Annotated in this window: 49 protein-coding genes and 3 tRNA genes (2 of these 52 cut by a window edge); 29 read left to right on the forward strand and 23 right to left on the reverse strand. The window is 71.6% G+C overall.

Going from position 1 to position 57,003, the window contains the following annotated elements; all coding sequences use genetic code 11:
- From CP983_RS06615 to CP983_RS06630, 4 genes are all read right to left on the reverse strand, one after another.
- A protein-coding gene (locus CP983_RS06615; RefSeq protein ID WP_107908241.1) for an acetyl-CoA C-acetyltransferase crosses the window boundary here: on the reverse strand, positions 1-1,054 show its 5' portion. The gene continues 161 nt to the left of window position 1, outside the view; 1,054 of the gene's 1,215 nt are visible here — the first part of the coding sequence; the start codon lies at positions 1,052-1,054; its stop codon lies beyond the left edge, outside the window.
- A 21-nt stretch (positions 1,055-1,075) separates the two neighbouring features.
- Positions 1,076-2,218, reverse strand: a complete 1,143-nt coding sequence (locus CP983_RS06620) for an acyl-CoA dehydrogenase family protein (protein WP_107908240.1) — start codon at positions 2,216-2,218, stop codon at positions 1,076-1,078.
- Positions 2,215-3,363, reverse strand: coding sequence for a CaiB/BaiF CoA transferase family protein (locus CP983_RS06625; RefSeq protein ID WP_150498909.1), 1,149 nt, complete (start codon positions 3,361-3,363; stop codon positions 2,215-2,217). The genes CP983_RS06620 and CP983_RS06625 overlap by 4 nt, the downstream gene beginning before the upstream one ends.
- 128 nt (positions 3,364-3,491) lie before the next feature.
- A complete protein-coding gene (locus tag CP983_RS06630; protein WP_150498910.1) occupies positions 3,492-3,872 on the reverse strand; it encodes an MmcQ/YjbR family DNA-binding protein in 381 nt (126 codons plus the stop codon).
- A 91-nt stretch (positions 3,873-3,963) separates the two neighbouring features.
- On the opposite strand from CP983_RS06630, the gene CP983_RS06635 reads away from it, so the two are divergent.
- Positions 3,964-5,142, forward strand: a complete 1,179-nt coding sequence (locus tag CP983_RS06635) for a saccharopine dehydrogenase family protein (protein ID WP_150498911.1) — start codon at positions 3,964-3,966, stop codon at positions 5,140-5,142.
- A gap of 6 nt (positions 5,143-5,148) precedes the next feature.
- On the opposite strand, the gene mmpA is transcribed toward CP983_RS06635, so the two are convergent.
- Together mmpA and CP983_RS06640 are read right to left on the reverse strand one after the other, a co-directional pair.
- Positions 5,149-5,295, reverse strand: a complete 147-nt coding sequence (gene mmpA / locus CP983_RS43905; RefSeq protein ID WP_163017079.1) for a morphogenic membrane protein MmpA — start codon at positions 5,293-5,295, stop codon at positions 5,149-5,151.
- Between the two features lie 84 nt (positions 5,296-5,379).
- Positions 5,380-6,069 carry an endonuclease V gene (locus CP983_RS06640; RefSeq protein WP_150498912.1) on the reverse strand — a complete coding sequence of 230 codons (690 nt, stop codon included), beginning with the start codon at positions 6,067-6,069 and terminating at the stop codon, positions 5,380-5,382.
- A 41-nt stretch (positions 6,070-6,110) separates the two neighbouring features.
- On the opposite strand from CP983_RS06640, the gene CP983_RS06645 reads away from it, so the two are divergent.
- Complete coding sequence (locus CP983_RS06645) at positions 6,111-6,407, forward strand: YciI family protein (RefSeq protein WP_150498913.1); 297 nt, start codon at positions 6,111-6,113, stop codon at positions 6,405-6,407.
- Positions 6,408-6,410: 3 nt separating this feature from the next.
- Here the strand turns inward: CP983_RS06645 and CP983_RS06650 are convergent, their stop codons facing one another.
- On the reverse strand, positions 6,411-6,734 hold the full coding sequence (locus CP983_RS06650; RefSeq protein WP_150498914.1) for a plasmid stabilization protein: 324 nt from the start codon (positions 6,732-6,734) through the stop codon (positions 6,411-6,413).
- Between the two features lie 47 nt (positions 6,735-6,781).
- Positions 6,782-7,885 (reverse strand): WD40/YVTN/BNR-like repeat-containing protein, encoded by a 1,104-nt coding sequence (locus CP983_RS06655; protein WP_373309787.1) that lies wholly within the window; start codon positions 7,883-7,885, stop codon positions 6,782-6,784.
- 223 nt (positions 7,886-8,108) lie between these two features.
- Between CP983_RS06655 and ssgD the strand changes: the two genes are divergently transcribed.
- The 6 genes from ssgD to CP983_RS06685 all read left to right on the forward strand — a co-directional run bounded on the left by ssgD (position 8,109) and on the right by CP983_RS06685 (position 15,756).
- Positions 8,109-8,525 carry a spore wall synthesis regulator SsgD gene (ssgD, locus tag CP983_RS06660; protein ID WP_107908234.1) on the forward strand — a complete coding sequence of 139 codons (417 nt, stop codon included), beginning with the start codon at positions 8,109-8,111 and terminating at the stop codon, positions 8,523-8,525.
- Between the two features lie 315 nt (positions 8,526-8,840).
- Positions 8,841-10,466: an ABC-F family ATP-binding cassette domain-containing protein gene (locus tag CP983_RS06665; RefSeq protein ID WP_150498916.1), complete on the forward strand. Its 1,626-nt coding sequence runs from the start codon at positions 8,841-8,843 to the stop codon at positions 10,464-10,466.
- Between the two features lie 10 nt (positions 10,467-10,476).
- A complete protein-coding gene (locus CP983_RS06670; protein ID WP_150498917.1) occupies positions 10,477-12,744 on the forward strand; it encodes an ATP-binding cassette domain-containing protein in 2,268 nt (755 codons plus the stop codon).
- Positions 12,745-12,844: 100 nt separating this feature from the next.
- A complete protein-coding gene (gene ddaH, locus CP983_RS06675; RefSeq protein WP_107908231.1) occupies positions 12,845-13,621 on the forward strand; it encodes a dimethylargininase in 777 nt (258 codons plus the stop codon).
- Positions 13,622-13,839: 218 nt separating this feature from the next.
- Positions 13,840-14,814: an acyl-ACP desaturase gene (locus tag CP983_RS06680; RefSeq protein ID WP_107908230.1), complete on the forward strand. Its 975-nt coding sequence runs from the start codon at positions 13,840-13,842 to the stop codon at positions 14,812-14,814.
- Positions 14,815-14,916: 102 nt separating this feature from the next.
- Positions 14,917-15,756, forward strand: coding sequence for a hypothetical protein (locus CP983_RS06685; protein WP_167537665.1), 840 nt, complete (start codon positions 14,917-14,919; stop codon positions 15,754-15,756).
- Positions 15,757-15,783: 27 nt separating this feature from the next.
- Here CP983_RS06685 and CP983_RS06690 read toward each other — a convergent pair.
- Positions 15,784-15,859, reverse strand: a tRNA-Trp gene (locus CP983_RS06690).
- An 89-nt stretch (positions 15,860-15,948) separates the two neighbouring features.
- On the opposite strand from CP983_RS06690, the gene CP983_RS06695 reads away from it, so the two are divergent.
- Positions 15,949-17,352, forward strand: a complete 1,404-nt coding sequence (locus CP983_RS06695; RefSeq protein WP_150498919.1) for a DUF2201 family putative metallopeptidase — start codon at positions 15,949-15,951, stop codon at positions 17,350-17,352.
- Positions 17,353-19,197 (forward strand): MoxR family ATPase, encoded by a 1,845-nt coding sequence (locus tag CP983_RS06700; RefSeq protein ID WP_373309788.1) that lies wholly within the window; start codon positions 17,353-17,355, stop codon positions 19,195-19,197. It abuts the gene before it with no gap.
- Between the two features lie 23 nt (positions 19,198-19,220).
- On the opposite strand, the gene CP983_RS06705 is transcribed toward CP983_RS06700, so the two are convergent.
- From CP983_RS06705 to CP983_RS06725, 5 genes are all read right to left on the reverse strand, one after another.
- On the reverse strand, positions 19,221-20,447 hold the full coding sequence (locus CP983_RS06705) for a leucine-rich repeat domain-containing protein (RefSeq protein ID WP_229914652.1): 1,227 nt from the start codon (positions 20,445-20,447) through the stop codon (positions 19,221-19,223).
- A complete protein-coding gene (locus tag CP983_RS06710; protein WP_150498920.1) occupies positions 20,441-21,853 on the reverse strand; it encodes an SDR family oxidoreductase in 1,413 nt (470 codons plus the stop codon). The genes CP983_RS06705 and CP983_RS06710 overlap by 7 nt, the downstream gene beginning before the upstream one ends.
- 42 nt (positions 21,854-21,895) lie before the next feature.
- Positions 21,896-21,967: transfer RNA gene (locus tag CP983_RS06715), tRNA-Asp, on the reverse strand.
- Between the two features lie 10 nt (positions 21,968-21,977).
- Positions 21,978-22,051: transfer RNA gene (locus CP983_RS06720), tRNA-Gly, on the reverse strand.
- Between the two features lie 82 nt (positions 22,052-22,133).
- On the reverse strand, positions 22,134-22,388 hold the full coding sequence (locus CP983_RS06725; RefSeq protein ID WP_176574620.1) for a WhiB family transcriptional regulator: 255 nt from the start codon (positions 22,386-22,388) through the stop codon (positions 22,134-22,136).
- A gap of 272 nt (positions 22,389-22,660) precedes the next feature.
- Between CP983_RS06725 and CP983_RS06730 the strand changes: the two genes are divergently transcribed.
- Positions 22,661-23,452, forward strand: a complete 792-nt coding sequence (locus tag CP983_RS06730) for a VOC family protein (protein ID WP_150498921.1) — start codon at positions 22,661-22,663, stop codon at positions 23,450-23,452.
- A gap of 22 nt (positions 23,453-23,474) precedes the next feature.
- On the opposite strand, the gene CP983_RS06735 is transcribed toward CP983_RS06730, so the two are convergent.
- From CP983_RS06735 to CP983_RS06745, 3 genes are all read right to left on the reverse strand, one after another.
- Positions 23,475-24,512, reverse strand: coding sequence for a LacI family DNA-binding transcriptional regulator (locus CP983_RS06735; RefSeq protein WP_125527093.1), 1,038 nt, complete (start codon positions 24,510-24,512; stop codon positions 23,475-23,477).
- 184 nt (positions 24,513-24,696) lie between these two features.
- Positions 24,697-25,632, reverse strand: coding sequence for an ornithine cyclodeaminase family protein (locus tag CP983_RS06740; RefSeq protein WP_150498922.1), 936 nt, complete (start codon positions 25,630-25,632; stop codon positions 24,697-24,699).
- Between the two features lie 14 nt (positions 25,633-25,646).
- Complete coding sequence (locus CP983_RS06745; protein ID WP_107908224.1) at positions 25,647-26,633, reverse strand: multicopper oxidase domain-containing protein; 987 nt, start codon at positions 26,631-26,633, stop codon at positions 25,647-25,649.
- Between the two features lie 178 nt (positions 26,634-26,811).
- On the opposite strand from CP983_RS06745, the gene CP983_RS06750 reads away from it, so the two are divergent.
- Positions 26,812-29,289, forward strand: a complete 2,478-nt coding sequence (locus CP983_RS06750) for a ThuA domain-containing protein (protein WP_189748473.1) — start codon at positions 26,812-26,814, stop codon at positions 29,287-29,289.
- 14 nt (positions 29,290-29,303) lie between these two features.
- On the forward strand, positions 29,304-31,496 hold the full coding sequence (locus tag CP983_RS06755; RefSeq protein WP_150506439.1) for an OmpL47-type beta-barrel domain-containing protein: 2,193 nt from the start codon (positions 29,304-29,306) through the stop codon (positions 31,494-31,496).
- Here the strand turns inward: CP983_RS06755 and ligD are convergent.
- A complete protein-coding gene (gene ligD / locus CP983_RS06760) occupies positions 31,483-32,544 on the reverse strand; it encodes a non-homologous end-joining DNA ligase (RefSeq protein ID WP_150498924.1) in 1,062 nt (353 codons plus the stop codon). The genes CP983_RS06755 and ligD overlap by 14 nt on opposite strands.
- A gap of 75 nt (positions 32,545-32,619) precedes the next feature.
- Here ligD and CP983_RS06765 point away from each other — a divergent pair, with 75 nt between their 5' ends.
- Positions 32,620-33,690, forward strand: coding sequence for an ATP-dependent DNA ligase (locus CP983_RS06765; protein ID WP_107908221.1), 1,071 nt, complete (start codon positions 32,620-32,622; stop codon positions 33,688-33,690).
- 27 nt (positions 33,691-33,717) lie between these two features.
- Here the strand turns inward: CP983_RS06765 and CP983_RS06770 are convergent, their stop codons facing one another.
- Positions 33,718-34,908 (reverse strand): zinc-dependent alcohol dehydrogenase, encoded by a 1,191-nt coding sequence (locus tag CP983_RS06770; protein ID WP_150498925.1) that lies wholly within the window; start codon positions 34,906-34,908, stop codon positions 33,718-33,720.
- A 302-nt stretch (positions 34,909-35,210) separates the two neighbouring features.
- Between CP983_RS06770 and CP983_RS06775 the strand changes: the two genes are divergently transcribed.
- Positions 35,211-36,155: a DUF3048 domain-containing protein gene (locus CP983_RS06775; RefSeq protein ID WP_150498926.1), complete on the forward strand. Its 945-nt coding sequence runs from the start codon at positions 35,211-35,213 to the stop codon at positions 36,153-36,155.
- Between the two features lie 28 nt (positions 36,156-36,183).
- On the opposite strand, the gene CP983_RS06780 is transcribed toward CP983_RS06775, so the two are convergent.
- Positions 36,184-36,648, reverse strand: coding sequence for a MarR family winged helix-turn-helix transcriptional regulator (locus CP983_RS06780; RefSeq protein ID WP_150498927.1), 465 nt, complete (start codon positions 36,646-36,648; stop codon positions 36,184-36,186).
- 211 nt (positions 36,649-36,859) lie between these two features.
- Between CP983_RS06780 and CP983_RS06785 the strand changes: the two genes are divergently transcribed.
- The 8 genes from CP983_RS06785 (at position 36,860) to CP983_RS06820 (ending at position 44,159) form a co-directional block, all read left to right on the forward strand.
- Positions 36,860-37,639, forward strand: a complete 780-nt coding sequence (locus CP983_RS06785) for a CoA transferase subunit A (protein ID WP_107908218.1) — start codon at positions 36,860-36,862, stop codon at positions 37,637-37,639.
- 2 nt (positions 37,640-37,641) lie between these two features.
- Positions 37,642-38,286: a CoA transferase subunit B gene (locus tag CP983_RS06790; protein ID WP_150498928.1), complete on the forward strand. Its 645-nt coding sequence runs from the start codon at positions 37,642-37,644 to the stop codon at positions 38,284-38,286.
- A complete protein-coding gene (locus CP983_RS06795; RefSeq protein WP_150498929.1) occupies positions 38,283-39,485 on the forward strand; it encodes a thiolase family protein in 1,203 nt (400 codons plus the stop codon). The genes CP983_RS06790 and CP983_RS06795 overlap by 4 nt, the downstream gene beginning before the upstream one ends.
- Before the next feature lie 17 nt (positions 39,486-39,502).
- A complete protein-coding gene (gene pcaH / locus CP983_RS06800; RefSeq protein WP_150498930.1) occupies positions 39,503-40,276 on the forward strand; it encodes a protocatechuate 3,4-dioxygenase subunit beta in 774 nt (257 codons plus the stop codon).
- Between the two features lie 6 nt (positions 40,277-40,282).
- Complete coding sequence (pcaG, locus tag CP983_RS06805) at positions 40,283-40,888, forward strand: protocatechuate 3,4-dioxygenase subunit alpha (protein ID WP_150498931.1); 606 nt, start codon at positions 40,283-40,285, stop codon at positions 40,886-40,888.
- The gene (gene pcaB, locus CP983_RS06810; protein ID WP_150498932.1) at positions 40,885-42,195 is read left to right on the forward strand and encodes a 3-carboxy-cis,cis-muconate cycloisomerase; all 1,311 of its coding nucleotides are present in this window, start codon (positions 40,885-40,887) and stop codon (positions 42,193-42,195) included. Before pcaG ends, pcaB begins: the two co-directional genes overlap by 4 nt.
- A complete protein-coding gene (gene pcaDC, locus CP983_RS06815; protein WP_150498933.1) occupies positions 42,192-43,304 on the forward strand; it encodes a bifunctional 3-oxoadipate enol-lactonase/4-carboxymuconolactone decarboxylase PcaDC in 1,113 nt (370 codons plus the stop codon). The genes pcaB and pcaDC overlap by 4 nt, the downstream gene beginning before the upstream one ends.
- 63 nt (positions 43,305-43,367) lie before the next feature.
- Complete coding sequence (locus tag CP983_RS06820) at positions 43,368-44,159, forward strand: SDR family NAD(P)-dependent oxidoreductase (protein WP_150498934.1); 792 nt, start codon at positions 43,368-43,370, stop codon at positions 44,157-44,159.
- Positions 44,160-44,254: 95 nt separating this feature from the next.
- Here the strand turns inward: CP983_RS06820 and CP983_RS06825 are convergent, their stop codons facing one another.
- The gene (locus tag CP983_RS06825; protein ID WP_150498935.1) at positions 44,255-46,927 is read right to left on the reverse strand and encodes an ATP-binding protein; all 2,673 of its coding nucleotides are present in this window, start codon (positions 46,925-46,927) and stop codon (positions 44,255-44,257) included.
- 256 nt (positions 46,928-47,183) lie between these two features.
- Here CP983_RS06825 and CP983_RS06830 point away from each other — a divergent pair, with 256 nt between their 5' ends.
- The 3 genes from CP983_RS06830 to CP983_RS06840 all read left to right on the forward strand — a co-directional run bounded on the left by CP983_RS06830 (position 47,184) and on the right by CP983_RS06840 (position 50,883).
- On the forward strand, positions 47,184-48,509 hold the full coding sequence (locus CP983_RS06830; protein WP_392074953.1) for an MFS transporter: 1,326 nt from the start codon (positions 47,184-47,186) through the stop codon (positions 48,507-48,509).
- 18 nt (positions 48,510-48,527) lie between these two features.
- On the forward strand, positions 48,528-49,682 hold the full coding sequence (locus CP983_RS06835) for an anhydro-N-acetylmuramic acid kinase (protein ID WP_150498936.1): 1,155 nt from the start codon (positions 48,528-48,530) through the stop codon (positions 49,680-49,682).
- Positions 49,683-49,797: 115 nt separating this feature from the next.
- Positions 49,798-50,883, forward strand: coding sequence for a DUF2510 domain-containing protein (locus tag CP983_RS06840; RefSeq protein WP_150498937.1), 1,086 nt, complete (start codon positions 49,798-49,800; stop codon positions 50,881-50,883).
- 168 nt (positions 50,884-51,051) lie between these two features.
- On the opposite strand, the gene CP983_RS06845 is transcribed toward CP983_RS06840, so the two are convergent.
- Complete coding sequence (locus tag CP983_RS06845; RefSeq protein ID WP_107908208.1) at positions 51,052-51,666, reverse strand: TetR/AcrR family transcriptional regulator; 615 nt, start codon at positions 51,664-51,666, stop codon at positions 51,052-51,054.
- Between the two features lie 233 nt (positions 51,667-51,899).
- Here CP983_RS06845 and CP983_RS06850 point away from each other — a divergent pair, with 233 nt between their 5' ends.
- Together CP983_RS06850 and CP983_RS06855 are read left to right on the forward strand one after the other, a co-directional pair.
- Positions 51,900-52,757 (forward strand): phosphatase PAP2 family protein, encoded by an 858-nt coding sequence (locus tag CP983_RS06850; RefSeq protein ID WP_150498938.1) that lies wholly within the window; start codon positions 51,900-51,902, stop codon positions 52,755-52,757.
- Positions 52,754-53,839, forward strand: a complete 1,086-nt coding sequence (locus CP983_RS06855; RefSeq protein ID WP_150498939.1) for a DMT family protein — start codon at positions 52,754-52,756, stop codon at positions 53,837-53,839. The genes CP983_RS06850 and CP983_RS06855 overlap by 4 nt, the downstream gene beginning before the upstream one ends.
- Positions 53,840-53,869: 30 nt before the next feature.
- Here the strand turns inward: CP983_RS06855 and CP983_RS06860 are convergent, their stop codons facing one another.
- Entirely contained in the window at positions 53,870-55,921 is a 2,052-nt protein-coding gene (locus tag CP983_RS06860) for a phosphocholine-specific phospholipase C (protein WP_150498940.1), read from the reverse strand.
- Positions 55,922-56,486: 565 nt separating this feature from the next.
- Between CP983_RS06860 and CP983_RS06865 the strand changes: the two genes are divergently transcribed.
- Positions 56,487-57,003, forward strand: partial view of a DNA-directed RNA polymerase subunit alpha gene (locus CP983_RS06865; protein ID WP_093747976.1) — the 5' portion only. The gene runs 506 nt beyond the window's last position; only the first 517 of its 1,023 coding nucleotides appear in the window; the start codon lies at positions 56,487-56,489; its stop codon lies off the right edge, out of view.

Consider the following 57,003-nt stretch of genomic DNA (forward strand, 5'->3'; position numbering starts at 1 on the left):
TGACGTTGACCTTGTCCAGGGACAGTCCCATGTCCTTGACGAAGCGCAGGACGACCGCCGCGAACGCCTCGTTGATCTCGACGAGGTCGATGTCGTCGATGGTCAGGCCGGCCTTCTTCAGGGCCTTGCGGGTGGCGGGCGCGGGGCCGGTGAGCATGATGGTGGGCTCGGAGCCGGAGACGGCGGCGGAGACGATCCGGGCGCGCGGGGTGAGGCCGTTGCGCTCGCCGACCTCCTTGTTGCCGATGGCGACGAGGGAGGCGCCGTCGACGATGCCGGAGGAGTTGCCCGCGTGGTGGACGTGGTCGATCTTCTCGACCCAGTGGTACTTCTGGAGCGCGACGGCGTCGAAGCCCCCCAGGTCGCCGATGTCCGCGAAGGACGCCTTCAGCTTGGCGAGGGAGTCGGCGGTGGTGCCGGGGCGCATGTGCTCGTCGTGGTCGAGGACGACCAGGCCGCTGCGGTCCCTGACCGGGACGACGGACCGGTCGAAGCGGCCCTCCTTCCAGGCCGTGGCCGCCCGCTCCTGGGAGAGCGCCGCGTACTCGTCGACGTCGCGGCGGGAGAAGCCCTCGATGGTGGCGATGAGGTCGGCGCCGATGCCCTGCGGCACGAAGTTGGTGGACAGGTTGGTCATCGGGTCGTTGAACCAGGCGCCGCCGTCCGAGGCCATCGGCACCCGGGACATGGACTCGACGCCGCCCGCGAGGACGAGGTCCTCGAAGCCCGAACGGACCTTGGCGGCGGCCATGTTGACGGCCTCCAGGCCGGAGGCACAGAAGCGGTTCTCCTGTACGCCCGCGACCGTGTCGGGCAGTCCGGCGGCGATGGCGGCGATACGGGCGATGTCGGAGCCCTGGTCGCCGACCGGGCCGACGACGCCGAGCACGATGTCGTCGATCTCCGCCGGGTCCAGGCCGGGGAAGCGGTCGCGGATCTCGTGGATGAGGCCTACGACCAGGTCGATGGGCTTGGTGCCGTGCAAGGAGCCGTTCGCCTTGCCGCGGCCGCGCGGGGTGCGGATCGCGTCGTACACATACGCTTCGGTGCTCACTGGAAAGCCTTTCAACGAGGGTTAGCCGAGCAGGGAACGACCGATGATCTCCTTCATGATCTCGGTCGTCCCGCCGTAGATGGTCTGGATGCGGCCGTCGGTGAAGGCCTTGGCGACGGGGTACTCGCTCATGTAGCCGTAGCCGCCGTGCAGTTGCAGACAGCGGTCGGCGACGCGCTTCTGGAGCTCGGTCGCCCACCACTTGGCCATGGAGGCGTGGACGGCGTCGAGCTCCCCGTTCGCGTGGTCCTCGATGCAGCGGTCGAGGAAGGTGCGGGTGACCGCGCACTCGGTGGCCATCTCGGCCACCTCGAAGCGGATGTGCTGCTTGGTCGCCAGCGGCCGGCCGAACGCCTCGCGCTCCTTGACGTACTCGGTGGTGATCTCCAGCAGGTGCTCGGCGGCGGCGATCGCGGCGACGGCGATGCTCAGGCGCTCCTGCGCGAGGTTCGTCATCAGGTGCACGAAGGCGCCGTCGAGGTCGCCGAGGAGGTTGGCCTTGGGCACCTTGACGTCGTGGAAGAACAGCTCGGCGGTGTCCTGCGACTTCTGGCCGATCTTGTCGAGGTTACGGCCGCGTTCGAAGCCTTCCATGCCCCGCTCGACGACGAGCAGCGACAGGCCGCGCGCGCCGCCCTCGGGCGTCGTCTTCGCGACGACGATCACCAGGTCGGCAAGGATGCCGTTGGAGATGAACGTCTTGGAGCCGTTGAGCACCCAGTGGTCGCCGCGGTCCTCGGCGTGGGTGCGGATGCCCTGGAGGTCGGAGCCGGCGCCGGGTTCGGTCATGGCGATGGCGGTGATGATCGAGCCGTCGCAGAAGCCCGGCAGCCAGCGGCGCTTCTGCTCGTCGGTGGCGAGGCTCGTCAGATAGGGGCCGATGATGTCGTTGTGCAGGCCGAGGGCGAGGCCCGGGGCGCCCGCGCGGGTGAACTCCTCGGCGAGGACGGCGCTGTAGCGGAAGTCGTCGGTGCCGCCGCCTCCGTACTCCTCGGGCACGGCGAAGCCGAGCAGGCCCTGCTTGCCTGCCGCGCGCCAGGCGTCGCGGGAGACGATGCCGTCCTTCTCCCACTGCTCGTAGTGCGGCAGCACCTCCCGGTCCAGGAAGCTGCGCACGGTCGCGCGGAACGCGTCGTGCTCGGGGGCGAAGATCTGCCGCTTCATTCGAGGCCCTTCGTGGGTTCCTGGTGCTGCACAAGGTCGGGTACGTCCCAGTCGCGCGCCACGTCGGCGGTGTCCGCGCCGGGCTGGGCCGGGCCCGTCCGGACGGCCGTCGGGGTCGCGGAGAACCGGGGCGCAGGGGCGGGCTGGGTGATGCCGCCGTGGTCGGTGAAGGTGCCGCGGGCGGCGAGGTGCGGGTGCTGCGGGGCCTCGCGCAGGGACAGGACGGGGGCCACGCAGGCGTCGGAGCCCTCGAAGACGGCCGTCCACTCGTCCCTGGTGCGGGACTTGAAGCGGGCGGCGACAGCGTCGCGCAGCTCGCCCCAGCGGGAGAAGTCCTTGCGGGCGGAGGCGAGGTTCTCGACGCCGAGCAGGCGGAGGAACTCGTCGTAGAACTGCGGTTCCAGGGCGCCGACCGCCATGTACCGGCCGTCGGCGGTCTCGTAGGTGCCGTAGTACGGGCAGCCGCCGTCCAGGAGGTTGGCGCCGCGCCGGTCCTGCCAGCCGCCCGCCGCGAGCATGCCGTGGATCATCGCGGAGAGGTGGGAGGTGCCGTCGACGATCGCGGCGTCGACGACCTGGCCGGAGCCGGTGGCGCGGGCGTGGTGCAGGGCGGCGAGGACGCCGACGACGAGGTAGAGGGAGCCGCCCGCGTAGTCGCCGACCAGGTTGGCGGGGACGGCGGGTGGTTCGTCGGGGTTGCCGATCATGCCGAGGGTGCCGGTGACCGCGATGTACGCGATGTCGTGGCCGGCGCGCTCGGCGAGCGGTCCGTCCTGGCCCCAGCCGGTCATCCGGCCGTAGACCAGCGCGGGGTTGCGGGCGTGGCAGGCCTCTGGGCCGACGCCGAGGCGTTCGGCGACACCGGGGCGGTAGCCCTCGATGAGGATGTCGGCGCGGGCGGCGAGGTCGAGGACGCGCGCGGGGCCGTCGGGGGACTTCAGGTCGATGATCACCGAGCGCTTGTTGCGGTTGGTGATGTCGTACTCGGTGTTGATGGCCAGCCCGGTGCCGCCCGGCCGGTCGACGCGGACGACGTCCGCGCCGAGGTCGGCGAGGAGCATGGCGGCGAACGGGCCGGGCCCGATCCCGGCCAGCTCGACCACGCGCACGCCGGTCAGCGGGCCCTGTCCTGGCGTCGTCGCCATCCTGCCCCCAGGGGTTTGACACTACTGCTGTAACACCAGCGATGCTAAGAAAGTGTCCCGGCGGATACAAGAGCAAGCGCTTAGGAAGTTACTCGCCGGGAGCCTGACCGCGAACCCACCCCGCGCAATCAGCGCGCTTCGAGCTCCGCTATCAGCCGCTTCGGCGCGATCGTGCGGTAGCTCTCCTCGACCCAGTCGCACAGCAGCTCCGCCGCCGGGGCGCCCTGCTGCTCCAACGGGATGCCGACCCAGCCCGCCTTGCCCAGGCCGTATCCGGCGGGCTCGGCGCCGGGGCAGGTCAGGGCGTGCGCGTGGGCCGCCTCGTCCTTTAGCTTCACGGTGACGCCGATCGGATAGCTGCCGTCGGTGACGCCGAGGAAGACGAACACCTTCTTGTTGACCTTCGCGACCGTCTCGCCCCAGGGGAACTCCTCGACCGCGCCGGGCATGCCGAGCGCGAACTCGCGCACTTTTTCCCACTTCTTCAGGGCAGACCTGGGCACGGCCACCGCATACCTCCGGGCTCGTCGTCGGGCTCCGCACACCTCACGCTAGCCTCGGCCACCGACAACGGCGCGTGGTGCGGGACCGAGGGGTGTCATGAGCAGGCTGAGCAGGACGGATCGTCCGTACGACATCGTGCTCTTCGGAGCGACGGGCTTCGTCGGGGTACTCACCGCGGAGTACCTCGCGGAGAACGCGCCCGAGGGCCTGCGCTGGGCGATCGCCGGGCGCAGCGCCGAGAAGCTGGAGCGGCTGCGCGAGTCGCTGCCGGGCGGCGAGGGGGTCGGGGTGCTGGAGGCGGACGTAGCCGATCCGGCGTCCATGCGGCGGCTCGCCGAGCAGGCGCGGGTGGTGGCCACGACGGTGGGCCCCTATGTGAAGTACGGCGAGGATCTCGTCGCCGCCTGCGCGGACACCGGCGCCGACTATCTCGACCTGTCGGGTGAGCCGGAGTTCGTGGACCTGACGTACGTCCGGCACGACGCACGCGCGCGTGAGACGGGTGCGCGGCTGGTGCACGCCTGCGGTTTCGACTCGATCCCGCACGACCTGGGCGCGTACTTCACCGTGCAGCAGCTGCCGCAGGACGTGCCGCTTGCGGTGGACGGGTTCGTGACGGCCGACGCCACCTTCTCGGGCGGTACGTTCGCCTCGGCGCTCGGCCAGTTCGCGCGCGGGCGCCAGATGATCGCCGCAGCGCGTGACCGGGCCCGCCACGAGCCGCGGCTGATGGGGCGCCGGGCGCAGGCGCCGACGGGTGTGCCCCGGTTCGTGGGTGAGGTGGGGGCGTGGGCGCTGCCGCTGCCGACGATCGACCCGCAGATCGTGAAGCGGTCCGCGCGGGCCCTGGAGCGCTACGGCCCCGACTTCCGCTACCGCCACTACGCCGCCGTACGAACTCTTCCCGTCGCGGTCGGCGGGGTCGCGGCGATGGGCGCGCTCTTCTCGGCCGCCCAGCTGCCGCCGGCCCGGCGCTGGCTGTCGGACCGGCTCAAGCCCGGCGAGGGACCGGGGCCGGAGAAGCGCGCGAGGAGCTGGTTCTCGGTCCGCTTCGTCGGCGAGGGCGGCGGCAGGCGCGTCTTCACAGAGGTCTCCGGCGGCGACCCCGGCTACGGCGAGACGGCGAAGATGTTCGCCGAGTCGGCCCTCTGCCTCGCCTTCGACGAACTGCCCCCCACAGCAGGCCAGGTCACCACGGCGGTGGCCATGGGCAACACCCTGATCGAACGCCTGCGCGCGGCAGGCATCACCTTCAGGGTGGCCGCCACCCGCTGAATCGCCCTACAGCGGCCACCCGGCAATGGTGTAGATCATCCCGACGATCCACCCCAGCCCGGCCAGGGTGGCCACCACCAGCGCAGCCGTCACGGCACGCTCAACAGGACGATCAGGATCAACGAGGGGCTTCGGGGAGCGGTGCGTCGTCATGCACCCACCCTGCCGATCGCTGCGGGGCGGCGGCATCCGTACGGGTACTCAGTCCCGGTACTCAGATCCTGCGGTGCCGCCCCGTCAGGTAGCCGCCTCCTTCAGCGCCTTCCGGCACAGTGAGTCCGCTTTGCGGGTCGTCTCCGGCAGGCGGTATTCGGGGGCCAGCGCCAGGGTGTGGGCGCAGGCGGTTTCCAGGCTCACGCGGTGGCCCGCCGAGACGAAGACCGGCTTGACGGAGTCGCTGGTGCGCAGGGCACGGCCGACCTCCTCGTCCGCTGCCAGGAGGGGGGTCCAGGAGCCTCGGGGGGCGGCGGGGGCTTCGTAGGTGAAGGTGAAGGGGTTCTTGGCGACGCCGATCGTGGGCAGGTCGGTGAGGACGCCGAGGTGGCTGGCGAGGCCGAAGCGGCGGGGGTGGGCCAGGCCGTAGCCGTCGCAGACGACCAGGCCGGGCGGGCAGGGCAGGGCGTCGAGAGCGGCCAGCACCGTGGGGATCTCGCGGAAGGCGAGCAGGCCCGGGACGTAGGGGAACGAGATCCGGCCGACGGCCGTGGCCTCGGCGACCACGTCGAGGGTCGCCGCGTCGAGTACGACCGCCGCGGCGGCGACCACGTCGTGCTCGTCGTCGTAGGCCACGTCCACGCCGGTCACGTGCCCGGATCCGGGCGGCGGCCCCGGCTCGTCGAGCACCACCCGCGCCCGCAGCTCGTCCTGGACGGCGCGGGCTTCCTCCTCGGTCGCGGGCCAGCCCGCGGGAATGCTTACGGTCGTCATGGTGGGCACGAGCGTACGGGCCCGGCGATAGGCTCGCGATCATGTTCGTGCTGGAGCTGACCTACACCGCACCGATCGAGGCCGTCGACACCGTGCTGGAGGCCCATGTGGGGTGGCTCGACGAGCAGTACGCGAAGGGGACCTTCCTCGCGTCCGGGCCCAAGGACCCCCGCGACGGCGGCGTGATCCTGGCCGTCGCGGAGGACCGCGCCGCGATCGAGCGGATCGCCGCGACCGACCCGTTCGTCGGCGCGGGCGTCTGCGCCTACCGCGTCACCGAGTTCGTCGCCACCAAGACGGCGCCGGAATTGGAGCGGCACCGCGAGGCGCCCCGGTGAGCCTCACTTGCCCAGCGCCTGCTTGAGCCGGCCCTTGTTCATGTCCGAACGCCCGTGGATGTTGCGCTGCTTGGCCTCTTCGTACAGCTGGTCGTAGGTCGGACCCCGCGAGCCCTTCCCGGACCGCTGCCCGCCCCTCCCGCCGGAGGACATGTCCTCGGTGGACGTACGGCCGGCGGTCCTGGACTCGCCGGAGCGGGCACGCTCCTTGTTCACCGTCCGCGCGGCGATCTCCTCGGCGCGCGAGGTGCTCTCACCGCGGTCCTGGGCGCTCTTCTTGATGTGCTCGTACTGGCGTTCCCGCTTCTGGTTCGAACCGGCCGGCATACGGATCACTCCTCTCGCCGTCCGCGTCCGGGTACCCACATTCCGGTTCAGCTCTCCAGCCGCGCGATGCGCCCCTTCTCCCCCGCGGCCCAGCACCCCAGGTCGGGCGTGCAGTCCACGGTGTCGTAGGAGCCGCTGTCCACGGTCCGCCAGGTCCGGCCGCCGTCGGTCGTCAGGTCGGTGCCGGTGGGGCCGACCGCGAGGGCGGCGCTGCGGCTGTGCGGGAGCCAGGCCACGCCGGAGCGATAGGCGGGCACCGGCGTCGCGGCGGACCGCCAGGTGCCGCCCCCGTCGCCGGTGCGGGCGGCGGCCTGCGGGGAGGCCTGGTCGGGGCGGTAGTCGCCGCCGACGGCGAGGCCGTGCGTGCGGTCACGGAAGGCGAGCCCGAAGACCCCGCGGGCCGGGTCGCCCGCCGGGATCGGTGTGTCGGCGGCGGTCCAGGTCAGCCCCCGGTCGGCGGAGTGCAGCACACGCGCGCGTGCCGCCCCGCCGGTGGCCAGCCAGACGTCCTTCGGGCCGGAGGCGACCAGGCACTGCCCGCTCGCCGCGAACCCGGCCTCGCCCTCCTGCGCCGCGGGCATCCCGTCGCCGGGGAGCACCTTCCAGGTACGGCCGCCGTCGCCGGTCGACAGGATCCGGAACCGGCCGTCGACCGGGTCGCTCATCGCCAGGCCGTGACGGTGGTCGAAGAAGGTGAGGCAGTCGTAGAAGGCCCGCGGATCGGTGTTGCGGAAGGACTCGGTCCAGGTCGCGCCGCCGTCGTCCGTGCGGTAGACCCGGGACGCCTCGCCCTCCCCGATGGCCAGCACCACGGCGCGTCGCGCGTCGAAGGCCTCGATGTCCCGGAACTGGAGCTCGGCCGCGCCGGGCGGCGAGACGTTCCGCCAGCTCGCGCCGCCGTCGGTGGTGCGCAGCACGGTGCCGGCGGTCCCGGCCACCCATGCGGTGTTCCGGCTCACCGCGGACAGACCGCGGAACCGCACCTCCGGCGTGCCGCTGTCCTTGAGCTCCCAGTGCGGCGCGTGCCGCCCCGGCTCACGTGCCTGCGCCGGTACGGCCGCGAGGGCGGCCAGCGCCGCCCCGCACGCCACCACCGCGGCCACTGTCCGAAACGTACGCCCCACCCGTCGCGTGCTTCCCGAACGCCTCATGGCGGGCGAAGCTAGTCGACCGCCCCGTCGCCGTCCAGACGGCCTCACCCGTCACAGCCGACCATCCGGTCACGGAGGGACGAACGCCCCACTCCCGCGCATGAAGGCGGTGACAGAGGTCACTCGCCCTCCGGGTGCACGGATTCGCCGATTCCGTCGTCTCTACCAGTGCCCCGTCTCGTCCACCCGGATGTTCGTCCAGCCGTCGCAAGGGAGCAAGGCGTTGTCCACTGTCATCGAGCAGCCCGTCGAGGCCCGCCTCGTCGCCGCCGCGCCGCGGATGCCGAGCATTCCGGCCACTTTGCACTACGACCGGAGCGACCCGTTCGCCGTCCGGATGACCTTCCCCGCCCCGGCCACCCTGGAGGGCGTCGAGGTCTGCTGGACCTTCAGCCGGGAGCTGCTGGTGGCCGGCCTCGAAGGCCCCGACGGCCACGGCGACGTCCGGGTGCGGCCGTACGGCTTCGACCGGACCGTCCTGGAGTTCCACGCGCCCGAGGGCACCGCGGTCGTGCACATCCGCAGCGGTGAGGTGCGCCGCTTCCTGAAGTCGACGAGCGACCTGGTGCCGCTCGGCCTGGAGCACCTCCAGCTCGATCTGGACCGCGACCTGGCGGAACTGATGCGGGACGCCTGCTGAGGCGCCCCGCCCGGCTCCCCCGCCGGCCAGGGCCCCGCACCGGGCCCGCTCAATCACGTTGACACCGTCGGTGCCCCCTCGTACGGTGTATATCGGTCCTGTTGCCGTCGATTGGAGAAGGACGTTGCTCGTCTGAGGTCTGAGACACCGCGTCACACCTGAAGTGTGTGTACGCCGCGTGCGACCTCGGCGTTCGAGCCGTCCCTCACGGAACAGGGCTTTTCTCATGCCCAGGGCCCCTCGCCGCCCGCTGGTCGCCGGTGTCTCGATACGCGTTTGCCCCTGATCGTTTCGAGCAACCGCGGAGGCGCCCTAATGCCTACTTCCATCAGCTGTACCTCCCTCTCCTTCGCCTGGCCCGACGGGACCGCCGTCTTCGAGGGTCTGGACGTCGCGTTCGGTCCCGGCAGGACCGGGCTCGTCGGCGTCAACGGGTCGGGGAAATCAACCCTGTTGAAGCTCGTCGCCGGTGAGCTGACCCCGGTCGACGGCGTCGTGCGCGTCGCGGGCGAGGTCGGCTACCTCCCGCAGAACGTCACGCTCGACACCGCCCTCAAGGTCGACGAGGCCCTCGGCATCGCCGCCAAGCGGGTCGCGCTGCACGCCATCGAGGCGGGCGACGTGGCCGAGGAGCACTTCGAGGCCGTCGGCGACGACTGGGACGTGGAGGAGCGCGCCCTCGCCACCCTCGGCGAACTCGGGCTCGGCCACGTCGAGTTGGACCGCACGATCGGCGAGGTGTCGGGCGGCGAGTCGGTGCTGTTGCGCCTTGCCGCGCTGCTGCTGCGCCGCCCCGACGTCCTGCTGCTGGACGAGCCCACCAACAATCTCGACCTGTACGCACGCAGGCGGCTGTACGCGGCCGTCGAGTCCTGGCCGGGGGTGATGGTGGTGGTCAGCCATGACCGTGAACTCCTGGACCTGGTCGATCAGATCGCCGATCTGCGCTCCGGGGAGATCGCCTGGTACGGCGGCAACTACTCGGCGTACGAGGAGGCGCTCGCGACCGAGCAGGAGGCGGCCGAGCGCATGGTGCGGGTCGCCGAGGCCGACCTGAAGAAGCAGAAGCGCGAACTGGTCGACGCCCAGGTCAAGTTGGCCCGCCGCAAGCGGTACGGCCAGAAGATGTGGGACCAGAAGCGCGAGCCGAAGATCGTCATGGGTGCGCGCAAGCGCGCGGCGCAGGAGTCCGCGGGCAAGCACCGGATCATGCACGAGGAGAAGCTCGCCGAGGCCAGGGAACGGCTCGACGACGCGGTGGACGCCGTACGGGACGACGACGAGATCCGCGTCGACCTGCCGTACACGGCCGTACCGCCGGGCCGCGGTGTGCTGACGCTGCGCGATCTGGAACTGGCGTACGGCGCGCGGGTGGCCGGTGGTCTCGATCTGCACGGTCCGGAGCGGATCGCGCTGATCGGGCGCAACGGCTCGGGCAAGACGACGCTGCTCCGCACGATCGCCGGTGAGCTGGCGCCGGTGGCGGGCGAGGCGACGGCACACGTCCCGCTCCGGTTCCTGCCGCAGCGGCTGGACGTCCTCGACGACGGGCTGTCGGTCGCCGAGAACGTGGCCCGGTTCGCGCCGGGTGCCACCAACAACCGGATCCGGGCACGCCTTGCCCGCTTCCTGTTCCGGGGCGCCCGCGCCGACCAGCAGGCGGCGACGCTCTCGGGCGGCGAACGCTTCCGAGCGGCGCTGGCCGCGCTGATGCTGGCGGAGCCCGCGCCACAGCTGCTGATGCTCGACGAGCCGACGAACAACCTGGACATGGCGAGCGTGCGGCAGCTCACCACGGCGCTGGAGTCGTACGAGGGGGCGCTGATCGTGGCCAGTCACGACCTGCCGTTCCTGGAGTCGATCGGCATCACGCGCTGGCTGATGGTGGAGGAGGGAGAACTGAAGGAAATCACGCCAGAAGCTGTCGGGTATCCCGCCTAGCTTCGGGGGCATGCCCGATTTCACGCCCCAGTTCATCACCATCACCGGAGCGAGCGAGAACAACCTCAAGGACGTCACCCTCCGCATCCCGAAAGGCCGGCTGACCGTGTTCACCGGCGTTTCGGGATCGGGGAAGTCGTCCGTCGTCTTCGACACGATCGCGGTGGAGTCGCAGCGCCAGCTGAACGAGACGTTCACCTGGTTCGTGCGCAACCGGCTGCCCAAGTACGAGCGCCCGCACGCGGAGTCCCTCGAGGACCTCTCCCCCGCGATCGTCGTCGACCAGCGGCCGATCGGGGGCCACTCCCGGTCCACGGTCGGCACGATGACCGACATCCACCCCGTGATGCGCGTGCTGTTCTCCCGGCACGGCACCCCGAGCGCCGGGCCGGCGACCGCGTACTCGTTCAACGACCCGTCCGGCATGTGCCCCGAGTGCGACGGTCTCGGGCGGACGGTACGGCCGGACTGGGACCGCATCCTCGACCCGGACCGGACGCTCGCCGACGGCGCGGTCCGCTTCCCGCCGTTCGCCGCGGGCACCTGGCAGGGACAGACGTACACCAACAGCGCCGACCTCGATCCGCACACGCCCGTCGGCCGGTTCACCGCCGCCGAGCGGGAGTTCCTGATGCGGGGCCGCCCCGGAAGCAAGGTCACCGTCAGCGGCTCGGGCGGCACCTGGACCACCGACTACGAGGGCCTCGCCACCCGCTTCGAGCGGCTGTATCTGAAGCGGGACCTGTCGGCGATGAGCCAGAAGACCCGCGACCTGGTGCGGGAGTACCTCGTGGAGGGCCCCTGCCCCCTCTGCGACGGCGCCCGCCTGAACGCCGCGGCGCTGGCGACCCGGATCGACGGCCTGGGCATCGCCGACTGCGCGCGTATGCAGATCACCGACCTGATCACCGCGCTGGCGGACATCGACGACCCGGTCGCCGGACCGGTCGCACGCGCCGCCGTCACCGCCCTCGAACGCATCGACGCCATCGGCCTCGGCTACCTCAGCCTCGACCGCGAGACGGCCACCCTGTCCGGCGGCGAGGGGCAGCGCCTGAAGACCGTGCGGCACCTGGGCTCCAGCCTCACCGGCATGACGTACATCTTCGACGAGCCCAGCGTCGGACTGCACCCGCGCGACGTCGGCCGGCTCGGTGATCTGCTGCTGCGGCTGCGCGACAAGGGCAACACCGTGCTGGTCGTCGAGCACGACCCGGACGTCATCGCGCTCGCCGATCACGTCGTCGACATGGGGCCGCGGGCCGGTGCGGGCGGCGGGCGGGTCGTGTTCGAGGGCACGCCGGACGAACTCGCCGCGTCCGGCACGGTGACCGGACGCTGCCTGCGGCGCCGCACGACACTCAAGGAGGACGTACGGCAGGCGGGCGGCGGCCTGTGGGTGAAGGGCGCCGACCGGCACAACCTGCGGGACGTCACGGTCGAGTTCGCGACGGGCGTGCTCACCGTGGTGACCGGGGTCGCCGGGTCCGGGAAGAGCACGCTGGTCCGGGAGTTCACCGCCGCCCACGCCGACGCGGTGGTCGTGGACCAGTCGTCGATCGGGATCTCCGGCCGGTCGACGCCGGCCACGTACCTGGGGATCATGGACACGGTACGGAAGGTCTTCGCGCGTGGGACGGGCGCCGACGCGGGCCTGTTCAGCTTCAACTCCGCCGGCGCCTGCGGCACCTGCGAGGGGCGCGGGATCATCCTCACCGACCTCGCGTTCATGGACCCGGTGACCACGGCCTGCCACGACTGCGAGGGGCGCCGCTTCAAGGACGAGGTGCTGCGGCTGACCGTGGACGGCAACTCCATCGCCGACGTCCTGGCGATGACGGCGGACGAGGCTCTCGCGGCCTTCGAGGACAAGGGCGTACGACGGCGGCTGCGGGCGCTGCGGGACGTGGGGCTGACGTACCTCACGCTAGGGCAGCCGCTGTCCACGCTCTCCGGCGGCGAGCGCCAGCGGATCAAGCTGGCGACGCGGCTGCACCGCAGCGGAGCGGTGTACGTCCTGGACGAACCGACGACCGGGCTGCACATGTCGGACGTGCACGGGCTGCTCGGTCTGCTGGACCGGCTGGTCGACGCGGGCAACACGGTGGTGGTCGTCGAGCACAACCTGGACGTGGTGGCGCACGCCGACCGGATCATCGACCTCGGCCCGGACGGCGGCCGCGCCGGCGGACGGGTGATCTTCGAGGGAACGCCACGAGAGCTCCTCGAAGTCCGCGACTCCTTCACCGCGGCGCATCTCAGGAGGGCCACAGCCTGACCCGGAGGGTTTTGTACGGGCGGGTAGGCCCTGCATCATGGCGGGTCGGTGCACCCTGCATCATGAGCGCCGAACCCGCCACCGATCCGGAGATCCCGTCGTGCCCAGCAAGAAGGCCCTCGTCCGCCGCCCCAGCCCGCGCCTCGCCGAAGGGCTGGTCACGCACATCGAGCGGGAGAAGGTCGACCTCGATCTCGCGGTCGAGCAGTGGGAGGCGTACACCGAGGCCCTGAGCACGCACGGCTGGGAGACGATCGAGGTCGACCCTGCCGACGACTGCCCCGACTCGGTGTTCGTCGAGGACACGGTCGTCATGTACCGCAACGTCGCGCTGATCGCCCGCTCCGGCGCCGAGTCCCGGCGCGAGGAGACCGCGGGCGTCGAGGAGGCCGTCGCCTCGCTCGGCTGCTCCGTGAACTGGATCTGGGAGCCCGGCACGCTGGACGGCGGCGATGTCCTGAAGGTCGGCGACACGATCTACGTCGGCCGGGGCGGGCGTACCAACGCGGCCGGCGTCCAGCAGCTGCGGGCCGCGTTCGAGCCGCTGGGCGCGCGGGTCGTCGCGGTGCCCGTGAGCAAGGTGCTGCACCTGAAGTCGGCGATCACGGCACTGCCCGACGGAACGATCCTGGGCCGTATCCCGCAGCTGGACGCCCCGTCGCTGTTCCCGCGCTTCCTGCCGGTGCCGGAGGAGTCCGGGGCGCATGTGGTGCTGCTGGGCGGTGACAAGCTGCTCATCGCCGCGAGCGCGCCGAAGACGGCGGAGCTGCTCGCCGACCTCGGCCACGAGACCGTGCCGGTCGACATCAGCGAGTTCGAGAAGCTCGAAGGTTGTGTGACTTGCCTCTCGGTCCGAATGCGGGAACTGTACGTCTGACCGGCTGAACGAGTCGCCTTTTCAGCCCTGGGACCTGCGGGTCCCGGGACTGCACGCGACCCCGTGAACTTCCGGTGGCAGGGCAGCTGATCAGCGATCTTTACATCGCTCTTAACCTACGGCTTCGTAACCTACGGGTTCGTAGCCTACGATCCCGTAGGTTCCGGCAACCGCTCGCCGGTCACCATTCCTGTGTTGCGCGTCCCCCTGGAGTTCCCGTGACGATCACTTCCCCTCACCTCGGCAGCTCTGCCGGCTGGACCGACGCCCGTCTGCTGTACGCGCTGGAGGAAGTGGTCGAGAAGGAACTCAACCGGCACCTGAAGGTCGCCAAGGACTGGATGCCGCACGAGTACGTCCCGTGGTCGGACGCCCGCAACTTCCCCGGCTTCTTCGAGGACGGCGAGGCCTGGGACAAGGAGCAGTCCAAGGTCACCGAGATCGGCCGGATCGCCCTGGTGGTGAACCTCCTCACCGAGGACAACCTGCCGAGCTACCACCACGAGATCGCCTCGCTCTTCGGCCGTGACGGCGCCTGGGGCACCTGGGTGCACCGCTGGACGGCCGAGGAGGGCCGGCACGGCATCGTGATGCGCGACTACCTGCTCGCCTCGCGCGCGGTGGACCCGGACAAGCTGGAGCAGTTCCGCATGGCCCACATGAGCGAGGGCTTCGAGTCGGACAACAGCCACTCGATGCTGCACTCGGTCGCCTACGTCTCCTTCCAGGAGCTCGCGACCCGCATCTCGCACCGCAATACCGGCCACCAGTCCGGTGACCCGGTCTGCGACCGCATGCTGGCGCGCATCGCGACCGACGAGAACCTCCACATGATCTTCTACCGGAACCTGCTGAAGGCCGCGTTCGAGATCGCCCCCGACCTCACCATGCAGGCCGTGCGCGACGTCGTGGTCAACTTCCGCATGCCCGGCCACGGCATGCCCGGCTTCGAGCGCGCGGCCGCCCAGATGGCCATCGGCGAGGTCTACAACATGCGCATCCACCACGACGACGTCCTCGAGCCGGTCCTGCGCTTCCTGAAGATCATGGAGATCGACGGTCTCGGCCCCGAGGGCCAGAAGGCCCAGGAGGAACTGGGTCTGTTCATGGGCGGACTGAACGCCGAGGCCACGAAGTTCGACGAGAAGCTCGCGGCGCGCAAGGCCCGCATGGCCGCGCGGGCGGCCGGCTGACCGCCGAGTCCCACGGTCACCGACGGCCGGCCCGCCGCACAGCGGGCCGGCCGTCGCTTTTTCCTGTGCGCGTCGGCCCTGGCCTGCGGCATCATGCTCGCCATGCGTGAGAACAGCAGGGTGGAGCAGGCCGTCGGCTTCCTGCTCCACCTGGTCGATGCGGAGACCGCCGAGCGGGTCCGGGCGCGCACCGGGCTGCCCGGGCCGGAGGACCCGAGGACGTCCCGGCTGCGGCTCACGCGCGCGTGGACGTGGGCGCGGCGCCTGCCGTCCTCCGTGGCGCTGTGGGTCCTGGAGAACGACGATCCGGCGCTCAACGCCGTGATGTGGACCTGCATCGCCAATGACGCGGGACTGCGCCGGGCGGTCGCCCGCGGCGTGCCCTTCGGAGCCGGCCGCACCGGTCCCCTCCAGGTCGACCTGGCACTGCGGGAGCAGGAGCCCGAGGTGCCCGACAGCTACGTCCGCCACGGCCTCGTGGGCGCGCTGCGCGCCGTCACGTCGATGGGCCAGGCGCGCGCCGCCGCGTCCATGGTGCTGACGGCCGACGACTGGTGGACGGTCGGGGAGGCCGATCTCGACCGTCCGCTGCCCGGCTACGCCCGCTGGGCGCTGTCGGTGCGCCCGGACTGCCCGCCCCTGGTGCGCGCGGGGTTCGGCTCGCACGCCAAGTTCACGCATCGCCTGCGGGAGGCGGGCATCGTCGAGGGCCCGGCCGAGTACGCGACGGCCCATGGGCCCGCCGTCGACGTCCTGGAGGTCCTGGCGATGGGACATCTGCTGTTCCCCGCGCGCGTCCACGAGGCGCAGGACGCCCTGCGGCCGCTCGTGCGGGACCACTTGGGCGAGCGCGAGGAGGCCTGGGCGGTGCTGGCGCAGCTCATGGAGACGTTCCACGGCAGGACGCCGGAGCTGGTGATGACGGCCGGCTCGATCGCCTGACGGCACCCGGCCGCTCGCCGTGAGGGGGGCGGGGCGGCTGGATTCGAACCAGCGTGCTCTGGTTTTGGAGACCGGCGCGCCTGCCTCTGCGCTACGACCCCGCCCTTGATCCCCGAGCGTAATGCGTTGGCCCGTTGTCAGTGGGCGCTGCTACCAATGAGGTCCGGGGGAAATTCGGTACGGGGGCTCGTCATGGCGTACGGAGAGCGGGGGCGGCGTGTCCCTGTGGTCGACCTGAACGACCGCAGGGCGCTGGAGCGTCACCGGCCGGCGGACCCGGCGACGGTGGAGGAGGCACGGGGCCTCAAGGAGGCCGCGCTGCTGGACTTCGGCCTGACGGAGTCGGCGGTGGCGTCCTGGCTGTACGCGAAGTGCCATCACCAGATCCCGACGACCGCGGTGGACACGGCGGCCGTGGTGGCCTCGGGCGACGGCACCTGCCTGCTGCTCTACAACCCCGGCTTCTTCGTACGACTGGGCCTGGACGGCGTGAAGTTCGTGCTGTTCCACGAGGCCCGGCACCTCGTGCACCGGCATCTGTTCACCAACCCGGAGCTGCGCGAGGATCCGGTGTTCGAGCTGGCCTGCGAGGTCTCCATCAACCACGTGGCCCTGATCCGGCTCGGCAGAGAGCAGTTGCCGCTGCTGGAGGGCCGTCCGACGGGAGTCGACCCCCGCGAGGTGTACGCCGCCTACCGCGCGGACCTGACGGCGCACGGCCTGGAGCCGGTGCCGTACGAGACGTTCATCGAGACGGACATGCGGGTGTACGGCGAGTTGAAGCGCATGCACCGCCCGCCGGTGCCGGCGCGACGCCTGTGTGTGCACCTCCAGGACGGGGCGGTCCCCGCCGACCAGGAGACCGTGGACGGGGTGGCCTCGTCGGCCCTGCTCAACGCGCTGCTCGCGGCCCGGCGCGGACACGCGGGCGCGGAGCGGGAGTTGCTGGAGCTGATGGGCCGCAGCGAGGAGGGCAACGCCCGGGCCGCGAAGCTCTGGGGGAACCTGGGCGCGGGCGCCCTGCGCGGCGAGACCGCACGCACCCGCACGGTCGACTGGTGGCAGCGCTGGCTGGTCGACGTGCTCGGCTCGAAGCTGCGCGACGGCGAGCGGCTGGTGTACCCGAAGAAACGCGGCGCGCTGCTCGCGGCGCTCGGCCAGGACCCGATGCTCGCGCGACGCGGCCCGGTGCGGGACAAGGTGCTCGTCATCGCCTACGACACCTCGGGCTCGATGCCGGCCCACGTGATCGACTGGCTCACCGAACTGGTGGGCCGTATCGACGGCGTGGAGGCGCACTGGCTGTCCTTCGACGCCGTGGTGATGCCCTTCGCACCGGGCGAGCGGGTGTACGGCGGCGGCGGCACGAGCTTCCACGTGGTCGCCGACTACGTGGAGGGCCGCACGGAGGTGAACGGGCGGCGGCTGGACGTCGTACCGGACGCGGTCGTCGTCCTCACCGACGGACTCGCGCCGCCGATCACGCCCGCCGAGCCGGAGAAGTGGATCTGGCTGATCACCGAGGGCGGCAGCGAGTGGCCCGAGACGCACAAGCCTGCGATGGACTGCCATCGCGTCACGACAGGATCGCGGTAGATGACCACGCAAGCACGGCAGACGGACGTGTCCGGGCCGGACTCCCCCCAGGGCGGGGGACGTTCGGCCACCCCGTCCCGCCTGGAGTCCTTCATCGACGCGATGATCGACATGGGGCAGACCGGGCAGATCTTCGGCGAGCACGGCATCGGCAAGACGGCGACGTTCTTCACGCACATCGAGCGCGCCCACGAGAACACCGAGCTGGTGTACGTCCCGGCGGCGAACCTGACGCCGGACGACCTGCTCGTCAACGCGCCGGTGCGCGACGCGCACACCGGTGAACTCGTGCTGCGGCAGCTGGTGATGAGCCAGCTCAAGCCGGGCAGGCCGTTCGTGCTGCTGATCGACGACTCGCTCCAGGCGGGCGACACCATCCAGTCGCAGCTGATGCAGATCGCCTGCAACTGGACGCTGGGCGAGCACGATCTGCGGGCGCTGGGCTGCGTGGGCGTCTTCCTCACCGACAACGAGTCGCTGGCCGAGACGTCGGCCCGGCGCAGCGACCTCGCGCTGCTGGACCGCATGGTCACGATGCGGATCACGGCGAACGACACGGCCTGGCGACGGCACCTGGCCGCCAAGTACCGCCCGTGGGACCTGCGCCCGGTGTTCTCGCTCTGGGCGTCGCTCTCCCCGGCCCTGCGCGAACTGCTGTCCCCGCGCACCCTGGACCACGTCCTGGCCAACGCCAAGGAGGGCTTCCCGCTCCGCTGGGGCCTGCCCCTGGTCGACGGCGAGCGGCTGCGGCTGACCGAGCCGGGCGCGGACGGCCGGCCCGGCCAGAACCGCACGGCCGAGATCCTGGACCGCATCGCCGAGTCCCTGGGCGTGCCCAACCCGCCGACCGTTCCCGACCCCGTCCGACAGGTGGTCCGCGCGGCCCTGCGCAACCGCTGGACGGTGCTGCTGCAGGGCCCTCCGGGCTGCGGCAAGACGGAACTGGTGCGGGAGACGGTGCGCGAGGGCCTGGGCCGGGACGCGCTGTACTTCTCGCTGCCGGTGACCAACGTCGAGGACCTGTGCGCGCCGATCCCTTCGGCCGACGGCACTCTGGAGAACCTGCTGGCGGCGAAGTTCACCGGGCCGGAGCCCAAGGCGATCGTGTGGGACGAGTACAACCGCCCCAAGGACAAGGCAGCGTTCGCCAAGCTCATGGAGATCACCCAGGAGTGGTCGCTGGCGGGCCGCCGCATAGCGAACCTGCGGGCCCAGATAGCCGTCCAGAACCCGCCCTACCACCTGGGCCGCAAGCTGCTGGTCGCCCGGAACAACATCGCCCAGGCGACCCGGTTCACGGCATCCCTGGAGGTCCGGCCCGAGGACATCCCGGCGAACGAGTGGCTGCTCGCGCACTACGGCCAGGACGCCGAGACGGTGCTCGAGTGGTGGAAGCACGACATCGACGACGACGGCCGCGCCTGGATCACCAAGCGCACCCTGGAGCGGCTCATCAAGCTGCACCGCCGCGGCCTCCCTCTGGAGATGGCCACGGTCTACCTGGGCGACGGCGAATACGCCCCGGTACCGCTGACGGCTCTCATGGACCGCCTCAAGGGCCGCCCGGTCACGGGCCTGCGCGAACTGGCTCGCGACGCGGCCGCCTGGGAGTCCCGGCTGCGCCGCACCGCCGAGACCTCGGCCGAGGGCACGGACGACACGGACGTCGTCCACCAGATCCTGGCCAACGCGGAGCTGTCCCAACTGAAGAAGCACCGAGCGGTGGTGGCCCGCTTCGTGGCCCTGCTGCCGCCGAAGCTGAGGGCGACGTATCTGGTGGGTGCGTCGGAGCGACAGCAGCGGTTCTGGACGGAGGTGTTCGTGGGGTTGCGGGGGGTGAGGTGAGGGGCGGCGGGGCGAGCCCCTCGTCAGCCACCCGCCGCCGGCGGCGCCGTCCGATGCACGCTGCGGACAGCGGCCACATCAGCCGGAACCACCGGCAGAGGAACCCCCGCGCTCAACCCGTCCAACCGCCGCTTGATGCTCCCTGCGATCCCCTGCCCCAACACGAACCGGGTGGCCGTGGCGGCGCCGGACGCGGCGTCGAGCAGCCGATGAGCCTCCCGGCTGCGCATACCGGTGTGGCTGAGCACCAGATGGGCCAGCCGATGCTCCCGCCCCGCGAGCACTCCCGCCATTCCCTCCGCGGCGGCGAGATCGACCCGGTTGTCCTCCGCCCCGAGCACCGCCGCCGCCCGTACCCGCCCGAGATCCAGCAGCGTGACACCGGAAGCGACCGCCGCAGTCACCACGCGGGCCGCACCCCGCGGCCCGATGCCGTTGCTGGCGAGTGACAACCGGGTGAGCCGCCCGTACGGCGCCCGCTCCAGCGCCTCGGCGAGGCACGACGCCCCCGCGTCCCCCAACCGCGCAGCGGACACGTAGAGCTCATCGACGGCCCCCGCCTCCACGACGGCGGCCAACGCCCGCGCCCCGTCCGCCCCCAGCGGATTCCCTCCGACGAAGAGCCGCTCGATCCGCCGCCCGTTCCTGGCGGCGGCCAGCAGAGCGTCGGCGAGGACGGCGACGGCACCCGCGTCGAGCCCGGTCTGCACAAGGTCCAGTGTCCGCAACGACCGCGCGGACTCGACGATCTCGGCAGCGGCCCGCCCGCCCCCGCCGCCCAGCGGATTCCGCTTGAGCCAGACACCGGTCACCACCTGCGGCGACGCCCGCAGCTGATCGGCGATGCGGCAGGCCCCGCCCGCGGTGATCCCGTTGCAGCCGAGGTACAGCGTCTCGACGTCCGTGGCGGTCCCGGCGACGGCCGCGGCCCCTTCGTCGCCCAGCCCGTCGGTGCCGAGCAGCAGATGCCGTACGGGAGAGGGCCCTTCGGCCAGGGCGCCGGCGACAAGGGCGGCGCCCTCCGCGCCCAGCCCCTGCTTGCACAGGTCGAGCCGCCCGTCGGGCAGCGCCGTACCGGCGGCGAAGTCCAGCCGCTCCCCGGCGGGCCGACCGGCACGCAACCACTCCAGCAGGGGCCCGAGTTCAGCGATCGGCCGCGGCGCGACGGACGGCACACCGGCGAAGGCCGAAACCCCCTCTGCCCGCACCACGGGTCCGTCCACCGCCGGACCGGCTTCCTCGTTCACCACGCCGCCTCCCGGTAGTCCTTGAGGAACATCCCGGAAACCGGATCCCCCGCCTCTCCCCGCACGATCGGGTCGTACACCCGTGCCGCCCCGTCCACGATGTCCAGCGGGGTACGGAAACCCGCCCCTGCCATGCGTGCCTTCTTCGGCGCCGGGTTCTCGTCGGTGATCCAGCCGGTGTCGACGGCGCACATGTGCACGCCCTGCTCGGCGAGTTCGGCGGCGCTGGTGCGGGTGAGCATGTTGAGGGCGGCCTTGGCCATGTTGGTGTGCGGATGGCCCGCCATCTTGTTGCGGACGGCGAAACGGCCCTCCACCGCCGTCACGTTGACGACGTAGCGCCGGGGGTTCGGCGAGGCCAGCAGCAGCGGCAGCAGCCGGTCGCAGAGCAGCGCGGGCGCCAGCGCGTTGACCAACTGGGTCTCCAGCACCTCGGCCGGGTCGAGGTCGCCGAGCCGGGCGGACCAGGAGTTCTCCGGGGACGGGTCGGGCAGCAGCCCTGCCTCGTCGGCCTCGCGCAGGGCGACGGGCAGGGACGCGGCGCCGCTCTGAAGCATCCGCATCGGCGTGAACCCGGGCGCCCGCCGAGCGCCTTCGGGCAGCGCGTCGTACTCGCCGGCGGCCAGCAGGGCGTACGACTCCACGGGCCGCCGTACGGTCTGCGCGGCGTTGTTGACGAGGATGTCCAGCGGCTCGCCCTCCTGCCGCAACTCCTCGCAGAACCCGAGGACTTGGCGCGGGTCGCGCAGGTCGACGGCGACGACGGTGAGCCGGTCGAGCCACTTCTCGCTGCCCGGCGCCTCCTGGAAACGGCGCACGGTGTCGTGCGGGAAGCGGCTGGTCACCAGCAGTTCGACGCCGTCCCGCAGCATCATCAGCGCCAGCTGGAACCCGATCTTCACCCTGCCGCCGGTGACCAGGGCGCGGCGTCCGCTCAGGTCGGTGCTCAGGGCGCGCCGGGACCGGTTGTCGGCGGCGCAGCGCGGGCACAGCCGGTGGTAGAAGGAGTCGACCTGTCGATAGGACGACTTGCAGATGTAGCAACCGCGCGGCTTGCGATAGATGCCCGCGTCGCCCACCGCTTCGTCGGCGGGGACCAGCGGGGCGTCCTCACGCCGGTCGACAGCGCCCGTCGAGGTCGCGGCCATCGCCGCCGCGTCCGCCGCCGACGCCTGCGCGTCCCGCTCCTTGCGCCGTCGCAGCCGTCCGTCCCGGGCGAAGGACGCGGCGACCTGCTCGGCCCGCAGCCGCACCGGGTCGTCCACGGGCAGCGCCCGCAGCCGTCCGACCGTACGGTGAAAGGCGTCGAGCTCGTCCTGGCCGATGCCGGGGCCGGAGCCCGCGTCGACAGCGGCACCGGAGCCGACACCGGTACCGGAGCCAGTGCCATCCGCACCCGCGTCGCCCATGTTCCCCGCCCCGAATCCCCGCCGGTACCCCACGCCTGTACGGGGCCCCGGCCGGATTCGAACCGGCGTATCCGCCTTGACAGGGCGGCGAGTCTGCCTCTGCTCTACAGGGCCCACGGACGCAGCCCGGGAATCGGATTCGAACCGATGTCTTTCGCCTGGGCAAGGCGAGTGCGCCTGCCTCTGCGCTATCCCGGGTGCGCTCCCGGATCCTAACCGGCGCCCGAACCCCGCCCGCACCGAATTTCCGGCTCGCCACGAAGCTGCCGGAACCCGGGGTTCAACGCGACGTACGCCGGAGCTCCAGTCGCTCCTTCTCCGACAGGCCGCCCCAGACGCCGAAGCGTTCGTCGTTGTCGAGGGCGTACTCCAGGCAGGCGGAGCGGATCGGGCACATGCCGCAGATCCGCTTCGCCTCCCGGACGGAGCTTCCTGGTTCGGGGAAGAAGAAGTCCGCCCCGGTCTGTGCGCACAACGCCTCCTCCTGCCAGGTCAGGTCGGGCGAGGTGATCATCGCGATCGTGTCGATGTGCATGCGCAGGATCGTGCCGGGCGGCGAAAAACGTTCGATCAACGCGGGATCAACGCCGCGTCGCAGGGCCCCCGGCCGCCTCGATGCTCCTCTTCGGCGCTCCGTGACGCACGGCGGCGCGCGGAAGCGGAAGAAAACCACGAGATGCTTGACGATCACTGTCAGTGACAGTTCGGCGGTCCCGGCAGACGGCGGTGTTCCGGCAGCGATTGTCAGTGGGCGGTGCAAGACTCGGCAGTGCAGCAGACAGCGGGACCCTTCCGAGGAGGGCGATGATGCTCACCACTCGTTTCGTCACCGGCGCGCCGAACTGGATCGACCTCGGCGCACCCGACATCCAGGGCGCCGGATACTTCTACGGCGGTCTGTTCGGCTGGCGGTTCCAGCCGGGCGGGCCCGAGACCGGCGGCTACGGCCTCTTCCAGCTCGAGGGGAAGACGGTGGCCGGCGGCATGCAGACGACCGAGGAGCAGGGTCCGCCGTCCTGGACGGTGTACTTCCAGACGCCGGACACGGACGCCACCGCGAAGGCGGCTCAGGAGGCGCACGGCTCGGTGCTGGTCCAGCCCATGGACGTGCTGGACATGGGCCGCATGGCCGTCCTCGCCGACAAGGCGGGCGTCCACTTCGGCCTGTGGCAGCCCGGCACCAACAAGGGCCTCGACGTCGTCCAGGAGCCCGGTTCGCTGTGCTGGCTGGAGCTGTACACGGCGGACGTGCCGGCCGCGGCGGGCTTCTACAACGCGACGCTCGGCATGGAGACCTTCGCCCTCGACTTCTACGGCGGCACGTACACGACGTTCAGCCCCGGCGGTCAGGGTGAGGACGCCATGTTCGGCGGAGTCGTCGACAAGGCGGACGACCCGGCGGAGGCGCAGAGCCCGCCGTACTGGCTGCCGTACTTCGAGGTCACCGACACGGACGCGACGGTCGCCAGGGCCCAGGAGCTGGGCGGCACGGTCCGCATGCCCGCCACTGACCTCCCGGACGTCGGCCGTATCGCCAAGCTCACCGACCCCTACGGCGCCCGCTTCGCGGTGATCAAGAGCGCGCCCGTGCGGAGCTGACGGCACGACGCCGGGGTTCGGCCTACGCGGAGGCGCGCCGTATCAGCGTGGTCGGCAGCACCACGCTGGACGGCGCGGCCGCGATCCCCTCGTCGGTGGCGTTGCGTTCGAGGCCGCGCAGCAGCAGCCGGGCCATCAGCCGCCCCATCTCCTCTATGTCCTGACGGATCGTCGTGAGCGGCGGTTCGGTCTGCTCGGTCACCGGCAGCATGTCGTCGAAGCCGACCACGGCGACATCGTCCGGCACCCGCCGCCCGGCCTCCCGCAGCACCCGCAGCGCTCCGGCCGCGGTGAGGTCGTTGGCGGCGAACACCGCGTCCAGGTCCGGGCAGCGGGTCAGCAGTTCGCGCATCGCCCGCTCCCCGCCGCCCGGAGTGAAGTCGCTCTCGACGATCAGCCGGGGATCGGCGTCGACCATGACGTCCCGGTATCCGTCGAGCCGGTCCACCGCCGAGGTCTGGTCGAGGGCGCCGGTGATGTGCGCGATCCGGGTGCGGCCGAGGCCGACGAGGTGCCGTACGGCGTCGCGGGCGCCGCCGCGGTTGTCCACGTCGACGTAGGCCACCCCGCGTCCGTCGCCGCTCCAGCCGGGCCGTCCGCCGAACACGGTGGGCACTCCGGCGCGCTGGATCAGTTCGGGCAGGGGATCGTCCAGGTGCAGGGAGAACACGAGCGCCCCGTCGACGTGTCCACCGGCGAGGTAGCGGCCGACGCGCGCGTGGTCGTCCCGCCCTTCCGTGAGGAGCAGTACGAGCTGGTTGTCGTGGGCCGTCAACTCCTTGCTGATCCCGCGCAGTTGCAGGGCGAAGAAGGGGTCGGCGAAGACACGGCTCTCGGGTTCGGCGACGATGACCGCGATGGCGTCGTGGCGCCGGGTCACCAGGCTGCGGGCGGCCTGGTTCGGCACATAGCCGAGCTCATCCACGGCCTTGCGGACCCGCTCGACGAGTGGCTCCCTGACTCCGTCCCCACCGTTGACGACGCGCGACACGGTGGCCCGCGAGACCCCGGCCCGCTCGGCGACGGCCTCCAGAGTGGGGCGCGGGGCTGTACCGGTCACTGCGCGGCTCCTCATCGACGGTTGCCGATCAGGATAGCCCTGCCGTGGGCCGCACGTGAGAGCGCTCTCGTCTCATCGGGATTCCCTGTGCCCCGTGCCAGGTGTCCCGCGCGCAGCCACATCCGCTACGAGGCGGGGCTCGCCCAGCGTCTCGCCCCCCGGGGAAGCTCGGGGAGAACGGCCGTCACGCCAGCAGATCGACCCGCCGCCCCACTCCCGCCCGTTCCGCCGCCCCGTATGCCGACCACGCCAGTGCCAGGTCCTGCCAGGGCAGCCCGACCGGCGCGTAGACGCTCCGGCTTCCGGTGCTCGCCCGCCCCGGGTGGTCGCCCCGCAGGACGTCCGCCAGCTCGGCGTCAGCAGCGGTCGAGGGCAGGCCGGCAGCCGCCAGAGCGCCGGTGCTCGCGGCGAGTTCGCGGTCGTCCACCACGAGGAGCGCGGCGCGCAGCAGATCGGCGGCGAGCTCCTGCTTGCCGGGCTCGTCGGCGCCCAGACTCGTGAAGTGCTGGCCGTCCCGGGTGTCCGAGAGCCGCAGCAGGGGCTCCCGGGCCCAGGTGGCCAGCAGTACGGTGTCGGCGGCCGCCGCGATCTCCGGTGCCGAGGCCGCCGTCCGGCCGGTGTGCCGTGCGGCGAACTCCTCGGCCCGGCCGGCGTCCGTGTCATGGACGACGAGGTCGCTCCAGGGCCGTAGTTCGGCAAGTCCGCGCAGAGTCAGTTCCGCCTGGGCGCCCGCGCCGACCACTCCGAGGACGGCTCCGGGGCCGGCCAGGGCATGCGTACCCAGGGCCGCCGCGAGCCCCGTGCGCCATGCCGTCACCGTGGCCGAGTCGAGCAGCGCGAGGAGTTCGCCGTCCCGCCCGCTGTGCAGGCAGATCACTCCGCGCAGGGCGGGCCGGGCGCCGGGGAACTTGGCGTTGACCTTCACCGTGTACGCCTCGATGCCCGGCAGGACGCCGGGGATCAGGGCGGTGGCCGTGCCGGGGAACGGCAGGTCGGTGCGCACCCGCTGCCCGGCGACCGGGGCGTCCCGCGCGCGGAGGAAGCCCTCGCGCAACGCCTCCAGACAGGCCCCGGGTGCCAGCACCGCTTCCAGGTCACCGCGCGTCAGAACAAGAGTCACCCGTCCATGATCCGTCAGTGTTCGTGCGCGGACCCCGAGGCCGTCTCATGAGCGTGTTCGTGCGGCTCGTAGCCGGGAATCGTGCCGTCCGTCTTCTTCACCAGGAAGAGCCCCACCATCCCCATGTCGGAGTGGCTCTGCACATGGCAGTGATACATCCACGCACCGGCTCCGACGCCTTCGCCGGCGATCACCTGGAAGCCGAACGAGTCCGCGGGGCCGACGATCTTGTTGTCGATGACCTGGCTGGGGTCGTCGGGGCCGGTGAGCATGCCGGTGCGGTTGTCCGCCCAGCGGTGACCGTGCATGTGGAAGGTGTGGTAGTACTCGCCGTGCGTGATCATCACGATCTCGACCCGGTCGCCCACCGTGGCCTCGAAGTTGGGGCCGGTGTGCGCGGGCTTGTTGTTGATGAGCATGTCGTTGAAGACGATCGTGTGGGTCGCGTCCGGGAGGATGTCGCCCTTGCGCCGCACGATCACCGGCCCGTACAGGCCCTTGCGGATGCCGACGGTGCCGTGCTCGGTGCCGACGACATGGTCGTGGTAGTGCCAGTAACCGGCGCTGCCCGCCCGCCAGGTGCCGTCCTTGCGGCGGCCGGGGGCGTGGGTGCGCCAGGTGTAGGTGCGGGTGCCGCCCGGCTCGACGTCGCTCTTGTTCATCTTGGTTCCGTCGCTGGTGATCTCGTAGTCGAGGCCGTGGACGTGCAGGCTCACCGGTATGTCCATGGTGTTCTCGAACTCGATGTGCAGGGTGTCGCCCTCGTTGAGCTCGATCAGCGGGCCGGGGATGCTCGCCTTGCCCTTCTCCAGGCCGTAGCCCATCTGCCCGTCGGCGAGCTTCTCGGCGTACAGCTTGAGATGTCTGACCTCGCCTCCGGCCGGGGCGGTCCTCGGTGGTGTGTCAGCGCCGACGGCCTCGGGTACCGATGCCAGCGACAACGATGTCGCGACGGTGGCGCCGCCCAGCAGTACACGTCTGTTGAAGCTGCGTCTGTCCATGCCGAACTCCCCACGGCGGTACGGAAATTACGGGGATGAACCGCTGAGACGGTACCGGCCGCTCCCCCGTTTATCCACACCCAGGACAAAGTTCGTCCCGATGCGGTCATAGGTATTGGCCTGTCGGTCAAAGGGGTCTAGCTTCCTTCTCGCTGTTGCTGTGACCGTGGAGGTGCCCATGCACTTACGAGGGTTGAGCACGAGAAGACAGACCTGGGTGGCTGCCGTGACGGCAGGGATCGTCGGTGCCGGGCTGATGGCAGCCCCGGCGGCCGACGCGCGCCCTGCCCCGGAACCGCCCCTGACAACGATGTCCATCAAGTCGCCTCCGGGCGGCGCCAACGTACGGGTGCTCATCTTCTACGGGTCCGCCGCCTCCGGCGAGGAGTCGCCGCTGGTGAACGCCGGCATCGAGGCGATCGAGAAGATCGGCCTGTCGGGCCCGGCCGACCAGCGCTACAGGACCGAGGCCACCAACGACGCCTCGGTGTTCACGAACGAGACCAGGCTGAGCCGGTTCAATTCCATCGTGTTCCTGACCGGCGGCGGCGACGTCCTCGACCCGGAGCAGGAGGCGGGCCTGGAGTCGTACATGGAGGCGGGCGGCGGTTTCGTCGGCATCCATGACGCGGCCCGCGCCGAGCCGTACTCGGACTGGTTCACCGGCCTCGTCGGTGCCCGCCCGGCGGCCGGCGGCCCGACGAACGCGCAGCGCGCGGTCGTCGAGGTCGGCGACCGGCGGCATCCGGCCACCAAGGACCTGCCGGTCCAGTGGAAGCGGCCGGACAAGTGGCTGAACTGGACCAAGAACCCGTCGGGTTCGGTCCACACGGTCGCCCGGGTGCGGGAGGCCGGCTACCAGCCGGGTTCGAGCGCCAACGGCTGGGACCACCCGGTGAGCTGGTGCCGTGACTACGACGGCGGCCGCTCCTTCTACACGGGCATGGGCGGCACGGTGTCGTCGTACGACGAGACCGACTTCCGTGCGCATCTGCGCGGGGCCCTGCTGTGGACGAACCGGGTATCGCAGGCCGACTGCAAGGCCACCATCACCGGCAACTACAAGGCCGAGCGCCTCACCCAGGCCAATCAGCCGGGCCGGAACGACCAGATCGGCGAACCGCACGGCCTGGTCACGGCCCCCGACGGCCGGGTTCTGTACATCGGCCGGGGCGGCGCCGACTCCTCCCAGCCGGTGGTCACCGACTGGAACAACCCGGAGATCGGCAAGGGCAAGGGCGAGGTCCACGTCTACGACCCGAAGACCAAGAAGGTCACCCTGGCCGGGGCGTTGACGGTGTTCGGCAACAAGGGCGGCGGCGACGAGCTGATCAAGGTCGAGGAGGGCCTTCTCGGCATCGAGCTCGACCCGCGCTTCGAGGAGAACGGCTGGGTGTATCTGCACTACACCCCGCACTCGCAGCTCAACCGCGACACTCAGATCGCCGAGCGGCGGGTCTCCCGCTTCACGCTCGACCTGGCGACGAACAAGCTGGACCTGGGAAGTGAGAAGGTCCTGCTCAAGTGGCCGGTGCAGGTGCACAGTTGCTGCCACGCGGGCGGCGGGATGACCTGGGACTCCAAGGGCAACCTGTACATCGCGACCGGCGACAACAACTCCAGCGGGTTCAGCGGCGGTTACTCGGGCAACAACCCCGAGCCCAACTACAAGGGCGTCTCCTTCGCCGACGCGCGCCGCACCGCCGGCAACACCAACAACCTCAACGGCAAGATCCTGCGCATCCACCCGGAGCCGGACGGCACGTACACACTGCCGGCGGGCAACCTCTTCACCGGCCAGGAGCCGGACGAGGGCGGCGGGAAGACGCGCGGCGAGATCTATGTGATGGGCGTCAGGAACCCGGCGCGCATCTTCGTCGACAAGCAGACCGACATCCTGTACGCGGGCTGGGTCGGCCCCGACGCGGGCTCGCCGTCGACGACCTGGGGTCCGGCCAAGTACGACACGTTCGCCGTCATCACCAAGGCGAGCAACCGGGGCTGGCCGTACTGCATGGGCAACAAGCAGCCCTACCGGGACCGCAACCTGCCCGATCCGAGCAAGCCCCTGGGCTGGTACGACTGCAACCACCCGAAGAACGAGTCGCCGAACAACGACGGCCTCGTCAACCTTCCGCCGGTCACCGGCAACAACATCTGGTACTCGCCCCAGGGCGGCGCCCCGGACTTCCCGCGCGACGCGAACGGCGTGCCGTCGTACAAGCAGGAGGAGGCCACCTACTCGCTGCCGTGGCTCAAGGGCGGCGGCCAGGCCGCGATGAACGGGCCGGTCTACCGGTACGACGCGGCGAGCACGAGTGGCACCAAGTGGCCTGCCTACTGGGACGGCAAGTGGTTCGTCGGTGACTTCTACGACGCCGACCAGCCGCGCAACGCGGTGCTCACCGACCCCAAGACGCACGGGGACGGGGGTCTGCCGGTGCACTCGGAGTCGCTGAAGAAGATCGTGCCGATCGGCAACGACGGCATCAAGAACCTCATGGACTGGAAGTTCGGTCCGGACGGCGCGCTGTACGTGCTCGACTACGGCCGGGGCTTCTTCACCTCGGACCCCAAGTCGGCGCTGTGGCGGGTCACCTACACGGGCGGCGGGCCGACGCCGGCCGCCGACCAGCTGGCGAGGGGGGCGCAGTGACCCGGCAACGAAGAATGTGGGCGGCCCTGTTGGCCGCGCTGATGGTGGTGCTGGGACTCCAGGCGCTGCCCGCGACCGGACAGCCGCAACCGCAGCCCGAGGCGGCCGCCGCCGCACAGGTCCTGACCTGGACGGCCGGCGACGACATCACGAAGTACGGCTCGGCGCCGACGACCGCCGTGGCGGGCGCGACGACGATCGTCTTCGAGAACAGCGCGGCGACCGGCAACACCACCGGGATGCCGCACACGCTGACGTTCGACACCTCGGACCCCGAGTACAACAACGACGTCCAGCTGAACATCCTCGCCAACCCGAACGACGGCCAGGGCGGCAAGCACACCGCCGAGGTCACGCTCACCCCGGGCCGCTACCGCTACTACTGCACGATCCCCGGTCACGGGCAGATGCAGGGCATCCTGGTGGTGACCGAGGGCAACGGCGACGACACCACCGCGCCCGAGGCGTCGGCGCACGTCAGCGGGACGCAGAACGCGCAGGGGCAGTACGTCGGTTCGGCGAGCGTGGCGCTGCACGCCACCGACAACGAGGGCGGCTCCGGGGTCGACCGCGTCGAGTACGCGATCGGCGACGAGGGTGCCTGGCAGCCGTACACCACCCCGGTCGTCGTCGATCAGGTCGGCGATCACAAGATCCGCTACCGCGCGCTCGACAAGGCGGGCAACGTCTCCGCGGAGAAGAGCGTCTCGTTCACGGTCGTGGCGCCGCAGAGCGACGACACGACCGCGCCCGAGACGTCGGCGACGGTCAGCGGCGAGCAGAACCCCGACGGGACGTACGTCGCCATGGCGACCGTCACCGTCTCCGCCTCCGACACCGGTACCGGCGTCAACACCATCGAGTACGCGATCGGCTCCGGCGCCTGGCAGCCGTACACCGCGCCCGTGATGGTGCACGAGGTCGGCAGTCACACGGTGCGCTACCGGGCCACCGACAAGGCGGGGAACGTCGCGGCGGAGAAGAACGTGCAGTTCACGGTCGTGGCGGCGCCCCAGCCGGACAAGACCGCGCCGGTGACGGGTGTGACGGTCGAGGGTGCGAAGAACTCGTCCGGTGCCTACATCGGCAATGCCAAGGTGACCGTCACGGCGACCGACGAGCACCACGGCTCGGGCGTCGACCGGATCGAGTACTCGATCGACGGCGGGCCGTATCTCGCGTACACCGCCCCGGTGGTGGTCGACCGTGCGGGCACGCACACCCTCGGCTACCGGGCGACGGACAAGGCGGGCAACACCTCCGCGGCCCGTACGGTGACGTTCACCGTGGTGTCCAGTGAGGTGCCGGCACCCAACTGCGCCGAGTTCGACGAGCGGTTGACGGTGATCGTCGGCACGGTCGACTCGGGTGTGCCGAACCGGCTGACCAACAGCCGGTGCCGGATCAACGAGCTGATCGAGGACGAGAAGGAGTGGACGTCCCACGCGCTGTTCCTCAAGCACGTGACGGCGGTCCTGGACAAGCTCCTCAAGGACGGGGTCGTCGACCAGCGCGAGTACAACGCCATCCGGAAGGCGGCCCGCCAGTCCGGGATCGGCAAGCCCGGACAGACCGAGGGCTACCGCACGATCCTCGACGGCAGCGCGGCGTCGTTCGCGAAGTGGCAGCAGGTGGGCGGTGGCTCGTTCGCTCCGAACGGCGACGGCTCGATCACCTCGGGGACGACCAGGGCGGGCCTCGGCATGCTGTGGTTCCCGGAGCGCAAGTACGGCGACTTCTCGCTCAAGCTCCAGTGGCGTGACGACGCCCCGGGCACCGGCAACGCCAACTCCGGTGTGTTCGTGCGCTTCCCGTGGGTCCATGACCACCCCGAGGAGTCACGGCCGGAGTGGGTCGCCATCAAGTACGGGCACGAGGTACAGGTCTTCGACCGTCCTGACGGCGACATGTACAAGACCGGTTCGCTCTACGGCTTCGACCGGGTGGGGCTCGCCGGTGCCGGCGTCACCCAGAAGGGCACGTGGAACGACTACGAGATCCGGGTGGTCGACCAGCACTACTCGGTCTACCGCAACGGTGTGCTGATCAACGAGTTCGACAACACCGGTGGCCAGGACTTCGTCCCGCCCCGCTCGGACGATCCGGGCACGGACGGGCGGCGGTTCGCCTCCGGTTACGTCGGGCTCCAGGTGCACGGCACGACGGATGTGGTCTCGTACCGGGACGTCCGGATCAAGGAGCTGTAGGTTCCGGCGGCGTCTCCCTCGGCTCGTCCTCGGGAGGCGCCGCTTTCTTCGCCCGGCTCGGCTGTACCCGCTTGGGCTCACCCGGCATCTTCGGGTACTCGGGCGGGTACGGCAGATCGCCCAGCCCGTGGTCGCGCTCGTCCTTGTTGGCCAGCTCCAGCAGCGCGTCCAGGGAGAAGCGGTGGTCGTCCATGTCCGCGTGCACATCGCCGAGTTCGGCGAAGCGGGCGGGCATGGTGGTGATGTCGAAGTCCTGGGGGTGCGCGACGCCGACCTCGTCCCAGCGCAGGGGTGCGGAGACCGGGGCGTGCGGGCGGGGGCGTACGGAGTAGGCGGAGGCGATCGTGCGGTCGCGGGCCGTCTGGTTGTAGTCGACGAAGATGCGCTCGCCGCGCTCCTCCTTCCACCACTTGATCGTCACCTGCTGAGGCATCCGGCGTTCCAGCTCCCGGCCGACGGCGATCGCGGCGCGCCGGACCTGGGTGAAGGTCCAGCGCGGCTCGATGGGCACGAAGACGTGCAGACCACGGCCGCCGGAGGTCTTGGGCCAGCCGCGCAGGCCGCCGAACTCGTCGAGGACGGCGCGCAGTTCGTGGGCGGCGGTGACGGCGTCGTCGAAGTCGGTGCCGGGCTGCGGGTCGAGGTCGATGCGCAGTTCGTCGGGGCTGTCGACGTCGTCGCGGCGGACCGGCCACGGGTGGAAGGTGAGGGTGCCGTACTGGGCGGCCCACAGGACGGCGGCCTCCTCGGTGGGGCACATCTCGTCGGCGCTGCGGCCGCTGGGGAAGGTGATGTGGGCGCGGGGGATCCAGTCGGGCATGTTCTTGGGCGCACGCTTCTGGTAGAACCACTCGCCGTTCAGACCGTCCGGGTAGCGCTGCAGGGTGGTGGGGCGGTCGCGCAGGGCGCGCAGGATGCCGGGGCCGACGGCGATGTAGTAGCGGGCGAGGTCCAGCTTGGTGTAGCCGTGTTCCGGGAAGAAGATCTTGCCCGGGTTGGACAGGCGTACCGTCCGCCCGGCCACCTCCAGCTCCACCGCTTCGCCCATGCGAGCCACGGTAGGCGCACGGCGCATCGCTCGCACACCGGGCGGCGGCCGCCGTATGCGAGCAGAATCGACAGCATGGACCTGCCGGTGATGCCGCCTGTGAAGCCGATGCTCGCCAAGTCGGTGGCGAAGATCCCGCCGGGCATGCAGTACGAGGCGAAGTGGGACGGGTTCCGGGCGATCGTGTTCCGCGACGGGGACGAGGTCGAGCTGGGCAGCCGTACCACGAAGTCGCTGACCAGGTACTTTCCCGAGCTGGTCGAGGGGCTGAAGGAGCGGTTGCCGCAGCGGTGCGTGCTGGACGGGGAGATCGTGATCGCCCGGGAGGGGCGGCTGGACTTCGACGCGCTCACCGAGCGCATCCACCCGGCGGACTCGCGGGTGCGGACGCTGGCGGAGCGGACCCCGGCGTCGTTCGTGGCGTTCGACCTGCTCGCCCTCGCGGACGAGTCCTTGGTGGAGACCCCGCTGGCGGACCGGCGGGCGCTGCTGACGATGGCATTGTCCGGGGTGTCGTCACCGGTGCACGTGGCCCCGGCGACGACGGACGTCGCGACGGCGCAGAGCTGGTTCGAGCAGTACGAGGGGGCGGGTCTTGACGGGGTGATCGCGAAGCCGCTGACGCTGCGCTACCTCCCGGACGAGCGGGCCATGTTCAAGATCAAGCACGAGCGCACGGCGGACGTCGTCGTCGCGGGCTACCGGCTGCACAAGAGCGGGCCGATCGTGGGTTCCCTGCTGCTCGGGCTCCACGACGACCGCGGCACGCTCCAGCACGTGGGGGTGTCGGCCGCGTTCTCGATGAAGCGGCGGGCCGAGCTGATCGAGGAGCTGGAGCCGCTGCGGATGGAGGATGCCACGGGGCATCCCTGGGCGGCGTGGGCCGAGGAGGCGGCGCACGAGTCGGCCCGGCTGCCGGGCGCCCCGAGCCGCTGGTCGGGCAAGAAGGACCTGTCCTGGGTGCCGCTGCGGCCGGAGCGGGTGGCCGAGGTGGCGTACGACCACATGGAGAACGGCGTGCGCTTCCGGCACACGGCCCGCTTCCGCCGCTGGCGCCCGGACCGCACGCCGGACAGCTGCACGTACGCGCAGCTGGAGGAGCCGGTGCGCTACGACCTCGGGGCGATCTTCGGCCCACAGGCCTGACCGCCCGGGGCGTTCCCGCCCGGCCGGTCAGGGCTTCATCAGCACCTTCACCGCGCCGTCCTGCTTCTGCTGGAACATCTCGTAGGCGTGCGGGGCGTCGCTCAACGGCACGCGGTGGGTGGCGAAGTCGTCCACGCCGAGAGGGTCCTCGTCCGTGAGGTACGGCAGGATGTCGTCGGTCCAGCGGCGCACGTTGGCCTGGCCCATCCGTATCTGGATCTGCTTGTCGAACAGCGTGAGCAGCGGGATCGGGTCCGCCGTGCCGCCGTACACGCCGGACAGCGAGATCGTGCCGCCGCGCCGCACCAGGTCGATCGCCGTGTAGAGGGCGGCCAGCCGGTCGACGCTGAAGCGCTCGGCGAGCGGCGCGCCCAGTTTGCGCGGCAGCAGTGCCGAGGCCTGCTGGGCGAGCCGGGCCGCGGCGCTGCCGTGGGCCTCGGTGCCGACCGCGTCGATGACGGCGTCGGGGCCGCGGCCGTCGGTACGGTCACGGATGGCGGCGACGAGTTCCTTCTCGTCGTCGAAGCTCCTGAGGTCGAACGTCTCCACGCCCCGGTCGCGTGCCCGCCGCAGCCGTTCGGGCACCAGGTCCACGCCGAACACCCGCTCCGCGCCCGTCACCCGGGCGACGCGGCAGGCCATGTCGCCGATGGGACCGAGGCCGAGCACCGCGACGCTGCCGCCCTCGGGGACCTCGGCGTAGCGGACCGCCTGCCAGGCGGTGGGCAGCACGTCGGAGAGGTAGACGAACCGGTCGTCGGCCGGCCCGTCCGGGATCTTGATCGGCCCGAACTGCGCCTGCGGAACCCGCAGGTACTCGGCCTGGGCGCCCGGCACTGCGCCGTACAGCCGGGTGTAGCCGAACAGGGCGGCGCCCATGCCCTCACCGGTGACCTGGGTGGTCTCGCACTGGGTGGGCAGCCCGGTCAGGCACATCCAGCAGTTGCCGCAGGCGATCTGGAACGGCACCACGACCCGGTCGCCGGCCTGGAGGTCCGGCACTCCCGCGCCGACCTCCTCGACGACCCCGATGGGCTCGTGCCCGAGGATGTCCCCCGGCGTCATGAACGGTGTGAGCACCTCGTACAGATGCAGATCGGAGCCGCACAACCCGCTGGAGGTGATGCGGACGACCGCGTCCGTCGGCTCCTGGATCCCGGGATCGGGCACGGTCTCCACCCGTACGTCCCGCTTTCCCTGCCAGGTCACTGCCCTCATCGCCCGCGCTCCCTCCGGTCGTCCGCGCACGGCGCTCGTACGGTGGGCGACCCGGGTACCCCGGCGCTCCCGGGCCGAATCGCCGACGGGCGGACCCCAGAGCCGTCCCCGAGGCAATACCTGTCGGCCGACCGGCTGTCGATGCCAGGGCCGATCGGCGGAACCGCGAGGAGCGCCGGGCCTCATCGGGTATGCAACCTATTAACAGATAAGCGCACAATTGATGACATGAACCGGGCGGGTGGCTACGGGTGACGACGGTGAGCAGGCAACGACCGGCGCGCGCAAGACGCGCCACGACCATGACCGGACTGCTGGCCGCCACCCTGGCGGCCTCCCTGGCCGCGGGATGCACGACGTCCGACGGCCCCCGCGACGACGGCCGCGGCCGGAGCAGTTCCCCGGCGGGCGACGGCGAGAGCCGGGCGAAGGGCGGCTCCGTACTGGCCGTGAAGATCGACAACTCCCGCAACGCACGGCCGCACACCGGCCTCAACGAGGCGGACATCGTGTACGTCGAGCCGGTCGAGGGCGGACTCAGCCGTCTGATGGCGGTGTACGCGCAGAAGCTGCCCAAGGCCGTCGGGCCGGTGCGCAGCGCCCGTGAGACCGACCTGGAGCTGCTGCGCCAGTTCGACCGGCCGACGCTCGCCTTCTCCGGCGCACAGGGCAAGCTCCTGCCGAAGATCGACCAGGCACCACTGAAGGCGGAGCCGCCCGGCAAGGCGTCCACCGCGTACTTCCGCAGCAAAATGCGGCCCTCCCCGCACAACCTCTACCTGCGGCCGAACCGGCTGATGGCCGAGCCACCGGGCACAGCTGCCCTGACAACGGGCTTCCGCTTCGGTTCCGCCCCCGCCGGGGGCAAGCCGATCACCACGCAGAAGGTGACCTACGACGCCGCCCGGTACACCTTCACCTGGTCCAGGAGCCAGGGCCGCTGGGTGGTCGGCATGGACGGCAAGGCGGCCGGTACGACGGACGGCAAGCGGGTCATGGCCGGCACGGTCGTCGTGCAGTACGTGAAGGTGCGCAAGTCCACGTTCCACGACAAGCTCGGCCACTACACGCCGTACACCGAGACGGTCGGCTCCGGAAAGGCACGGGTGCTGCGCGACGGGCGGGCCTACGACGTCAAGTGGAAGCGCGCGAAGGCGTCGGACGGCACGACCTTCACGACGAACAGCGGCAAGCGGATGAACTTCCAGCACGGCCAGGTGTGGGTGGTGTTCGCGAACGCGTCCTGAGGGTCCGGCCCGGGCATCCGGGCCGGGATCAGGGTTGGCCGACGAGGGGCTCCGCCGGATGGCGCAGCCCCTCGGCCGCGTCCGCCACCCGCCTGATCAGGTCGAAGAAGAGGGCCTGCTCCTCGCCGGAGAGCGGGGCCAGGAAGACCTGGTTCATCCGGGCCGTGCGCACGGTCAGCTTCTTGTGGGTGCGCAGCCCCTCGTCCGTGAGGCGCAGCAGGAAGCGGCGGCCGTCCTGGGGGTCGCGGACCTTGTCGAGCAGCCCGCGCCGGCCGAGCCGGCTGATCACCTCGGCGATCGTCGACCGGTCGAGCCCGACCCGCTCCCCCACCGTCCGCTGGTCGAGGCCCGGCTCGGCGACGAGGGTGTTGAGCACGGCGAACTGGGGCGAGGTGATCTCCTCGGAGACCATCGTGTTCCACAGCAGGTAGTGCGCCTGCTGGAGCCGCCGGGCCAGGTGCCCGGGGTGGGTGGTGAGGTCCACGGCGGCCATGCGCGCTCCCCTGGTCGTTTTCGTCGGTGCACTGAACAATACCCGGCCTTGCGATGACTGTCTGCGGCCCGGCCGATCCGGCAAGCCTCACATTTACCGAGGTCTTGACGGGTTCCCGCTCCGGTGGCAGCGTGAGGAAGGACTTCGCAGAAATAATCAGTGCCCTGACTAATTCGGGTGCTGGGAGCTCGGAAGAGATGGGGCTTCTCGGATGGACAAGGTGGTCGCCACGGCCCTGGAGGCGGTGGCCGATGTCGGTGACGGCGTGTCGCTCGCGGTGGGTGGCTTCGGGCTGAGCGGTGTGCCGAACGTACTGATCCAGGCCCTGTACGAGCGTGGTGTGTCCGGCCTGTCGGTCGTCTCGAACAACTGCGGGGCGATGGAGTCCGGCCTCGCGGTGCTGCTGTCGGCGGGCCGGATCGCCCGGGTGACCGGCTCCTACATCGGCGCGAACAAGGAGTTCGCCCGCCAGTACCTGGCCGGGGAGCTGGAGGTGGAGATGATCCCGCAGGGCACGCTGGCCGAGCGGCTGCGGGCCGGCGGGGCCGGGATCCCCGCGTTCTACACGCCGGCCGGGGTGGGCACGCAGGTCGCGGAGGGCGGGCTGCCCTGGCGCTACGACGGCTCCGGCGGGGTCGCGCTCGCCTCCCCGCCGAAGGAGGTGCGGGAGTTCGACGGCACCGAGTACGTGCTGGAGCGCGGCATCCGGACCGACTTCGCGCTGGTGCGGGCCGCGAAGGGCGACCGGCACGGGAACCTGGTGTTCAACAGGTCCACCCGGAACTTCAACCCGCTGGCCGCGATGGCCGGGCGGGTGACGATCGCCGAGGTCGAGGAACTCGTGGAGCCGGGTGCGATCGACCCGGACGCGGTGCATCTGCCGGGGATCTTCGTGCAGCGGGTCGTGGCGCTCACCCCGGAGCAGGCCGCCGACAAGGGCATCGAGCAGCGCACGGTTTCCGTGCCCCAGGCACGAGGGACGGAGAACTGATCATGGCGTGGACGCGGGAAGAGATGGCCGCGCGGGCCGCTCGCGAGCTCGAGGACGGCCAGTACGTCAATCTCGGCATCGGACTGCCGACCCTGATCCCGAACTATCTCCCCAAGGGTGTGGAGGTGATCCTGGAGTCCGAGAACGGCATCCTGGGCACCGGCCCCTACCCCACCGAGGACCAGGTCGACCCCGACCTGATCAACGCCGGCAAGGAGACCGTCACGGTCCTGCCCGGCGCCTCCTTCTTCGACTCGGCGCTGTCGTTCTCGATGATCCGCGGCGGGCACATCGACGTGGCCGTGCTGGGCGCCATGCAGGTCTCGCAGACCGGTGACCTGGCGAACTGGGCGATCCCCGGCAAGATGATCACCGGCATCGGCGGGGCGATGGACCTGGTGCACGGCGCCCGCAAGGTCATCGTCGTGATGACCCACACCGCCAAGGACGGCTCGGCGAAGATCCTCACCGAGTGCGCGCTGCCGCTGACCGGCAAGGCGTGCGTGAACCGGATCATCACCGACCTCGGCGTCCTGGACATCACCGACGACGGACTGCACCTCGTCGAGAGGGCACCCGGCGTGAGCACGGACGAGATCGTCGCGAAGACCGACGCCAAGCTCACCGTCACGGAGGGCCCGCTGTGAAGACCGTCTACATCGTCGATGCCGTACGCACACCGTTCGGCAGGTACGGCGGTTCACTCGCGCCGGTCCGCCCGGACGACCTGGCCGCTCACGCGATCCGCGAACTGCTGGGCCGTACGCCCGGCTTGGACCCGTCCCGGGTCGAGGACGTGTACTTCGGCAACGCCAACGGCGCGGGCGAGGAGAACCGCAACGTCGGCCGGATGGCCGCCCTGCTGGCCGGACTGCCCACCTCCGTACCGGGCGTGACGGTCAACCGGCTGTGCGCCTCCGGCCTCGAAGCCGTGATCCAGGCCGCCCGCGCCATCGCCGTCGGGGACGCCTCCGTCGCCGTGGCCGGTGGTGTGGAGTCCATGACGAGGGCGCCGTACGTGCTGCCCAAGTCCGACCGGCCCTTCCCCGCCGGGCACACGGAGCTGTACTCCACCACCCTGGGCTGGCGCATGGTCAACCCGCGGATGGAACCGCAGTGGACCGTCCCGCTCGGCGAGTCCGCCGAGCTGATCGCGGACAAGCACAAGATCGGCCGGGAGCAGCAGGACGAGTACGCGCTGGCCTCGCACCTCAAGGCGGCGAAGGCACAGCAGGCCGGCCTGTTCGACGCCGAACTGGCACCCGTGTCGATCCCGCAGCGCAAGGGCGACCCGGTCGCCTTCACCGCCGACGAGTGCGTACGTCCCGACGCCTCCCTGCCGGCGATGGCCCGGCTCAAGCCGTCCTTCCGCACGGAGAACGGCACGGTCACCGCGGGCAACGCCTCACCCCTCAACGACGGCGCCGCCGCCCTGCTGCTGACCGACGAGGAGGGCCTCGGGGCCACCGGCCGCGAGCCGCTCGCCCGGATCTCCGCCACCGGCGTGTCCGCACTCGACCCGCACTACTTCGGCCTCGCCCCCGTCGAGGCCGTCAACCGGGCCCTCACCAAGGCCGGCAAGAACTTCGGCGACCTGGACGTGCTGGAGCTGAACGAGGCGTTCGCCGCCCAGGTGCTGGGCTGTGTCGCCGAGTGGCCCGAGTTCGACCCGGCGATCCTCAACCCGCAGGGCGGCGCCATCGCCCTCGGCCACCCACTCGGCGCCTCCGGTGCCCGCCTCGCCGGCACCGTCGCCCACCAACTCGCCCGCAAGGGCACCGGGACCGGCGTCGCCACCCTCTGCATCGGCGTCGGCCAGGGCCTCGCCCTCGTCCTGGAGCGTTAGGAACCCGAGGAACTCCCATGACTCTCACCCAGCACGACATCGACCAGGAGATCGCGGCCGAGCACGCCGCGTACGAGAAGCGGGTCGCGGACGGCGCCCCCGTCGAGCACCATCCGCGGCGCGGCTACGCCCCGTACCGCTCCTCGGTCCTGCGCCATCCGAAGCAGCCGCCGGTCGCCATCGACGTCAGCAAGGACCCGGAGCTGGTGGAGCTGTACGCCCCCGCCTTCGGCGAGCGGGACATCACCGAGATCGACAACGACCTCACCCGGCAGCACACCGGGGAGCCGATCGGCGAGCGCATCACCGTCGAGGGCCGTCTCCTCGACGGCGCCGGCCGCCCGATCCGCGGTCAGCTGATCGAGATCTGGCAGGCGAACTCGGCCGGCCGCTACGCCCATCAGCGCGAGCAGCACGACGCCCCGCTGGACCCGAACTTCACGGGCGTCGGCCGCACGCTGACCGACGACAGCGGCTTCTACCGCTTCACCACCGTCCAGCCGGGCCCGTACCCCTGGCGGCAGCACGAGAACGCCTGGCGGCCGGCCCACATCCACTTCTCGCTGTTCGGAACGGCGTTCACCCAGCGGCTCGTGACCCAGATGTACTTCCCGAGCGACCCGCTGTTCCCGTACGACCCGATCATCCAGTCCGTGACGGACGACGCGGCCCGGCAGCGGCTGGTGGCGACGTACGACCACGGCCTGTCCGTGCCGGAGTTCTCGATGGGCTACCACTGGGACATCGTGCTCGACGGGCCCGCCGCCACCTGGATCGAAGAAGGGCGCTGACCTGCCATGACGAAGATCGACACGAGCCGCCCGGAGACGGTGCTCCCCACTCCGTCGCACACCGTCGGCCCCTTCTACGGCCACGCGCTGCCCTTCCCCGGCGGCGGTGACATCGCCCCCGTCGGCCATCCGGACACCGTCACGCTCCAGGGGTACGTCCTCGACGGCGAGGGCAAACCGCTCCCGGACGCCTTCGTGGAGCTGTGGGGCGCGGGCCCGGACGGCCGGGTCTCCCGGACCGACGGCTCGATGCGGCGCGACCCGGCGAGCGGCGGCTTCCTGGGCCGTAACGGCGTGGAGTTCACCGGCTGGGGGCGCGTCCAGACGGACGCGTCGGGCCACTGGACCGCCCGTACCCTGCGGCCGGGGGCGCGGGGGCGGAGCGCGCCGTACATCAGCGTGTGCGTGTTCGCGCGCGGCCTGCTGGTGCATCTGTTCACCCGGATCTATCTGCCGGGCGACGCCGCGGCTCTGGCCGCCGACCCGCTGCTCGCCCGGCTCGACGGGGCGCGACGCGACACGCTGATCGCCGAGGAAGAGGGCCCGGGCGCATACCGTTTCGACATCCGCCTTCAGGGCGAGGGCGAAACGGTCTTCCTGGAGTTCCAGTGACTTCTGCCGACGGCGACGACACCGGCCTGCTCGCCCCCGGGTGGGCAGGCTCCCCCGCGGCCACCGCGACCGGCGACACGGCCTGGCTGCAGGCCCTGCTCGACGCGGAGGCCGCCCTCACCCGGGCCCAGGCCGCCCTCGGCCTCGCCCCGGCCGGGGCCGCGCGGGCGGTGACGCGGGCGGCGGACGCCGGGCGGTTCGACGTACGGTCCCTCGCCGAGCGCGCCCGCGCCGGCGGCAACCCGGTGATCCCGCTGGTCGGCGACCTGACGAAGGCCGTCGGCGCAGAGTACGGCGAGGAGTACGGCACCTACGTCCACCGGGGCGCGACCAGCCAGGACATCATGGACACGGCGTCGATGCTGGTCGCCGCACGCACCCTCGACCTGGTCCTCGGCGACCTGGACCGCACGGCAGCGGCGCTCGCCCGGCCGGCCTCCGAGCACCGGGACACCGCCATGCCGGGACGGACGCTGACCCAGCACGCCGTACCGACCACGTTCGGGCTGAAGGCGGCCGGGTGGCGGGCGCTGGTGCTCGACGCCCGGGACCGGGTACGGACCGTACGGGACTCGCTGCCCGCCCAACTCGGCGGCGCGGCAGGGACGTTGGCGGCGTTCGGGGAGTACGGAGCGAGCGATCCGACCGCGCTGCCGGCCGTGTACGCCCGTGAACTGGGCCTGCGGGCGCCCGACCTGCCCTGGCACACCCTGCGCACCCCCGTCGCCGATCTCGCCGGATGCCTCGCCTTCACCGCGGGCGCGCTCGGCAAGGTCGCCGTGGACGTGCTCACCCTCTCCCGCACCGAGATCGCCGAGGTCGCGGAGGGCAGCGGCGGCGGCTCGTCCGCCATGCCGCACAAGTCCAACCCCGTACGGTCCACCCTCATCGCCGCCACCGCCAGGCGGGCACCACAGCTCGCGGCCACGCTGTACGGGTCGCTGGCCGCGGAGGACGAGCGGCCCGCCGGCGCCTGGCACGCCGAGTGGGAGCCGCTGCGGGATCTGCTGCGGCTGGTCGGCGGCGCCGCCCGGGACGCCGTGGAACTGGCCGAGGGGCTGCGGGTCAGGGCCGACGTCATGCGTGCGCACCTGGACCTGACCCGTGGGCTGATCGTCTCCGAGCGGCTCTCCGCCGAGCTCGCCCCGGTGCTGGGCCGGGCCCGCGCCAAGGAGCTGCTGACCCGGCTGGCCGCCGAGGGGCGTCCGCTCGCCGAGGCACCGGAGCTGGCGGACGCCGACCTCGACCCCACCCACTACACCGGCTCCGCCGGAGCCCTCACCGACCGCGCCCTGGAGCGACGTTGAAACTCCTCGACCACCGTGCCGAAGGACCCGCCTCGGCACCGCCGCTGCTGCTCGGACCCTCCCTCGGCACGTCGTCCGCCCTCTGGGACAAGGTCGCGCCCGAGCTGTCGATCACCCATCGGGTGGTCCGCTGGGAACTGCCGGGGCACGGCGGTTCGGCCGCCGATCTCATCGGGGCGGGCGCGACCGTCGGTGACCTCGCCGGACTGGTGCTGGCGCTCGCCGACTCGCTCGGCATCGAGCGGTTCGCCCACGCGGGTGTCTCGCTCGGCGGTGCGGTCGGGCTGCATCTCGCCGTGCACCACCCCGAACGGGTCGACTCGCTGGCCGTGATCTGTTCGTCGGCGCACTTCAACGGTGCGAAGCCGTGGGAGGAGCGGGCCGCGCTGGTGCGCCGCGAAGGGCTCGCGGGACTCGCCGAGAGCGCGAACGCCCGCTGGTTCACACCCGGGTTCACCGTGCCCGAGCTGGTGCGGGACCACCGCGACGCCGATCCCGGTGCCTACGCCGCCTGCTGCGACGCCCTCGCCGCCTTCGACCTGCGCGACCGGCTGGCCGAGATCTCCTGTCCGACACTGCTGATCGCCGGGCGCGAGGACCCCGCGACCCCGCCGGTGCACCTGCGGGAGATCGCGGACGCCGTGCCGGGTGCCGCGCTGGTCGAGATCCCCGGCGCCTCGCACCTGGCGCCGGCGCAGTGCCCACAAGCCGTGCTCACGGCACTGCGGGCGCACTTCGACGGGGGCGCCCGGCGCGGCATGGAGGTGCGGCGCGAGGTGCTCGGGGACGCGCACGTGGAGCGGGCGCAGGCACGGCAGACACCGTTCACCGCACGCTTCCAGGACTTCATCTCGCGCTACGCCTGGGGCGAGATCTGGACCGACCCGACGCTCACCCGCCGCGAGCGCAGCATGATCACCCTGACGGCGCTGGTCGCCCACGGCCACTACGACGAGCTGGCCATGCACGTCAGGGCGGCGCTGCGCAACGGTCTGACGCCGGACGAGATCGGCGCCGTACTGCTCCAGACGGCCGTGTACTGCGGGGTCCCGGCGGCGAACTCGGCGTTCGCGACGGCCCAGCGGGTGCTCGCGGAAGAGGAAGGGTGACCCTGCTGGTCGTAGCTCCAGCGGCACCTCGCACATGGCTGCGCCCGCGCCTACGGTGGGTGCATGTCCACGATTCTGATCACCGGCGCCACCTCGGGTCTCGGCCGTCACGTGGCCTTCGAGCTGGTCCGCTCCGGGCACAGCGTCCTTGCCCACGGACGGGACGCGGGCCGGGTCGAGCGGCTCGCCGAGGAGCTGCGGGCCGAGGGTGAGGCCGAGGGGTTCGTGGCGGACCTGGCCTCACTGGATCAGGTGCGGCAGCTGGCGGCGCATGTCGCCGGGGAGCATCCCGAGCTCGATGTGCTGATCAACAACGCCGGGGTGGGCTTCGGCTCGCCCGGCTCGGGCCGTGAGCTCAGCGCCGACGGGCATGAACTGCGGCTCGCGGTGAACTACTTGGCGCCGGTCGCACTGACCCGCGCCCTGCTGCCCGTGCTGCGCGCGAACGCGCCCGCGCGGATCGTCAACGTGGGTTCGGCGGGCCAGGAGCCGCTGGACCTCGACGACCCGGAGCTGACCCGCGGCTACGACGGCACCGCGGCCTACCGGCGCAGCAAGTTCGCCCTCGCGGCCCATACGTTCACCCTCGCGGAGGAGCTGGCGGGCACCGGGGTCGCGGTCAACGTGCTGCATCCGGCGACGTTCATGGACACCGGGATGGTCCGCGAGGGCGGCATCGAACCGTGGAACACGGTCGCAGACGGGGCACCGGGCGTCCTGGCCCTTGCGACACGGGAGATGGGAACGGGCGGCTACTTCGACGGCACGACCCCGTCCCGGGCGCACGAGGGGACCTACGACGCTGGCGTGCAGCGGCGACTGGCCACGGTCACCGATCAACTCCTCAGCCTCTGACGCGCCCCGATAGGGGCGCGGGGCGGTATCGATGTGCGGCTCCGCCGCGTGGGCGCGACCAGCCCCAACGGCGCCGCAGCCGAAATCCGGTCCCCCTAGCGGAGCGCCAACGCCGCCTCGGCCTGAAGCACAAGCCCATCCGCCCCGCACGCCTGCGCAAGCGTCATCCCCCGCCGCAACTCCGCGGCAGACCGCGCAGCGATCCCGTACTCGACGCGGGCGGCCGCGTGTTCGTACTGGCACGGGGAGGCTTCCAGATAGGTGACGGCCTGCTCGGCCAGACGCACCGCGCGCTGCCCCGTCTCCAACGCGGCGGCGCACCGCAGGGCCTCGCCGATCGCGGTGTCGGTGCCCAGGCGCTCGGCGCTGCGGCGGACCTCGGTGGCCAGGCGGGCGGCCCGCTCCGGGTCCTCGCTCGCCAGGACGCGGGTGAGGTCGACGGCCCAGGGTGCGAGCACCGGGTTGTGGTGGCCGCGCGCTTCGGCGGCCTTCTCCGCCGCCTCCAGTTCGTTGATGCCGTCCTTGGTACGGCCTACGGCCAGGAGCAGCCGGCCGCGGACGGAGCGCGGGTCGGGCAGCACGATGGTGGAGGGGTAGGGCGGGGCGAAGCCGTACTGGTCGGCGATGTCCCAGGCCTCCTGGACATGGCCGCGGACGAGCAGTGTGTCGACGAGGTTGCAGGTGGCCGACCAGTGCAGCGGCAGCCGTCGGCCGACGCGCTCGGCGAGCGCCAGCGACTTGCGCAGGGACGCCTCCGCCTCCCGGAGCCTGCCGCGCCGGCGCAGCCCGAGTCCGACGTAGGCGTGGGCCAGGGAGAGGTGGCCGCCGCTCCAGCCGGCGGACTCGTACGCGCGCAGCGCCTCGTTGTAGAGGGCCTCGGCGCGATCCAGCCGGTCCGTGTAGGCGTAGGCGCTGGCAAGCATCATCGGCAGCTCGATGCCCCACTCGGGGTCGGTCCAGCCGAGTCCCGGGGCGAGGCGGCCGTTGACGAGGGCGCGGTCGCACACTTCCACGACCTCCTCGGCGTTCTCGCCGCGGGCCATGGCGTCGAAGCCGCGCAGTATGAGCAGGGCGCGCTCGGAGTTGTCGCGTCCTGTGCAGGTCTTGGCGAGTTCGGCGAGGCGGGTGGAGCGCCCGGGTGAGGTCGTCTCGCCCGCGTGGATGCCCTCCCACATGAACTGCACGGCCTGGAGCCGCAGCCTGGCCGGTCCGGCGGGGTGCCGGGCGGCCTCCGCCTCGACGGTGCGGACGGCCTCCTCCAGCTGGTCGTTGTGGAGGAGGGCCTGGGAGAGGCGGTAGACGGCGTCGACGCGTGCGTCGCCGTCGAGGCCGGGCATGGCGAGGGCGGCCTGGAGGTGGTCGATGGTCCTCGCGGGTGCGGTCAGCAGGGTGGCGCAGCCGAGTTCGTGGAGCACGCGCGCGTGGACCGCGGGCAGCGGCGGCTCCAGCAGGGCCCGCTCCAGACAGCGGCAGGCCGCGTCGGGGGCGCCGACGGCGAGGTGCTCGCGGGCGGCCTCGCGGAGCTGCTCGACGAGTTCCTCGTCGTCGTCCGGGTGGACCTCCAGCAGATGCCGGGCGGCGACCGCGGCGCCGTGGCCGTTGTCGGTGACGACGCGGGCGGCGATGCCGTGCATCGCGGTGCGCAGGGCGTCCGGGATGGAGTTGTAGACGGCGGTGGCGATCAGCGGGTGCACGAACTGGAGCTCGCCGTCGTCGGGCCGGCCGCCCGCCGGGTCGGACTCGGTGAGGATGCGGGCGGTGCGCAGCTTCTCGGCGCAGCGCACGGCCTCGTCCAGGTTCATGGTGGCGAGTTCGGCGACCAGGTCGACGGAGATGCCGGTGCCGAGGATCGCGGCCGCCCAGGCGAACCGGGTGGCTTCGATGCCGAGGGTCTCCAGGCGGGCGACGAGACCGCCGCCGCGGGCCGCGCGGTTCAGGGCGCGCAGTTCGGCGGCCGCGGACTCGGTGGGCTCGAACTCGCTGTCCTGGACCTTGGCGAGGAGTTCGACGGTCTCGTACGGGTTGCCGCCGGTGACCGCCCAGACCTCGCGGCAGAACGGGGCGTCGGCGTGCGCGCCCAGGGTGGCGCGGGTCAGGCCGGTGGTGGCGTCCGGGGTCAGCGCGCTCAGCGTGGCCACGGAGGAGCCCGCGGCGGCGACCGAGTCGAGGTGGCGGGCGCTGTCGCCGCTGCTGGTCTCGCCGGGGCGGCGGGCCACGACGACGAGGACGTTCTGTTCGCCGACGTGCTCGGCGAACGCGGCGAGCCAGCGCAGGGTCTCCTGGTCGGCCCAGTGCGCGTCGTCGATCAGCAGGACCAGCGGCCAGTCGCGGCGGGCCAGCCTGCGTACGGCGGCGACCAGTCCGTCGCACACGCCCTGCGGGTCCGCCTGGCGGTCCCCGGGCTCCGTTATGCCGAGGGCGGGTCCGGCGATGTCGTACCAGTCGCCGAGGTACTCGCGCGCCTCCTCCGGCATCAGCGACAGCAGCGCGGGCTGGAGCAGCTGCCGTACGACGTTGAAGGGGACCGAGCTCAGGGTCTCGCTGCCGCGGGCGGACCACACCGTGCAGCCGCGGGTCTCGGCGATACGACGGGTTTCGGCCAGCAGCGCGGTCTTGCCGAGTCCCGCCTCGCCCCGGAGCACCAGGAGGCTGCCCGACGAGGAGTTGTCCGCGCACAGCGCGTCGAGGGCCCCCTCGACCGCGGCGAGTTCCTCGTCGCGCTCCCAGAGGGGAGCCGAGGCGGCCGGTGTGGGCCGTACCTGCGTCATCCCGCTACCTCCCCAATGTCGCCCTGACGGCGTACAGACCTCGAGCGTAGCCCTCCGGGTGACTGAGTGGAGGCCTGTCCGGGCAGCTGTTGCCGTGATGGGTGACAACGGGTGCGGGCAGGCGACGCGAAGGGCCCGCGACCAGCCCCTGAAAACCTGAATGGCAGTCAAAAACCGTCGTTCGAACCGGCATTCAGCCGACATCCGCGCGGTGTCCGGCCGGCCCTCGGGCGACTTGCGAAGGCGCGGGATGACGTTGGCTATCCATGAGCGAGGCACGGTCCGGTCCCGCAAGGCCCTGGTCGCGGGGTCGGTGGGCAACTTCATCGAGTGGTACGAGTTCGGTGTCTACGGCTACTTCGCGACGATCATCGCGGCGCGGTTCTTCACCCCGGAGGGCGGCAGCGAGGTCGAGGCGCTGGTGAGGACGTACGCCTCGTTCGCGCTGGCGTTCTTCTTCCGGCCGGTCGGAGCGGCCCTGTTCGGCCGGCTCGGGGACCGGATCGGGCGGCGCCCGGTGCTGATCCTGGTGATCACCCTGATGACCGTGGCGACGACGCTGATCGGCGCGCTGCCGACGTACGCGACCGCCGGTGCCCTCGCGCCGTGGCTGCTGACGTTCCTGCGGGTGCTGCAAGGGCTGTCGGCGGGCGGCGAGTTCGGTGGCGCGGTGTCGGTGATGACCGAATTCGCGCCACCGGGGCGACGGGGGCTGTACGGGTCGTGGCAGTCCTTCACGGTCGCGCTGGGGCTGCTGGGCGGCGCGGGGGTGGCGGCACTGCTCGCCACCGCGCTGACCGAGGAGCAACTCGGCGACTGGGGCTGGCGCCTGCCGTTCCTGCTGACGCTGCCGCTGGGTCTCGGCGCGCTGTGGCTGCGGCTACGGCTGGACGAGACGCCGGCGTTCCGGGAGGAGCGGCCGGCCGAGCGGCCGCCCGCGCGGGAGGTCGCCGGGGCGATCGCGCTGGGGGCGGGGCGGATCATGGGGTGGGCGGCGGCCGGCTACACCTTCCTGGTCGTGCTGCCGTCGTATCTCCAGTCAACGCTGGACGCGTCCTTCCAGCAGGCGCTGATCGCGACGGTGCTGGCGAACTTCGGCTTCGCGGTCACGATCGTGCCGGCGGGTCTGCTGAGCGACCGGTTCGGACGCCGGCCGGTGATGCTGACGGGCGCGGTGCTCGTTGCGGTGCTCGCGGTGCCGCTGCTCAACCTTCTCCAGGACCCGGGCGTTTCCCTCACCGTGAAGGGTGCGGCAGTGTGGGGCGCGGGAGCCGTGGTGGGACTGATGGCGGGTCCGGGGCCGGCGATGCTCGCGGAACTGTTCCCGACGAACGTCCGCTACACGGGGCTGGGACTCGCCTACGCGTTGTCCAATGCGGTGTTCTCGGGCTGCGCCGGCCTCATCATCACGGAGACGATCGAGCGGACGGGGAGCGTGGACATCCCCGCGTACTACGCGGCGGCCATGTGCGCGGTGAGCGTTCTGGCGCTGACCTGGACCCCCAGGGCCGTGACCGGCAGGGGCGGGTCCCTGGAAGCGGGGGACCCGTTGGTGAAGGACGCGAAGGGAAAGGCGAGTTGATCGGATGCGGGTGATCTGATGCGGGTGATCGGCCTGATGTCGGGCACGTCGTACGACGCCGTCGACGCCGGCGCCGCCGACCTGAGCCTCGACGGCGACAGTCTGGTCCTCAAGCCGCTGGGGCTGGTGAGCGAGGCGTACGACGAGACGCTGCGGGAGGCGCTCGCGGCGTCGCTGCCGCCCGGGGCGACCTCGCTGGCCGAGGTGTGCCGGCTCGACACCCGCATCGGGCAGGCCTTCGCCGCGACGGCCGTACGTGCGGTGCGTGAACTGTGCGACGGGCGGGCGGAGTTGATCGCCTCGCACGGGCAGACGGTGTACCACTGGGCGGAGGGCGGCCGGGTGCACGGCACGCTCCAGCTCGGGCAGCCCGCGTGGATCGCCGAGGCGACCGGGCTGCCCGTCGTCGCCGACTTCCGGTCGCGTGACATCGCCGCCGGCGGTCAGGGCGCACCGCTGGTCAGCCTGGTCGACCTGCTGTGGCTGCGCGGCAGGCCGGGCACGCCCGTCGCGCTCAACCTCGGCGGCATCGCCAACCTGACCGCGCCCGACGGCACCGCCTTCGACACCGGGCCCGGCTGCGCACTGATCGACGCGGCGGCGCGGGGGTTCAGCGGCGGCCGGCTGTCGTACGACGTGGACGGGGCGCTGGCCGGTGGCGGCACCGTCCATGAGCCGCTCCTGCTGAGGCTGCTTCAGGAGCCGTACTACGCGTTGCCCGCGCCGAAGACGACCGGCAAGGAGCTGTTCCACCTGGGGCATCTGCGGGACGCGCTGTCCGGTGTCGGCACCCTGCCCGCCGAGGACGTCGTCGCGACGCTGACCATGCTCACGGCACGGACGGTCGCCGACGCCGTGAGCACGCTGGGCGCGAGCGAGGTCATCGCGTCAGGAGGCGGGACGCGCAACCCGGTGCTGATGCGGATGCTCGGGCAGCGGCTGCCCGGGGTGGCGCTGCGCACCTCCGACGAGCTGGGGCTGGCGTCGGCCGCGAAGGAGGCGTACGCGTTCGCCGTGCTCGGCTTCCTGACCGCGCACGGCCTGCCCGGCGCCGTGCCCTCGGCCACCGGCGCCCGGCACGCGCGCGTACTGGGTTCGATCACCCCGGGCCGGGACGGACTGCGGCTTCCGCCGCCGGCGGGGCAGCGGCCCGTGCGGCTCGTCGTGGAGTGACTCCGGCGACATGCCGTGGCACCGGCGGCGGAATCGGCACCGGTGGAGCCGACATTCCGGACCCCGGGACGGGTCCTCTCATCCCCCTTTCACCGACGCCTCATACGGTGTGCACATGACGCAGGAGACTCCTCCCGGCTGGTACCCCGATCCCGGCCGGCAAAGTGACGGTCCGCCCACCGAGCGCTGGTGGGACGGCAAGGCATGGACGGACCAGGTCCGGCCCGCGGGGCCGGCCGACGGATGGAGCCCCCCGGAGCCGCCGGCGGCCGTCGCGCAGCCCCCGGCACATCCGGACCAGCCGCATCCGGACCACGCGTATCCGGGCCACCCGCAGCAGCCGGCCCATCCGGTGTACCCGGGCTATCCCGTGCACCCCGGCTATCCCGGCCAGGTGCAGTCCGGCGGGCGGCGGGGTCTGCGCACGGGCATAGCCGTGGGGGTGGCCGCGGTCGTCCTCGCGAGCATCGGGGTCGGCGTGTACGCGCTGACCGCGAACGACGGCTCGGGCGGCGGCTCCAACTCCCAGCAGCGCCCGGGCGGACAGGGCGGGCCCGGTGGCGGTCAGGGCGGCCCCTTCGGGGACTCCGGCGGGGGTGACGGCGGCTCCGGTGGCGGTGACGGCGGCTCCGGTGGGCAGTCGCCCTCGCCGGAGGGTTCCGAGGCGCCGAGGATCGAGAGCGGTTCGGTGGCCGACGCGGTGAACGGGATCAGCGTCCCGGTGCCGGACGGCTGGTACGGCCAGGAGATCACCGTGGGTGCGCAGGTGTCCTCGAAGGAGTCGTACAAGTGCCCCGCCGACACCTCCCAGACCTGTATGAAGGGCGGCGCCTACTCGGCGCCCGCGCTCGCGCTCGGCACCAAGGGCGACACCGCCGAGGAGGTCGCCAAGGCGGACATCGCGGCGAACGCCGACGAGTCCTACGGCAAGGGGTACGGCAAGATCACCTCGCACGAGGTGCTGGCCTCCAAGGCGGTGACCGTGGCCGGGCAGAAGGGCTATCTGGTCCGCTGGAAGGCGGTCACGAGCAAGGGCGCCGACGGCTACGTCGAGTCGCTCGCCTTCCCCTCCCCCACCAATGAGCGGCAGATGGTCGTGGTCCGCTTCGGCGTCGACGTCGGTGAGAAGCAGTCGGTCATCGACGAGATAACCAAGGGCATCAAGGTGTCCACGGGCGGCGGCAACGGCCAGGACGTCTGATCCACCCCGGGCCCGCCCCGGTCCGGCTCGGACACGAGGCGGCCGGGTGGGACTCCTCTCCGCTCAAGAGGAACCCCACCCGGCCGGGGGGTGCGCGCCGCCCCCGTCCCCACGGTGCGGCGCGGAACAGGTCACCGTCCAGTCATCCCGTGGACGGCGGCCTGGGTCCTAGGTGAGTCCGAGCGTCGGAAGCACGGCGGCCTCCACGAATCGGACGATGTACTCGGGGTCGGCGTCCTCGCCCTCCAGCACGGGCCGGGCACGCAGCACACCGAAGATCTGGGCGGGGATGTACTCCAGCGCCGGATTGTCCGCGGCCACCTCTCCCCGCTCGACGCCGCGCCTCAGGATCTGCCGCAGCGCGTCGATCTCGGGATCGATGAGCGCCTCGCGCAGCGCCTTCTTGAGCTCCGGGTCCTCCATGACGGCGTGCCCGAGGGCCTGCAGCAGCCGGGTGTCCTTGGCCGACCACGCCCCCGCGGCCCGTGCGGCTTCCCGCAGGTCGTCCGCGAGCGTGCCGGTGTCGATGCCGTCGAAGCGGGTCTGCCGGCTGGCGCGCAGCGCGGCCGCCACGAACTGCGGCTTCGTCTTCCACTGCCGGTAGAGCGTGGCCTTGCTGCACCGCGTGGTGGCGGCGACGCCCTCCATGGTGACGGAGTCGTAGCCGCAGGCGCGGACCTGTTCGAGGACGGCGTCGAAGAACTCCTGCTCACGCTCGGGCGTGATCTTGGAGCGGCGCGAGGCGGCGACCGTCTCCGGTCCGTCCGCGGCCTGCGACGTCATCTGCTCGTCTCCTCGCTCCGGTGCCACGCCCCGCCTTGTCCGGGGCCCGCCTTCCAGTGTGTCGCACGTCTATCGAAACGTCACTGTACCGGAACGCTGGCGTATCGGTACAGTGGCGTATCGGTACAGGCGCGTTTCGGTACGTCGCCGTACCGATGAGTTCGCCGAGCCCGAGGAGTCCACAGCTCGACAGCTCGGCCAGCACCACTCACGTCAGCGAAAGGGCCGGGGGAATGAATGCCCGCACCGAGCCTTCAGAGGCGAAGACCGCGATAGCGCGGCCTCCGCTCGTCCGGGAGCTCCTGCTCGTCGCAGGGCTCTTCGTCGTCTACAAGTTCGGCCGCCAGCTGGCCACGGGCCACACCGTGGAGGCCTTCCGCAACGCGGACCGCGTGTGGGACCTGGAACGGACCCTCCAGCTGCCCGGCGAGGGCTCGGTGCAGAACCTGCTGCTGCACGGCGACACGCTCATACATCTCGCGAACACCTACTACGCGACCGTCCACTTCCCGGCCACGGTCGCCTTCCTGGTCTGGCTGTACCTGCGGCGCCCCACGCACTACGTCTGGGCCCGCCGCGTCCTCGCCGCCGTCACCGCCGCCGCCCTCCTGGTGCACCTGACGTTCCCCCTCGCCCCGCCGCGCATGCTTGCCGCGACCGGACTGGTCGACACCGGACAGGTCTACGGCCCCTCCGTGTACGGCTCCCCGCAGACCGACCACCTCTCGAACCAGTTCGCGGCGATGCCGTCGCTGCACTTCGGCTGGGCCCTGATGGTCGCGATCGGCCTGATCGTGGTCACCCGCTCACGCTGGCGCCTGCTCTGGCTGCTGCACCCGCTGCTGACCCTGCTGGTGATCGTGGGCACGGCCAACCACTACTGGCTCGACGCGATCGTGGCCACGGCCATGCTCGGCGTCGCCCTCGCCGTGATCCGCCCCCGGGCCTCCTCCGGCGGATCCCCCGTCTCGCTCCGCCCGCCGAGGCGCACCGCGACGACGGCCGGCCGCGGCACCGGGAAGCTCGTACCCGCGGCCCGGGGCGAGGCAACCGTCGACGATGAGTCCGAACTCGTGGGAGCGGCCCGATGAACGCCACCGTGCTCGCCGTCGTCCTGTCCCTGTTCTCCGCCGTCGCCTATGCCGCCGCGGCCGTCGCCCAGGAGCGGCTGGCCTCCCGCGCCCCGGGCTCGGGCCTGCTGCGGCTGCTGGGCTCCGGCGCCTGGTGGGGCTCGGTCCTGCTCAACGGCTCGGGCGCGCTGCTGCACGTCGTGGCCCTGAAGTACGGCCCGCTGACCGTGGTGCAGCCGCTCGGCGCGCTCACCCTCGTGGCCGCGGTGCCGCTGGGCGCGCGCCTGGCGGGGCGGCGGGTCAGCGGGGTCGAGTGGCGCGGTACGGCGCTGACGCTGGCCGGCCTGGGAGCGATCCTCGTCACGGCGTCCGGGCCGGCGCCCGACGACGTGCTGAGCACCCCCGAGGCACTGGCGGTCGCGGCGGTGACGGCGGCCCTGATCGGCATGCTGTCGCGGCCGGGCGCCCGGCCGGGGCTGCGGCACGCGACCGCGTCCGGCTTCGCCTCCGGTGTCGCCTCGGCGCTCACGCAGACCATGACGGTGGCCGCGACGGACCACTCCGCCCCGCTGCTCAGCCTTCAGGTGGTGGGCGTGGCGCTGCTGGTCGCGGCGTTCGCGGCGAGCGGTCTGCTGCTGTCGCAGACCGCCTACCGGGGCGGTCTCGGCGCCCCGCTCGCGGTGGTGACGCTGGCGAACCCGCTGGCGGCCGCTGTGATCGGGCTCGTCCTGCTCGGCGAGCGCCTCCAGGGCGGGCCGACGGGGATCCTGCTCGCGCTGGCCGGAGCCGGCCTGGCGTCGTGGGGCGTGCTGCAGCTGAGCCGCGCGACACCGAAGCCGGCCGAGTCGGGCGTCTCGATCGTCGTCGCCTCGAACACTCCCGACACGGCCCGCCGCGCCGCGGGACCGGTGGCCGCCACCGGTCCCGCGGCGAACGACCGCGTCCCGGCCGAGTCGGCCTCGAACGTCGCGGCCCTGCCGGACCCGGCGGCCGACGAGGACCACCCCGTGGCCGCCGTGCTGGCCCTGGAGCCCGGGTCCGCCGCCACCGAACCGGCGTTGGTGCCCCGGCAGCCCGGGCCGGGGCACCTCACCGCGCTGTGAACCGTGCGCCGGGCGGCACGGCGGTCCCGACTACTCCGAGATGATCGCCGGGTCGCTCACGCCCGGGCGCCCGTTCTCGACGTGCCCGGCGAACCGGCGCAGGAACGCCGGGTCGGACTCGGACGTGACGGTCAGGTCGTACCAGCGCCGGCTCGCCGCGAGGCCGACCGTGCGGCACACCTTGGCGCCGGGGCGCACGGTCACCGTCGAGGGACGGCCGCCGTACCCGTTGGCGATCTTGAGGCGGACGCTCGTCGTGCCCTTGTTGGTGAAGGTCAGCTCGATGTCGTCGCCCTGGTGGCGGGCGGTGACCTCGGGGCCGGCCACCTTGTTCGAGCCCTTGAACCAGCGCACGAAACCGGCCGGGCCGTGCACCGTCAGGTCGTACGAGCCACCCGAGTACGCCGAGTTCCAGGTGTCCGCGATGCCCTTGCCGGCCTCGGTGGTGTACATCCACGGACCGTCGGTGCGGTTGCCCGACGTGATGTGGAACGCGGCACCGGCCTTGGCACCGGAGGCGAACGACAGTGTGAACTTGCCGGCCGCCGCGTCCACCGACCCGTCGACGTGCGGGGCGTACTTCAGCGGGCGCGAGGGGCGCAGACCGCGCTCCTGCTTCGGCATGTCGCCGGCGGCCGGCGGGACCGGCTTGTAGTCGGGGTGACGCTCGCGGTCCTGCGGCTCGTAGTCGTCCGTGTCCGGCAGGGCGGCCGGGCGGCTGTCCTTGCGGGCGAAGTCGAAGGCCGAGGTCAGGTCGCCGCAGATGGCCCGGCGCCAGGGGGAGATGTTGGTCTCCTTGACGCCGAAGCGGTTCTCCATGAAGCGCAGGATCGAGGTGTGGTCGAGGGTCTCGGAGCAGACGTAGCCGCCCTTGCTCCACGGCGAGACGACCAGCATCGGCACCCGCGGGCCGAGGCCGTAGGGGCCGGCCGGGCGGCTGCTGTCGCCCTTGTAGAGGTCGAGCGAGACGTCGACGGTGGACTTGCCCTGGGAGGCGTCCTTGGGCGGCATCGGCGGTACGACGTGGTCGAAGAAGCCGTCGTTCTCGTCGAAGGTGATGAACAGGGCGGTCTTCGACCAGACCTCCGGGTTGGAGGTGAGGGCGTCCAGGACCTGGGCTATGTACCAGGCGCCGTAGTTCGAGGGCCAGTTGGAGTGCTCGGAGAAGGCCTCGGGCGCGGCGATCCAGGAGATCTTCGGCAGCTTGCCGGCCTTGACGTCGGCCTTCAGCAGGTCGAAGTAGCCGTCGCCGCTCTTGGCGTCGGTGCCGGTGCGGGCCTTGTCGTACCAGGGCTCGCCCGCCTTGGCGTTCCGGTACTTGTTGAAGTACAGCAGCGAGTTGTCGCCGTAGTTGCCGCGGTAGGCGTCCGAGATCCAGCCCCAGGAACCGGCCGCGTCCAGGCCGTCGCCGATGTCCTGGTAGATCTTCCAGGAGATGCCGGCCTGCTCCAGGCGCTCGGGGTAGGTCGTCCAGCCGTAGCCGAGCTCGTCGTTGCCGAGGACCGGGCCGCCGCCGGTGCCGTCGTTGCCCGTGTAGCCCGTCCACATGTAGTAGCGGTTCGGGTCGGTGGAGCCGATGAACGAGCAGTGGTAGGCGTCGCAGACCGTGAAGGCGTCGGCGAGGGCGTAGTGGAAGGGGATGTCCTCACGGGTCAGGTACGCCATGGTCGTGGTGCCCTTGGCGGGGACCCACTTGTCGTACTTGCCGCGGTTGTAGGCCTGGTGGCCGTCGTTCCACCCGTGCGGGAGTCCCTCCAGGAACTGCATTCCGAGGTCGTCCGCCTCCGGGTGGAACGGCAGGACGTCCTTGGTGCCGTTCGACTGGTGCCAGATCGACTTCCCGTTGTCGTGGGCCACCGGACGCGGGTCGCCGAAGCCGCGCACGCCGCGCAGCTTGCCGAAGTAGTGGTCGAAGGAACGGTTCTCCTGCATCAGGACGACGATGTGCTCGACGTCCTCGATCGACCCGGTGCGGTGGTTCGCCGGAATGGCGGCGGCCCGCTGGATGCTGCTCGACAGAGCCGTGAACGCCGTGGTCGCGCCCGCGATTTGGAGGAAACTGCGGCGATTGACTTCGGGCATGAGTGAGGGACCTCTTCCCATAGAGGGTGATTTGACCGAACGGCATGTGACGGAATGCGCGCGGAAGGAGTGTTCCAGGAGCACCAAACGTCAGGGAAGGGTGCGGTGGCGCTCGTGTGAAAGTCGGGGGTACGTGAGGTGTGTTGGGGCCCGTGGCACGCGGATGACCGCGGTCACGGCAGAGCGGACGAGCACGGTTTCCCTGTCGAACTCACGTGCCGATACCCGGGGCCTTCGACGCGATGGGGCGACCTCGCGCCAAGGACTGCCGACCTTGCCGCACATTTGTTCCATCGACCGTCACAACCGGTTCCGTGATCACGACGTCACTCTGTGCCATGGCCGCTCACGCCTGCCCGGCCGTCCGGCGCGCCCGGGAGAGGGAGGGAGAGAAGGTGAAATGGCCGTGGGAAATGCGGGGCCAGTGAGCAGGACCACACGTCCTCGCCGGGCCGGATTCGGGCGGGTCGACCCCTTGGCGCGCCGTCCGGGCCGTATCGGCCGTACCCTTCGTGGTGTCTACGGTGTCACATAGCGGGCACCAAACCACTGGAGGCAACACCTCGTGCTGATTGCTCAGCGTCCCTCGTTGACCGAAGAGGTCGTCGACGAATTCCGCTCCCGGTTCGTGATCGAGCCGCTGGAGCCGGGCTTCGGTTACACCCTCGGCAACTCTCTTCGCCGCACCCTTCTGTCCTCGATCCCCGGCGCCGCTGTCACCAGCATTCGCGTCGACGGCGTGCTGCACGAGTTCACCACCGTGCCGGGCGTCAAGGAGGACGTCACCGACCTGATCCTCAACATCAAGCAGCTGGTCGTCTCCTCGGAGCACGACGAGCCGGTCGTGATGTACCTGCGCAAGCAGGGTCCGGGTCTGGTCACCGCCGCCGACATCGCGCCCCCGGCCGGTGTCGAGGTACACAACCCCGATCTGGTCCTCGCCACGCTCAACGGCAAGGGCAAGCTGGAGATGGAGCTGACCGTCGAGCGCGGCCGCGGTTACGTGTCCGCCGTGCAGAACAAGCAGGTGGGCCAGGAGATCGGCCGGATCCCGGTCGACTCGATCTACTCGCCGGTTCTGA

This window comes from Streptomyces chartreusis, assembly GCF_008704715.1.
In the GTDB taxonomy this organism is placed as follows: Bacteria; Actinomycetota; Actinomycetes; order Streptomycetales; family Streptomycetaceae; genus Streptomyces; species Streptomyces chartreusis.

Bases quoted from the DNA above. Each gene is read 5' to 3' on its own strand.
- CP983_RS06620 (WP_107908240.1), bottom strand. From the start codon at position 2,218: ATGAAGCGGCAGATCTTCGCCCCCGAGCACGACGCGTTCCGCGCGACC.
- CP983_RS06625 (WP_150498909.1), bottom strand. From the start codon at position 3,363: ATGGCGACGACGCCAGGACAGGGCCCGCTGACCGGCGTGCGCGTGGTC.
- CP983_RS06635 (WP_150498911.1), top strand. From the start codon at position 3,964: ATGAGCAGGCTGAGCAGGACGGATCGTCCGTACGACATCGTGCTCTTC.
- mmpA (WP_163017079.1), bottom strand. From the start codon at position 5,295: ATGACGACGCACCGCTCCCCGAAGCCCCTCGTTGATCCTGATCGTCCT.
- CP983_RS06640 (WP_150498912.1), bottom strand. From the start codon at position 6,069: ATGACGACCGTAAGCATTCCCGCGGGCTGGCCCGCGACCGAGGAGGAA.
- CP983_RS06645 (WP_150498913.1), top strand. From the start codon at position 6,111: ATGTTCGTGCTGGAGCTGACCTACACCGCACCGATCGAGGCCGTCGAC.
- CP983_RS06650 (WP_150498914.1), bottom strand. From the start codon at position 6,734: ATGCCGGCCGGTTCGAACCAGAAGCGGGAACGCCAGTACGAGCACATC.
- CP983_RS06655 (WP_373309787.1), bottom strand. From the start codon at position 7,885: ATGAGGCGTTCGGGAAGCACGCGACGGGTGGGGCGTACGTTTCGGACA.
- CP983_RS06665 (WP_150498916.1), top strand. From the start codon at position 8,841: ATGCCTACTTCCATCAGCTGTACCTCCCTCTCCTTCGCCTGGCCCGAC.
- CP983_RS06670 (WP_150498917.1), top strand. From the start codon at position 10,477: ATGCCCGATTTCACGCCCCAGTTCATCACCATCACCGGAGCGAGCGAG.
- CP983_RS06685 (WP_167537665.1), top strand. From the start codon at position 14,917: ATGCGTGAGAACAGCAGGGTGGAGCAGGCCGTCGGCTTCCTGCTCCAC.
- CP983_RS06695 (WP_150498919.1), top strand. From the start codon at position 15,949: ATGGCGTACGGAGAGCGGGGGCGGCGTGTCCCTGTGGTCGACCTGAAC.
- CP983_RS06700 (WP_373309788.1), top strand. From the start codon at position 17,353: ATGACCACGCAAGCACGGCAGACGGACGTGTCCGGGCCGGACTCCCCC.
- CP983_RS06710 (WP_150498920.1), bottom strand. From the start codon at position 21,853: ATGGGCGACGCGGGTGCGGATGGCACTGGCTCCGGTACCGGTGTCGGC.
- CP983_RS06725 (WP_176574620.1), bottom strand. From the start codon at position 22,388: ATGCACATCGACACGATCGCGATGATCACCTCGCCCGACCTGACCTGG.
- CP983_RS06730 (WP_150498921.1), top strand. From the start codon at position 22,661: ATGCTCACCACTCGTTTCGTCACCGGCGCGCCGAACTGGATCGACCTC.
- CP983_RS06745 (WP_107908224.1), bottom strand. From the start codon at position 26,633: ATGGACAGACGCAGCTTCAACAGACGTGTACTGCTGGGCGGCGCCACC.
- CP983_RS06750 (WP_189748473.1), top strand. From the start codon at position 26,812: ATGCACTTACGAGGGTTGAGCACGAGAAGACAGACCTGGGTGGCTGCC.
- CP983_RS06755 (WP_150506439.1), top strand. From the start codon at position 29,304: ATGTGGGCGGCCCTGTTGGCCGCGCTGATGGTGGTGCTGGGACTCCAG.
- ligD (WP_150498924.1), bottom strand. From the start codon at position 32,544: ATGGGCGAAGCGGTGGAGCTGGAGGTGGCCGGGCGGACGGTACGCCTG.
- CP983_RS06765 (WP_107908221.1), top strand. From the start codon at position 32,620: ATGGACCTGCCGGTGATGCCGCCTGTGAAGCCGATGCTCGCCAAGTCG.
- CP983_RS06770 (WP_150498925.1), bottom strand. From the start codon at position 34,908: ATGAGGGCAGTGACCTGGCAGGGAAAGCGGGACGTACGGGTGGAGACC.
- CP983_RS06775 (WP_150498926.1), top strand. From the start codon at position 35,211: ATGACCGGACTGCTGGCCGCCACCCTGGCGGCCTCCCTGGCCGCGGGA.
- CP983_RS06780 (WP_150498927.1), bottom strand. From the start codon at position 36,648: ATGGCCGCCGTGGACCTCACCACCCACCCCGGGCACCTGGCCCGGCGG.
- CP983_RS06785 (WP_107908218.1), top strand. From the start codon at position 36,860: ATGGACAAGGTGGTCGCCACGGCCCTGGAGGCGGTGGCCGATGTCGGT.
- CP983_RS06790 (WP_150498928.1), top strand. From the start codon at position 37,642: ATGGCGTGGACGCGGGAAGAGATGGCCGCGCGGGCCGCTCGCGAGCTC.
- pcaH (WP_150498930.1), top strand. From the start codon at position 39,503: ATGACTCTCACCCAGCACGACATCGACCAGGAGATCGCGGCCGAGCAC.
- pcaG (WP_150498931.1), top strand. From the start codon at position 40,283: ATGACGAAGATCGACACGAGCCGCCCGGAGACGGTGCTCCCCACTCCG.
- CP983_RS06820 (WP_150498934.1), top strand. From the start codon at position 43,368: ATGTCCACGATTCTGATCACCGGCGCCACCTCGGGTCTCGGCCGTCAC.
- CP983_RS06825 (WP_150498935.1), bottom strand. From the start codon at position 46,927: ATGACGCAGGTACGGCCCACACCGGCCGCCTCGGCTCCCCTCTGGGAG.
- CP983_RS06835 (WP_150498936.1), top strand. From the start codon at position 48,528: ATGCGGGTGATCGGCCTGATGTCGGGCACGTCGTACGACGCCGTCGAC.
- CP983_RS06840 (WP_150498937.1), top strand. From the start codon at position 49,798: ATGACGCAGGAGACTCCTCCCGGCTGGTACCCCGATCCCGGCCGGCAA.
- CP983_RS06845 (WP_107908208.1), bottom strand. From the start codon at position 51,666: ATGACGTCGCAGGCCGCGGACGGACCGGAGACGGTCGCCGCCTCGCGC.
- CP983_RS06850 (WP_150498938.1), top strand. From the start codon at position 51,900: ATGAATGCCCGCACCGAGCCTTCAGAGGCGAAGACCGCGATAGCGCGG.
- CP983_RS06855 (WP_150498939.1), top strand. From the start codon at position 52,754: ATGAACGCCACCGTGCTCGCCGTCGTCCTGTCCCTGTTCTCCGCCGTC.
- CP983_RS06860 (WP_150498940.1), bottom strand. From the start codon at position 55,921: ATGCCCGAAGTCAATCGCCGCAGTTTCCTCCAAATCGCGGGCGCGACC.